Source organism: Nocardiopsis coralliicola, from assembly GCF_054779695.1.
The window spans coordinates 1-56,294 of sequence record NZ_BAAGXT010000034.1; the positions used below are offsets into that span (position 1 = coordinate 1).

Below are 56,294 nucleotides of genomic sequence, written 5' to 3' on the forward strand. Positions count from 1 at the left end.
GACGGAGCGCGCCCGCTCCTCGGCGGTGCGCACGGCCAGCCGGTCGGCGGCGGCGGGGGCCGCCGCCGGCGCGGCATCCGCCGCATCGGCCGCCGTCACGGCGGCCAGTTCGGCGGCCCAGGGCAGCAGGGCATCGAGCCCTTCAGCCGACTCGGCGGCCTCGGCGGGCACCGCGGAGCGGCCCGCCTCGGCGAGCGCCTGCGCCTGGCGCAGCACCCCTTCCTCTGCCGCGGCGGCCTCCCGCCCGAGCGCCTTGGAGTGCTCCGCCAGCCACTTCTCGACCTGCGCGAACACCTCGGCATTGAAGATCCGCTGCAGCGCCTGGGCCCGCTCCTGGGCGCCGGCCCGCAGGAACCGCGCGAATTCGCCCTGCGGCAGCAGCACCACCTGGCAGAACTGGTCGCGGGTCAGCCCGACGGTGTCGGCGGCGAACAGGCCCGCCTCATCCAGCCGGCTGGTCACCGGCTCCCAGGCAGCGTTCCGGTACTCCGAGACGGCGACCTTCGCCTTCTCCTCGGTGGTGCCGCTGCCGCGCTTCTTCGGCCGCCGCCAGGACGGCGACCGGGTGAACCGCAGCCGGCGGCCGCGCACCGTCAGCTCCAGCTCCACCTCCGTGCGCACGCCGGGCCCCGCGTGCGTGCTGCGCGGCGATTTCGCCGCCTCCCGCACGCCCGGCACCTGGCCGTACAGCGCAAAGCAGACCGCGTCCAGCACCGAGGTCTTGCCGGCGCCGGTGGGACCGTGCACCAGGAACAAGCCGGCCGCGCCGAGCTGGTCGAAGTCGACCGACTCGCGGCCGGCGAAGGGGCCGAACGCCTGGACGGTGAGGTGGTGCAGCCGCATCAGGCCGACGCCTCCCCGATCCGCAGGTCCTCGAAGGCGGCGCGCACCAGGGCGCGCTCCGCGCCGGCCGCGGGTGCGCCGCGCGCCCAGTCGACGAAGTCCAGCACCCGGTCGGTCTCGGACCGGTCTGCGGTGCGCCGGGTCCAGGACGCGTCGGCGGCCGGCGGGCCGCCCTCGGGCGCGAACTCCAGGTTGAGCGCGTGCGGGAAGCGCTCGCGCAGCCGGTCCATCGGGAACGCGGGGCGCACCGGGTCGGTCAGGGTGACCTGCAGCCAGTGGCCGGTGTAGGGCTCCCAGGCGTCCCCGGTGAGCAGCGCGTCCAGCCGGCCGGCGATGCGCGCCACCGGGCGCTCGACCGGCGCTTCGACGAACTCGGCGTGCACCGCGCCGGACCCGTCCAGGTCGACCAGCCAGGAGCCCTTGACGTGGTGCTCCTCGGAGAAGGAGTAGGCGATCGGCGAGCCCGAGTACCGCACCCGGCCGCTCATCCGCTGCCGGCCGTGCAGGTGCCCGAGTGCCGCGTAGTCGACACCCTCGAAGAGGGCGGCGGGCACGTGCGCCGCGCCGCCGACGGAGATGTCGCGCTCGCTGTCGGACGGGGCGCCGCCGGTGACGAAGGCGTGCGCGAGCACCACCGAGCGGGTGCCCGCCGGGCGCGCGGCGAGGTCGGCGCGGACGAGGTCCATCGCGTGGCCGAGGACCGCGGGGTGGCCGCGGCCGTCCAGCCCCCAGTAGGGGCGGGCGAGATCGGGCTCCAGGTAGGGGATGCCGTAGAAGGCGACCGGGCCGTGCGCGTCCTCGGCGATGACGGGCGTGCCGACCCCGGCCAGCGCACTGCGCAGGTGGATGCCTGCCGCATCGATCAGGCCGGAGCCGTAGTCGAGCCGGGCCATCGAGTCGTGGTTGCCGCTGATCAGCACGGCGCGCGCACCGGTGGCGGCGATGCGGCGCAGCGCCTCGTCGAGCAGTCGGACGGCGTCCACCGGGGGCAGGGCGCGGTCGTAGAGGTCGCCGGCGACGGCGACCACGTCGACGCGCTCGGTGGCCACCGTCGCCACGAGGTGGTCGACGAACGCCGCCTGCGCACCGAGCAGGCCCTCCCGGTGGAACGACCGGCCCAGGTGCCAGTCAGAGGTGTGCAGGATCCGCATGGTCCGGGAGGTTACTCCAGTGCGGGCCGGTGCGGAGCACGTCCGAAGCGGTTGTGGACGGCTGCCGAAGCGGGGCGGCGCCTGCCGGGTTCAGAGCCCGGCGTGCCCGACCACCCGCGCCATGGTGAGGCCGTCGCCGACGGGCAGCAGTACGACCTCGGTGCGCGGGTCGGCCAGCGCGTGGTCGTTGAAGTCGCGGATGGCCTGGACCCGGCCGGACGTCTCGGCGGGGTCCACGACGCGGCCGTGCGAGAGCGTGTTGTCGACCAGCAGCACGCCGCCGGTGCGCATCCGCGGCACCACCTCGTCCCAGTAGCCGATGTAGCCCTCCTTGTCGGCGTCGATGAACGCCAGGTCGAACACCCGGTCCGCGGGCAGCGCGCGGAGGGTCTCCAGAGCCGGACCGATGCGCAGGTCGATGCGGTCCGCCACGCCGGCCCGCGCCCAGTAGCGCTGCGCGATGCCGGTCCACTCGGTGCTCACATCGCAGGCCAGCAGGGCGCCCGGCGCGTCCGGCAGCGCCCGGGCGGTGCACAGCGCCGAGTACCCGGTGAACGTGCCGACCTCCACGGCCCGCTGCGCGCCCAGCGCCGCCGCCAGCAGGTGCATGAACCGGCCCTGCTCGGGGCCGATCTGCATGCCCGCGCTCTCCGGGTAGGCGTGCGCCGTCTCCTCGGCCAGGTCGGTGAGGATCTGGTCGGCTGGCGTGCTGTGGGCGGTGAGGTAGTCCTGGATCTGCGGCGGGACGTTCTCTGAGGTACGCGTCATACCGGCAGCGTAGCCACGGGCGGACCGCAGGTCGGGGAGGCTACGCCTCGGGCAGCAGCGCGGGCCAGTCGAACAGGTAGAAGCTGTAGATGACGATCGCGATGGTCAGCGCTGGCGTGACGATGTTGCGCTCGACCTTGCCGTCGGCCTTGAACCCGTAGCCGCCGCCGATCCGGTACGACCAGAACGGCCAGAACAGCGGCACCCCCATGTGGGTGATCATGTCGCCGACGAAGTGCAGCAGGCAGCCGAACATCACCGCCGCGCCCATCCACGTGTAGTCGGTGCCCGCGCTGAACAGCGCCAGCGTGACGCCGGCCGTGGCGAGCGCGTTGATGATCTCCGCGGCGGTGCGGTTCTTGTCCAGCCCGAGGCCGAGCCCGTTGAACGCGATGCCGATCAGCAGGAACACGAAGATCTGCACGGCAAGTTCGGACCAGAGCGCGAGCCCCTGCGTGATGGCGCCCATGATCAGCATGAACAGCAGCGAGTGCGTACCGTTGCGGTGGCCGCCGAAGACCCAGTTCATGAATGAGCCGAGCACCTTGGTGACCGGCCCGTAGGTCTGGGTGATGGTGGCGCTCTTGTGGTCCAGGTCGGGGATGAGCGCGGCGCCGGCGCACACCAGCGCGCCCGCGATGATCTCGCCCGGGCCCATGTCGAAGGTGATGCCGAGCACCTCCGCCCCGTCCAGGAACGGAGTGATTGCCATCCATCCGACCACGCCGCTGAGAGCGTGAGAGTGCCCCATCATGAGCGGCACCGTAGCGGGTGCTGCGCTTTCCGGCGAATCGTGGCCGATTATGGCGTTTATGTTTCGCGGAATTCGCGTTCCGCAATGGGGCGGGTCCAGGCGGGGCCGCCCTGCCTGTCCACCCCGTGATCGTGAACATCCTGTGACGACGCGGGTGTAGGTCGTTGACGCTTTTCTGTGCACGCTGGTAGACAACTGACCGACCTGTGCGCCCGGCGTCGTCAATTCCGCGCTCAACCGGCGTCCCACGTGCGCACACTTCGATTCCGTGCCGCCTTTCCGGCGCTGTGAGGGGCCGCTGATGTCCACTCTGATCCCCCCGACCTCCCCGGCCAGACGGGGCCCGGCGGTGCGCACCGCAGCGTCCGCCGCCGCCCTCGCCCTGGCCGGTGCGCTGCTGCCCGCCGGCGCCGCTGCCGCCGACGAGGCGCGCGACTCCATGACGGTCGCCATCTCCCAGCCGGTCGACTCGCTCAGCCCGTTCCTCGCGCAGAACCTCATCTCCACGTCGATTTTCAAGATGACGTATGAGGGCCTGATCGGCTACGACGCCGAGACCAACGAGCCCCACCCGATGCTCGCGGAGTCCTGGGAGCCCTCCGACGACGGCCTCACCTGGACCTACACGCTCCGCGACGGGATGAAGTGGAGCGACGGCGAGGACATCACCGCCGAGGACGCCGCCTGGACCTTCACCACCATGATGGAGGACGAGGGCGCCGCCACCGCCAACGGCAACTACGTCGAGAACTTCGAGAAGGCCGAGGCGGTCGACGACCGCACCCTGGAGATCACGCTCGACGAGCCGCAGGCCACCATGCTCTCCATGGACGTGCCGATCCTCCCCGAGCACGTCTGGTCCGAGGTGGACGACTACGGGTCCTTCAACAACGACGAGGACTTCCCGCTGGTCTCCAGCGGGCCGTTCACCATCAGCGGCCACGAGGCCAACCAGTCGATCACCATCGAGGCCAACCCCGAGTACTACGGCGGCGCCCCGGAGTTCGACGAGGTCGTCTTCCGCTACTTCGCCGACCAGGACGCCCAGGTCGAGGCGCTGCGCAAGGGCGAGGTGGCACTGGTCTCCAACCTCACCCCCGCCCAGGCGGACTCGCTCAAGGGCACCGACGACATCGAGGTCAACCAGGCCACCGGCAAGCGGTTCCAGGCCTTCACCGTCAATCCGGGCGCCACGACCCAGGACGGCGAGGACTTCGGCGACGGCCACCCGGCGCTGGAGGACAAGACGCTGCGCCAGGCCATCATGAGGGCCATCGACAAGGACGAGCTGGTCGAGAAGGCCTACGGCGGCTACGCCGAGGCGGCCGAGGGCTACATCCCCGCCCGCTACACCGACTACTACTGGGAGCCGGAAGGCGGCGAGCGGCTCGACTTCGACCCCGAGGCCGCCAACGCGATGCTCGACGAGGCCGGGTACGAGCGCAACGGCGACGGCGTCCGGGAGTCCCCCGACGGCGACCCGCTCGAACTGCGCATGCACACCCACAACGACCGGCCGGACTACGTCGCCATGGCGCCGATCATCGCCGAGCGCCTCGGCGACATCGGCATCGAGGTGGAGAACGAGGAGGTCGACCCGGGAGTGCTCAGCGATGCGCTGGCCTCCGGCGAGTACGACCTCATCTGGACCGGCTGGTCGGTCAACCCCGACCCCGACTACGTGCTGGGCATCCACACCTGCGACGCCCTGCCGGAGGAGCCGGGGACGATGCGCGGCGACGCCTACTTCTGCAACGAGGAGTACGACAAGCTCTACGCCGAGCAGCTCGCCGCCTACGACGACCACGGCAAGCGCGCCGAGATCGTCAAGGAGATGCAGGCGATCCTCTACGACGAGGCTGTCGTCGACGTCCTCACCTACGCCGACGTGCTGGAAGGGCTGCGCACCGACCAGGTCGCGTCGATGCAGGCCCAGCCGGTGGAGGGCGGCAACTACTGGGGCCAGGACGGCCACTGGAGCTTCTCCTCGGCCGTGCCGGCCGAGGGCGGCGGCGGAGGCGGCCCCTCCGCCGGGCTCATCGCCGGCATCGCGGCGGCCGTGCTGGTCGTCGCCGGCGGCGCCGGCTACCTGGTGTTCCGCCGCCGCTCCTCGACGGCCGACGACCGCGAGTAGCCCGCAGGGCACTCCGGCAGCACACTGCGGCCGCCGCGGCGCACCCGCGCCGCGGCGGCCGCGCTCCCGCAGACCCGAGGCACCCCGGAGAGAGGGCCGCAGGTGACCGACGCCTCCGCAACCGAAGCCGACCCGCGCGGCGCGCCGCCCGATCCCGGGCCCGGCGCGGCGCCGGCCGCCGGCCCCGAGCAGCCCGTGCCGCCCGAGCAGGGGCGGACCGGTCGCGTGCTCCGCTACATCGGCGGCCGCGTGCTGACCGCACTGGTGTCGCTGTTCGCCGTCATGGTCACCTCGTTCTTCCTGTTCCGCATCCTGCCCGGCGATCCGGTCGCCGCGATGACCGAGGGCCGCGAGGTCAGCGTCGAGCAGATGGAGGCGCTGCGCCGCGAGTTCGGCCTCGACCAGCCGCTGTGGCAGCAGTTCCTCGACTACTGCGCCGGCATGCTCCGGTTCGACCTGGGCGTGTCCTACCAGTACCGGGAACCGGTGGCCGAGCTCGTCCTGGAGCGGATCGGCCCCACGGCGCTGCTCGCCGGCACCGGGACGCTGCTCGCCGCCCTGCTCGGCCTGGTACTGGGCACGCTGGCGGCCTGGCGCCGCGGCTCGCTCGCCGACCGTGTGAACTCCGGCCTGGCGCTGCTGCTCTGGTCGGTGCCCTCGTTCTGGCTCGGCCTGCTGCTCATCGTGCTGCTCGCCTCGGGCACCGGCTGGATCCCCGGCATCTTCCCGACCTCGGGCATGAGCACCGCCAACGGCCCCGGCGGGTTCGCCGGGGTCCTCGACGTCGCCCACCACATGGTGCTGCCGCTCGTCACCATGGTCGCCGTGGTCTACGCCCAGTACCTGATGATCATGCGCTCCTCGGTGCTGGACGAGATGGGCGAGGACTACCTGACCACGGCGCGCGCCAAGGGGCTGCGCGAATCCCTGGTGCTGCGCCGGCACGCCGTCCCCAACGCGCTGCTGCCCACCGTCACCCTGATCTTCCTCAACCTGGGGCGGGTGTTCGGCGGCGTCATCCTCATCGAGACCGTCTTCGCCTGGCCGGGGCTGGGATCGCTGTTCTACTCCGGCCTCACGGTGCCCGACCTCCCGCTGGTCCAGGCCCTGTTCGTCATCTTCGCGGGCGCGGTGATCATCATGAACCTGCTGGCCGACCTCGTCTACCCGCTGCTCGACCCGCGGGTGCGCACGTGAGCGCCGGGCAGGCGCCGTCCCGCCGCGCCGTCGTCCGGGCCCGGCGCGCCACCGCGCTGACCTCCTTCGCGCGCGCCTACGCCGCCAACAAGGCCGGCCTGATCGGACTGGGCGCACTCCTCCTGGCGGCGGCCATCGCGCTCTCCGCGCCGCTGTTCATCCCGCCCGAGGCGCTCAGCGTCACCGACGCCGCGGGCAGCCGGTTCGAGCCGCCCAGCGCCGAGTTCTGGCTGGGCACCGACACCTACGGCCGCTCGGTACTGGACCTGGTGCTGTGGGGTGCGCGGATCTCGCTCACCGTCGGCTTCCTCGCCGCGTTCACCTCGGTCGCGCTGGGCACCCTGATCGGCATCACCGCCGGCCACTTCGGCGGATTCGGCGCCAACGTGCTGATGCGCGTCACCGACTGGTTCATCGTGCTGCCGACGCTGGTCATGGCGATCGCGCTGGCCGCCGTGATGGAGCGCTCCACGCTCACCATCATCATCGCCATCGGCGTGACCGCGTGGCCCTCCACCGCCCGGATCGTGCGCGCCCAGACCCTGTCCGTGGAGGCGCGGCCCTACATCGAGCGGGCGCGTGCGCTCGGCGGCGGGCACGCGCACGTGATGCTCCGCCACGTCCTGCCCAACGTCATGCCGGTCGTCATCGCCCAGACCACGCTGCTGGTGGCCGAGGCGATCGTGATGGAGGCCACGCTGTCCTTCCTCGGTCTGGGCGCGCCCTCCTCGATCTCGTGGGGCGGCATCCTGCAGGAGGCGCGCGGCGCCGGCGCGATCAGCTCCGGCATGTGGTGGTACATGATCCCGCCGGGCATCGCCATCGCGCTGGTCGCCCTCTCCTTCACGCTGTGCGGCCGCGCACTCGAAGGCGTCTTCAACCCGCGGCTCCGGGAGCGCTCATGACCCTGCTCGAAGTCGAGGACCTCACCGTCGACTACCGGACGGCCGGCGGCACCGTGCCCGCGGTGCGCGGCGTGTCCTTCGCCCTGGACGCCGGCAGCAAGCTCGGTATGGCGGGCGAGTCCGGCTGCGGCAAGTCGACCGTCGCACTCGCGCTGCTGCGGCTGCTGCCCAAGACCGCCCGTATCGGCGGGCGCGTCCTGCTCGACGGCGAGGACGTGGCCGCCATGCGCTGGGGCCGCCTGCGGGCGGTGCGCTGGGCGGGGGCGTCCATCGTCTTCCAGGGCGCCATGCACTCGCTCAACGCGGTGCGCCGGGTCGGCGACCAGATCGCCGAGCCCATGCTGCTGCACGGCACCGCGCCGGCATCCGCCGTGCCCGGCAGAGTGGACGCACTGCTGGAGCAGGTCGGGCTGCCGGCGTGGCGGGCCCGGTCCTATCCGCACGAGCTGTCCGGCGGGCAGCGCCAGCGGGTGATGATTGCGATGGCGCTCGCCTGCGAACCGCAGCTCATCATCGCCGACGAACCGACAACCGCGCTGGACGTGATGATCCAGGCGCAGATCCTGCGGCTCATCGACGCGCTCGTCGCCGACCGCGGCATCGGGCTGCTGATGATCAGCCATGACCTGTCGGTGCTCGCCGACACCTGCGACCGGCTCGCCGTCATGTACGCGGGGCGGATCGTGGAGGAGGGGCCGGCCGCCGCGGTCGTCTCCGGTGCGCTGCACCCCTACACCGCCGCGCTCAGCGCGGCCTTCCCCACGATCGGCGACCCGGCGTCGCGGCGCGCGCCGCGCGGCCTGCCGGGCGACCCGCCCGACCCGGCGGAACTGCCGTCCGGCTGCTCGTTCCGCCCGCGCTGCCCGCTCGCCGAAGAGCGGTGCGCCCGGATCGACCCGGCGCTCCGCCCCGCCGGGCCGGTGTCCGGCGACGCGGCCGCCGACACGGCGGCCGCCGTGTCCGGGAGCGGCGACGGAGACCGCACGGCGGCCTGCGTCCTGGTCGGCCCGGATCCGGGAGACGCCGCGGGCGGGGACGGCGCCGGCGCAGACGCCGGTGCCGGGAGCGGCGCCGCAGCAGCGGGCTCCGCCCCGGGCGCCACCGACGCCGAGGAGGCACAGTGAGCACCGCAACCGGAACCGACAGCGCGGAGGCCGCAGTGGGAGGGGCCGCACCGGCGGTCGCCGCGCACGGCCTGGAGGTGGCCTTCACCGGGCGCGGCCGCGGCACGGCGCGCGCCGTCGACGGCGTCGACCTGGCCGTCGCGCCCGGAGAGATCGTCGCACTGGTCGGCGAATCGGGCTGCGGCAAGTCGACGCTGGCCCGCGCGCTGCTGGGCCTGGTGCGGCCGAGCGGGGGCGAAGTGCGCGTCGAGGGCGCCCCGCTGGCCTACAGCACCCGCGCGCTCAAGCGCCTGCGCCACCGGGTACAGCTGATCCAGCAGGACCCCAGCGGGTCGCTCAACCCACGGCACACCGTCTACGACGCCGTCGCCGAAGGGCTGCGCATCCACGAGGGCACGACCGCCGACGAGGAGCAGCGCGTCGCCGATGCGCTGGCCCGCGCGGGGCTGCGCCCGCCGGAGCGGTTCTTCCTGCGCTATCCGCACGAGCTCTCCGGCGGCCAGCGGCAGCGCGTCGTCATCGCCGGTGCGCTGGTGCTCGACCCGGACGTGCTGGTGGCCGACGAGCCGGTCGCCTCGCTGGACGCGTCGGTGCGCGGCGAGATCCTGGCGCTGCTGCTGCAGCTCCGCGACGACCTCGGGCTGTCCGCCCTGGTGGTGACGCACGACCTGGGCCTGGCCTGGAACATCGCCGACCGCGTCGCGGTCATGTACCTCGGTCGGATCGTGGAGTCGGGCACCGTCGAAGAGGTGCTGTCGGCTCCGCGCCACCCCTATACGCGCGCGCTCCTGTCGGTGCTGCCCGAGTCCGCCGCGGGCGGTCCGCCGCAGATCCTCACCGGCGAACCGCCGGACCCGACCCGTATCCCGTCCGGCTGCCGCTTCCACGCCCGCTGCCCGGTCCTCGCCTCCGGCGAAGCCGCCCGCGCCGGCGTCGACGACGCCTGCCGCAGCACCGACCTCCCCCTGCTGCCGGGAGCGGGCCCGCATGCCGCGGCCTGCCACTACGCCAACGCCGCCCAGGACTGACGGGAGCGGCCCGGCGGCGTGCCGCCGGGCCGGGGGCTGGCCGCGGCGGCGTGCCGTCGGGCCGAGGGCTGGCCGGCGGCTCAGCCTGCCGGCGGGGCGAGGACGCTCCAGGCGCCGGGGAGGACCCGCCAGGTGCGGTGCCGGACGCCCCGGTCTACTTCGCCGTCGGCGCTGACGTTGGCCGGCTCGGTGCGGATGGTGATGACGCGGGCGCTGATGTGCCGGACGTCGGGATGGGCGATGTGGCGGCCGACCGCCAGGGACAGCGCGTAGCGGGCGCGCCTGCGGAAGCTCAGCGCGCGGGACACGACGAGGTCGATGCGCCCGTCGTCGAGCCGGCTGCGCGGCGACACTTCGGCACCGCCGCCGATGAACCGGCCGTTGGCGACCGCCGCCATCAGCACCCGCCGGTCCTTGAGCACCGTCTGCCCGTCAGCGGCGACGCGCATCCGGTGGCCGCGGGACCGCAGCCCGGCCAGCAGGCTTCCGGCCGGGTACCCCGCCGCTCCGATGGCGGCCTTGAGGTTCTCCGCCGCCAGCGTGGAGTCGGCGCCCGCACCGAGGTGCACGGCGTTGACGACGATCGCGCCGGTGTCGTCCTCGATCAGGTCCAGCGGCCGGGGAGCATACCCGGACAGCGCCTCGGCGGCCGCAACCGGATCGGCCGGCAGCCCCAGACTGCGGGCGAAGTCGTTGCCGGTGCCCATCGGCACCAGGCCGACGGTCCGCCCCGCCAGCTCGCCCCGGCGGTGCAGCGCGCCGACAACCGCGTGCAGCGACCCGTCGCCGCCGGCCACCACCACGGTCCCGTCGTCCGCAACCTCGTCCAAGGCGGCTTCGAGGGCGCCGGCATCGCCGCACGGCCGCACCCGCGCCGCGGGCCCCAGCGCCCGCGCGACCGCGTCGACCCGGTCGCCGCCGGTCCCGCCGGCGCCCTCGCCGGTAATAACGAGCATGTCCCCCTGCTTCCCGCCTGACCTGCCCTCAGCGGACCGAGCCTATGCCCGCAGCGGACAAAAGGTACCGCCAGCGGTCGTGCTGCGCTGTTCCGCTGCTGCAGGGGCCCGTGCGCGATCAGAGTTCCTGCCGGTCGCGGGTCGGGCTCCAGGGGTCACAGCAGGGGCGGTCTCGCCGGCCGCCGTTTCTGCTCTGTCCGCCCGCTGCAGAGCGGGTGTGCGGTCAGAGTTGGCACTGGCCGCGGGGCAAGCGTGGATCGGGGCCGCAGTCTCTCGCGCCTCTGGAGCCGGCTGTCCGGTCCTTCACTGCGTCGGATAGGCGGAAAGCGGCGGCGACGGCGCAACTGGGCGGGCCTCGGATTGGCGGCGGGGCGGCAGGTTTGCTGCGGGGCCGGGCTCCAGGCATCACAGCATGGGCGGCTTCGCCGGCAGTCTTCCTGCTCTGTCTCGCCCTCGCCACTGCGGAGCCGTGTGCGGCCAGGGGCGGTGGTGATCGCTGGGCGGGGGCGGTTGAGACCGCAGGCTCCCGCGCCTCGGCGGCCGTCGGACGGATGTCCAGTGCGTCGGAAAAGCCAAAAGCGGCGGCGACGGCGAGGGTGGGCTGGCCCTCGGGTCGGCGGCCGGGCGCGGGCCCGTCGCGGGGCGGGTGTGGCTGCAGGGGCGGGAGAGGTTGCGGGCTCCGCGCGGGGGCAGCCGAGTGGCGGTCTGGTCAGCGCGTCGGACAAACCAAGGACGGCAGCGACGGCGAGGGTGGCCGGGGCCGCGGGTCGGCGGCAGAGCGCGGGCTGGCCACAGGGCGGGGCCGCGGGGCGCGAGGGGCGGGTGTGACTGGTGTGAATAGTGGGGTTGCGGGGTCGACGACTGGCGGGCCGGGCAAGCGCGGGTGGTTCGCGAACCCTTGGTAACACCCCATGGGCGCCACGACTCGCGCCTTTTCAGCGGCAAATCCGCGCAGAATCGAGAGGTGCGGTTCTTCCGGGGCCCGTTTCCGGGGCTACTTTCACTCTGCGTGGCGACATAGGGGGCGAAACCGGGCGTCAGTCGCCGTCAGGGAGCGGGTGTCCGGTTTGGGGGCCCATGCGTGGGAGCACGCCGTGTTCCTTTTCGGGGGGCGGCGAGATCACTCCTGCATCAAATCACCCAAAGTGGGGCATCTTTCCGCCGCGGTTGCCGCCTTTTCGCCGATCGGGCCGCGGAAAAGGCGGATGTGCGGGAATCGGACACCGCAACGCTGCGTGACCTCGTGTTTGTGCAGGTCGGTGGGGCGTGGAATCGGGCTCTGCGTGCAGGGACCGTAGGGGGAGGGCCCCTTCTGATTGGGCGGAGTTGCAGGGGGTCCGCTGCAGTGTCCGTTCTCCTGCCATTTGTCCCCAGTCCTCGCCCCGCGACCGGCCCGCCACCCGGCCGGTAACTCGGCGCCCCTCGCGGCCTCGCCGCCGCTGCCGCACTGCGCTTGTCCGACGCACTGAACACCGGAAAGCCGGCCGCAGGGAAGCGGGAGCCTAGGGTCTCCCCGCCCCCGCCCCCGCCCGCGAAGAGCAGAAACTCTGGTCGCACACGAGTCTCGAAGCTGCGGGACAGGGCGGGAGGGCTGTCAGCGAAGCCGTCCTTGTCTTGAAGCACTGCGCCTTGTTATGTGATCAGCCCGCCACCTGGCCACCCGCCGGCGCCCCTCGCGGCCTCGCCGCCGCTGCCGCATTGCGCTTGTCCGACGCACTGAACACCAGTGAGTCGGCTGAAGGGATGCGGGAGCCTTCGGTCTCGTCCGCGCCCGCGCCGCGAACAGCAGTAACTCTGGCCGCACACCGGCTCCGAAGCGGTGTGCGGCCAGAGCGGAAAAGGCTGTCGGCGAAGCCCTCCTTGACTGCGTTGCCGTGAGCCCCGCCTGCGGCCATCCGACTCCCGGCCGACCAACCCGAGGCTCCCTCCCGGCCTCGCCGCCGCTGCCCCTTGCGCTCGCCCGGCGCACTGAACACCGGTCGGTCGGCCGCAGCGGGGCGGGAGCCTGAGGTCGTACCCGCCTCCCGCCCCCGCCCCGCCGCCGGCGGAAACTCCGGCCGCGCAGCAGCCCCGGGCGGTGGGGCAGGGGGAGAACCCGTCGGCGAAGCCGTCCTTTCCGGCGGGGAGGACGGCCCCCCCGGGGTGCGGGGCCGGCGCCGGGTCAGGAGCCGGTGGGGAAGCGGAAGACCTGGGGGTCGTGGTCGCTGACCTGGTCGTGGAATTCGGCGTTGATGCGCACGACCTCGTAGCTGGAGCCGGCGGTCAGCGACGAGGAGGCCAGGATGGCGTCGAGGGACTGGGAGTTGCCGTCGAAGACGTAGTTGTACCGCTCTTCGGCGGGGAGGTCCTCCATCGGGTTGTGCAGGGCGCCGTCGGCGGTCAGCGTGTCGAGGGTGGGGGAGAACCAGAAGTCGTTCAGGTCGCCCAGCACGAGGAGGCGCGCTTCGGGGTCGGCGGAGAGCAGGTCGTCGGCGAAGGTGCGCACCGCAGCGGCCTGCTCGAGGCGCTGCGGCTCGGTGGTGCGCTCCGGCGGCTGCCGCACGCCGTGCAGCGGCTCGTCGCCGCCCTTGGAACTGAAGTGGTTGGTCACCGCGAAGACCGTCTCGCCACCCACCCGGAACTCGGCGGCGAGCGGCTTGCGGGTCTCCTCCCACGCGGGGTCGCCCGGAGCGATCCGGGCCGGCGAGGCGCTCAGCTGCGGGCCGTCCGCGCCGTCCACGACCTCCACCGGCGTCGTGGCGTCGCCGCCGGCCCGGTCGACGAACTCCGCGCGCTCCGGGTCGAACAGGAAGGCGTTGCGGATGTTGCCGCCGGGCTGCCCGCCGTCGGCGCCGTCCTCGGGGTCGATCTGGCGCCACTCGTAGCGGGGGCCGCCCGCCGCCTCGATCGCCGCCGTCAGCCGCTCCAGCGTGCGCTCCGGCGAGACCGTCCCGTCGTCGGCCGGGCCGCTGTCGTCCTGCACCTCCTCCAGTCCGACGATCGCCGGTGCGCCGAGGGCGTCGGCGATGCCCGCGCCGAGCCGGTCGAAGTCCTCCTGCGGCGTCTCGGCGTCGGACAGATTCTCCACGTTGTAGCTGGCCACCGCCGTTTCGCCCGCCCCCGCGGGTTCGGCGCGGCCCGGCTCCAGCCCGCCCCCGGTGTGTGCGCCCAGCTCGGTGGCCTGCACCGTGTAGCCGCCGAAGCCGCTGTAGGAGAGCGGCCCCCGGGTGGTGCCCGCGAGGGTGTCGCCGACATCGGCCTCCGGGAACGGCTGCTCCTCGTACGGGATCAGCGACTCCACCTTCACCCGGCCCTGGTTGGGCTCGTCGTAGGAGTTGTAGGCCGTGCCGCCGCTGGGTGTGCGGTTCTGCTCCGGCTCGGTGGTCACCCACAGCGCGCCGTAGGCGTCAGTCGGGCCGACGACGGGAGCGTCGTCGATCCGGACGTCCATGTGCTCGTGCGCCGCGTAGAAGTCAAGCGCATAGCGGTCCGGCTCCAGTTCCCGGCCGCTGATGTCGTCCCCCTGCGGCGCGTACTCCTCCGGGACCGTGCCCTGCTCCAGCAGCACCGGGTCGGGGAGCTCCGCGCCCGAGCCGGTCGCCTCCCAGGTCGCCGACGACAGCTGGGTCACTGTCTGCGCGCCCTCGGCCGGCCGGTACTCCTCGACGGTGCCCGACACATCCACGGTGTCGCCGGGCGCGACGTCCGGCGTCTCCCCGCCGGTGAAGACGAAGAGCGCCTCGCTGGTGCGCGGATCGCCGTCGCCCTCGGTGTCGGCGAACCAGAACCCGCGGGCCGAACCGAACGCCTGGACCGCCGTCACCACTCCGGGCAGCGCCTCGACCTCGTGCCCCGCATACGGCGAGACCCGGGTCGTGCCCTGCACGTCGTGGATGCGCAGGCCGTCCGCGGCGGCCGGGACCGCCGCGCCGGCGGCAGCCGCGGCCAGTGCCGCGGCAACGGCGCCGGCCCGCAGCACGGGCCGCCCGGCGCAGCGGCGGACCAGGCCCGCGGTGGCCGGCGGCGGCAGCCGGCGGTGCAGGCCCTGCAGGCTGTGCGGGAGAAGGGGATTGAGCGGGCGGAGGGGGAGTAGCGCCCGCAAGGGGCGGAGGGGGCGGTGCGAGCGGGACACGCGGCGGCCTTTCTCCAGGGGGTCGGCTCCGTCCGGAACGCCCCGCGCGAAAGGCCCGCGCGGACCGGACCCGGACCGTGCCGCCCGATCATGCCCCAGCCGCGTTACCGCGCGGTAGACCCGGATCGAACGCGCCGCTGCGCCGCGCCGGCCGCGGCCCGCGAGCCACCGGACGACCGCGCTGCCGGTCCGACGGAGACGCCGGCCGGGCTCCCCGGCTGCCGCCGGCTCCGCCGGAGCTGTCCCGCCGACCGGAGGGTGCGGCTCGCACCCCGGCCGTGCACCGGGCCGGCCGCACGGGCAGCGCCGCTACGGGGAGCTCAGCCGGCAGCGGACCGGGTCTGCGCAGAGTCGCCTCGGCCCGGACACCCGCACCGGACAGCCGCCTGCGCTTCGGCCGTACCACCGGGCCGCGCACGGACCGGCCCCGCGGCAGCTCCCGCCGCACCCCTCCGCTGCGCAGCCGGGCGGTGCGGTACCGGGGCAGCCCCAGGCAGCCGGGAGCGGGCAGCAGCGGCGGGATCTGCGGAGGGGCTGCGCAGCACCGCCGCGGTAGGGCACCATGTCCGTGTGGAAGCCCGCGACGTCGAACTCCTGCGCGACGTGCTCGCCACGACACCGTGGCTTGAGCGCGCCGACGACCTCGCCCGCGCGCTGCGCACGACCCGCAGCGGGGGCCTGATGCTGCTCGGCACCCCGTCCGAGGAGCCGTGGCACCTCGCCGCGCACCTCGACGACGAGGCGCGCTACGCCAACCTGCCGCAGCTCGCGCCGAGCCTGGTGCGCTGGTCGCCGCCGCCCGGCGCGCCGCCGCACCTGTCCATCGGACTCGACCGGATCACCGAGGCGTCCCGCGGCCACACGCTCTTCGTCGTCAACGACGCGCCGGCGGCGCCCGTCCCGCTGCTGGAGCGGGTCGACGACGCGCGCCGCTCCGGCGCCACCGTCCTCTCCCTCGACCAGGGCGACGACGAGCTCACCGCGCTCGCACACGAGGCCGTCGAGCTGGACCCGGACCGGGCCCCGGTCGGATTCGACGGGTTCCAGCACCTGGTCAGCACCGCCGCCGGCCGCGCCGAGGAACGCGGCCGGGCCGGCCTGAAGTACCGCCTCTCCCGCTTCCTCGACCTGGTCAGCGGGCCCCGCATCGCCGAGTAGCGGCGGCTGCGGGCCGGGGCGGTCCACCCCGTTTCAGCGTTCGGCGCTGTCGTCCCCGCCGTCGTCCCAGGCCTCGTTCCGCTCGGCCACCGTCTGCAGCGCCTGGGCGGCCGACTGCTCGTCGGCATAGGGGCCCAGCCGGTACTTGTTCGGGCACCCCGCGCCGCGCTCGACCGCGTCGTGCTTGAGGCAGTACCACCAGCGCTGGTCGTCGGGGAGGTCCATGGGGTTCACCGTCATCGCTGCTCTCCCAAAGGTGCTCGGACACGTGGTCGGACGGCATTCTCGCCCGGCTCCTACCCTCTTGGCGAGGCCATAGACTCAGGCCATGACCACTCCGCTCGCCCCGGGGCGCATCTCGCCCCAGCGCTCCGTCCCCGCCCACATCGAACGGCCGGAGTACGTCGGCCGCAAGCGGGCCGCCGAAGGACTCCTCGGCGATGTGCAGACGCCGGAGACGATCGCCGCGATGCGCGAGGCGGGCCGGATCGCCGCGCAGGCGCTGGAAGAGGTCGGCCGCAACATCCGGCCCGGCGTCACCACCGACGAGCTCGACCGGATCGGCCACGAGTTCCTCCTCGACCACGGCGCCTACCCGAGCACGCTCGGCTACAAGGGCTACCCGAAGTCGCTCTGCTCGTCGCTGAACGAGGTCATCTGCCACGGAATCCCGGACGACACGGCGGTCTCCGACGGCGACATCGTCAACATCGACATCACCGCCTACTACAAGGGCGTACACGGCGACACCAACGCCACCTTCCTGGCCGGCGACGTCTCCCAGGAGGCGCGGCTGCTCGTCGAGCGGACCCGCGAGGCCACCATGCGCGCCATCAAGGCGTGCCGCCCCGGCCGTGAGATCAACGTGGTCGGCCGGGTCATCGAGTCCTACGCCAAGCGCTTCGGCTACGGCGTGGTCCGCGACTTCACCGGCCACGGTGTCGGCCCGGAGTTCCACTCCGGACTGGTCGTGCCGCACTACGACGACCCGCGCGCCGACACCGTGATGGTGCCCGGCATGACGTTCACGATCGAGCCGATGATCACCCTCGGCGGCATCGGGTACGACGTGTGGGACGACGGGTGGACCGCGGTCACCTCCGACCGCTCCTGGACGGCGCAGTTCGAGCACACCCTCGTCATCACCGACGACGGCCACGAGATCCTCACCCTGCCCTGAGGCGGCCGGGAACGGCGTCCGAAGCGCCCCGGGGAGCCTCCGCGCCACCGCGGTCCGCCGCTCGCGGCGCCCGCCCACCGGCCGCCGCCAAGCCCTGGCGGCGCCCGGTGCGGGCGGGATATGGTCGCCCCCGTGAAGGTGCTGATCTCCGCAGACATGGAAGGCGCCACCGGCGTCACCTGGCCCGCCGACGTCGAACCCGGTACCGAGCAGTGGCAGCGCTGCCGGTCGATGTTCACCTCCGACGTGAACGCCGCCATCGCCGGCTTCCACGCGGGCGGTGCTGACCGGGTCGTGGTCAACGAAGCGCACGCGACGATGCGCAACCTGCTGCTGGAGCAGCTCGACGAGCGCGCCGAGATGATCACCGGCCGGCACAAGGACCTCTCGATGATCGAGGGCATCCAGTACGGCGGTGTCGACGCGGTCGCCTTCGTCGGCTACCACGCCGGCGCCGGCACCGAGGGCGTGCTCGCCCACACCTACCTGCCCAACTCCATCACCGGGGTATGGCTGGACGGCGAGCCCGCCAGCGAAGGCCGGCTCAACGCCTGCGTCGCCGCCGAGTACGGCGTCCCCGTCGTGCTGGTCACCGGCGACGACCGCGCCTGCGCCGACGCCGCCGGCTACGCGCCGCACGCGCAGACCGTGGCGGTCAAGGAGTACGTCTCCCGCTACGCCGCGCAGTGCCGCCCGCCCGGCCGCACCCACGCCGCGATCGCCGAGGCCGCCGAAGCCGCGGCTGCGCTGGCCGGCGCCGCCGATCCGGTCCCTGCCCGCGCGCACACCGTCGAGGTCGAGGTCGACGCCGCGCACCTGGCCGGCGCGGCCGCCATCGTGCCCGGTGTCGAGCAGGTCGCGCCGTGCCGGGTCCGGTTCAGCGGCGCATCCGGCTACGCGATGATCCGAGGCTTCAAGGCGGTCGTCACGCTGGTCTCCAACGCGGTGGAGAAGAACTACGGCTGAGCGGGAGCCGCTGCGGCGCCAGTGCGGACCGTTCGGCGCCCGCGGCCGCATCGACAGCACACCGACAGGGGGGAGCCGCGCATGCGCGCAGCAGAACCGGAGGCGGATGGCGGCTGGGCGGCCGCTGAGGAGGAAGCGGTCCGCTTCACCTCCGACCTGATCCGCATCGACACCACCAACCGCGGCGGGGGCGACGGCGACGAGCGCGCCGCCGCCGAGTACACCGCGGCGCTGCTGGAGGAGATCGGCGCCGCGCCGAAGATCCTGGAGCGGTCGCCGCGCCGCTCCAACGTCGTCGCCCGCATCCCCGGCACCGACCCGGCGGCGCCCGGCCTGCTCGTCCACGGCCACCTCGACGTGGTCCCCGCCGAGCCCGGCGAGTGGACCGTGCACCCCTTCTCCGGCGAGGTGCGCGACGGCGCAGTCTGGGGGCGCGGCGCCATCGACATGAAGAACGCCGACGCCATGGTGCTCGCCGCCGTGCGCCGATGGGCCCGGGCCGGCGTCCGCCCGCGCCGCGACATCGTGCTGGCGTTCACCGCAGACGAGGAGGCCAGCGCCGCCGACGGCGCGGCCTGGCTCGCCGCCGAGCACGCCGAGCTGTTCGCGGACTGCACCGAAGGGGTCAGCGAGTCCGGGGGGCGCACGGTGCACGTCCCGGCCGCCGACGGCACGCCGCTGCGGCTGTACCCGGTGGCCGCCGCCGAGCGCGGGACCGCGTGGCTGCGCCTCACCGCGCACGGCCGCGCCGGACACGGGTCCCGGGTCAACGACGACAACGCCGTCGGCGCCATCGCCGCCGCCGTCGCCCGCATCGACGGACACGCGTGGCCGTACCGCCTCACCCCGGTCACCCGCGCTGCGCTCGCCGCCGTCGCCGACGCGGTCGGGGTGCCGCACGGACTGGACGAGCCCGGCTTCGACGCGCAGCGCGACGTGCCGGCGCTTCTGGACCGGCTCGGGCCCGCCGCCGACCTGGTCCGCGCCACGCTGCGGGAGAGCGCCAACCCGACGGTGCTCCGGGCCGGCGGCAAGGTCAACGTCATCCCCGGCACCGCTACCGCCGGCGTGGACGGCCGCGTGCTGCCCGGCGGGCGGGAGCTGTTCGAGGCGGAGCTCGACCGGCTCACCGGGCAGCGCGTCACCTGGGAGTACGAGCACTCCTCCATCCCGGTGGAGGCGCCGCTCGACTCCGGACTGTTCACCGCGATGGCGGACGCACTGCTCGCCGAGGACCCCGCCTGGGCGGCCGAGCGCGGCCTGCCGCCGGCACAGGTGGTGCCGGTCTGCATGGCCGGCGGTACCGACGCCAAGCACTTCGCCCCGCTCGGCATCGCCGGATACGGCTTCACTCCGCTGCTGTGGCCGGCCGGCCTCGACTACGACGCGCTCTTCCACGGCACCGACGAGCGGGTCCCCGTCGAAGCACTCCGCTTCGGCGTCCATGTGCTGGACCGCTTCCTCCGGGCGGCCTGAGCCTCCGCCCGGCCCGCGCGTGCGCACGGTCCGGGCCATCCGCCGCCCCGCCACTGCGCCACCAGCACCGGACCCGCAACAGAAGGGACTCCAGGCACGATGCAGACCCTCCCGTACGGGGCGTGGCCCTCGCCGCTGGACGCGGCGGAGGTCGCCCGCAACGACGGCGCACCCAACTGGCCCCGGGCACGGGGCGAGGAGGTGTGGTGGACCGAGCCGCGCCCCGCCGAGGGCGGCCGGGTCACGCTCTGCCGCGCCCGCCTCGACACCCCTGACGCGGCCCCGGAGGCGGTCCTCCCCGCTCCCTGGAACATCCGCTCCCGCGTGCACGAGTACGGCGGCGCGCCCTACCTGCCGGTACCCGACCCCGGCGGCGGCAGCGGTACCGCGATCGTCTTTGCCGAGTTCAGCGACCAGCGGCTCTACCTGTACCGGCCGGACACCGGTGCCCAGCCGCAGCCGCTCACCCCGGCGCCGGACCGCCCGTCCGGGCTGCGCTACGCCGAGCCCGTCGCCGGCCCGGCCGGGGAGATCTGGTGCATCCGCGAGCGGCTCACCGGTCCGGCCCCGACCGACCTGGAGCGCGCTATCGTGGCGGTCCCGCTGGACGGTTCGGCCGCCGGCGACCCGGGCGCCGTCCGCACGGTGGCCGCAGGGCGCCGCTTCCTCACCTGCCCGCGCCGCTCGCCCGACGGCCGGATGCTGTCCTGGATCGGCTGGGACCACCCGGACATGCCGTGGGACTCGACCTACCTCTCGGTCGCCGCGATCGGCCCGGACGGCACCGCGGCCGAGGCCCACGACGTGGCCGGCGGGCCGGGCGAGTCGGTGGTGCAGGCGGAGTGGGGCGCCGAGTCGGTGCTGTTCGCGGTCTCCGACGCGTCCGGCTGGTGGAACCCCTACCAGATCGTGCTCGACGGAGTCCCGCACCAGGATTCCGCTCCGCGCCCCCCGGTGGCGCTCGCCCCGCTGCCCCAGGAGTTCGGCGGCCCGCTCTGGCAGCTCGGCGCCACCTGGATCCTGCCGCTCCAGTGCGGCCTGATCGCCGCCGTGCACGGCACCGGCGACACACGCCTGTCGCTGCTGTGCCCGGACTCCGGAAGCTTCACCGCCGTCGACACCCCGCACACCGAGTTCTCGCCCAGACTCACCGCGGCGGGTGCGGCCGGCGACACCCTGGTCACCGTCGCCGCCTCGCCCGACCTGCCCTCCGAGGTGGTGGCGGTGTCGGTGGCCGACGGCTCCTGGCGGTCGCTCAGCCGGTCCGGCGGCGGGCCCGAGGTTCCGCCCGACCTGGTGCCGCGGCCCGAGCCGCGGGTCTTCACCGGCCCTGGCGGGCGCGAGGTGCACGCCACCGTGTACCCGCCGCGCAACCCCGCCGCCCAGGCGCCCGAAGGCGAGCTGCCGCCGTACGCGGTGTGGGTGCACGGCGGCCCCACCGGCCGCGCCGCAACGGTGCTCGACCCCGAGGTCGCCTACTTCACCAGCCGGGGGATCGGCGTCGCCGAGGTGAACTACGGCGGCTCGACCGGCTACGGCCGCGCCTACCGGGAGCGGCTTCGGGAGAACTGGGGCGTCGTCGACGTCGAGGACTGCGCCGCCGTCGCCGACGCGCTGGCCGCCGAAGGACTGGCCGACCCGGCGCGGATCGCGGTGCGCGGCGGCAGCGCCGGCGGCTGGACATCGGCGGCCGCGATCACCGAGAAGGACACGCCGTTCGCCTGCGCCGCGATCTCCTACCCCATCGTCGACCTGGTCGGCTGGCGGACCGGCGAGACGCACGACTTCGAATCGCAGTACCTGGAGAGCCTCGTCGGTCCCTGGCCGCAGACCCGCGCCCGCTACGAGCTGCGGTCGCCGGTGAACCGCGCCGACCGGGTGTCCGCGCCGTTCGTTCTGCTGCAGGGCGACGAGGACGCGATCTGCCCGCCGGTACAGGCGGAGCGGTTCGTCGAGCGGGTGCGCGGCCGCGGCGTGCCGCACGCCTACCTGCTCTTCCAGGGCGAGCAGCACGGCTTCCGCAAGGCGGAGACGATCACCGCCGCGCTCCGGGCCGAGCTGTCCCTGTACGCCCAGGTGTTCGGGTTCGACGGCGGCGCCGAGGCGTCCGGGCCGGAGCTGTCCCGGTGACCGGCGCGGCCGGGCAGGCGGCGCCGGCCGGCAGCGAGCGGCCGCGCATCGGCGCGGTCCCGCCGCGGCTCGTGCCGGGCGACACCGTGGAGGTCTGCTCACCGTGCAGCCCGCCCGAAGCCGAGCTGCTCGACGCGGCCCTGGACGCGGTGCGCAGCTGGGGCCTGCGGGTCCGGGAGCGGCCGCACACCCGCAGCCGGCACCCCCGGTTCGGCTACCTCGCCGGCGAGGACGCCGACCGCGCCCGCGACCTGGCCGACGCGATCACCGCGCCGGACAGCGCGGCGGTGCTGTGCGCCCGCGGCGGCGACGGCGCCCACCGCACCTTGGACCGGCTCGACCCCGGGCTGCTCCGCGATGCGCCCGCCAAGGCCTTCGTCGGCTTCAGCGACATCACCGCGCTGCACGAGGCGCTCGCCGTGGACCTGGGCGCGCCCACCCTGCACGGCCCGGTGATCGGATCGCACTACTTCGCCCACGACACTGCCGCCCAGGAGGACCTGAAGGCGGTGCTGTTCGCACCGGAGACGCGGACCGAGCTGGCCCCGCCGGGCGCGGTCACCCTGATCGGCGGGCGCGCCCGCGGAGTACTGGCCGGCGGCAACCTGAGCCTGCTGGCCGGCGGGGTCGGCACGCCGCACTCCCGGCCGAGCGCGGCGGGGACGCTGCTACTGCTGGAGGACATCAACGAGGACGTGTCGACGCTCGACCGCTACGTCACCCAGCTGCTGCGCAGCGGCTGGCTGGAGGGGGCGCGGGGGGTGATCGGCGGCTCGTGGGGCGGCTGCACGCCCGACGACGCCACCATCCGCGCCATGCTCGCCGAACGCCTCGCGCCACTCGGCGTCCCCGTGGTCGACGGCTTCGGCTTCGGCCACATCCCCGCCCAGATCACCGTCCCCCTCGGTGCGGAAGCCGAGCTCGACACCGCGGGCACCCCCACCCTCCGGCTGGACGCCCCGGCGCTGGCCTGACCGGCCGGCCCGCGCCCCTCGCGGCCGCAGAACGGGATCAGATCCCCGGCGGGGCCGCGGGGGTTTGCGATGATCGACTCCATGAGCGATCAGCAGACCCCGCAGCCCCGCCCCGCTTCCGCCGCGCACGACGTCCCCGACGTCTCCGGGCTCACCGTCGCCGTGCTCGGCGGCACCGGAGACCAGGGCCGCGGCCTCGCCCGCAGGTTCGCCCTGGCCGGCTTGGGCGTCGTCATCGGCTCGCGCAGCGCCGATCGCGCCCAGTCCGCCGCCGACGGCCTCGGCGCCGGCCTGGGCGTGCGCGGCGCCGACAACTCCGCCGCCGCCCGTGCCGCCGACATCGTCATCGTCGCCGTGCCCTGGGACGGCCACCGCGAACTGCTCGCCGCGCTCGCCGACGACCTGGCCGGAAAGATCGTCGTGGACTGCGTCAACCCGCTCGGGTTCGACGCCAAGGGCCCCTACGCGCTGCCGGTCGAGGAGGGCAGCGCTGCCCAGCAGGCCGAGGCCGTGCTGCCGCGCAGCCGGGTGACAGCGGCCTTCCACCACGTCTCCGCCGCCGTGCTTCTCGACCCCGAAGTGGACGAGGTCGACCTCGACGTGCTCGTGCTCGGCGACGACCGGGAGGCCACCGACACCGTGCGGGCCCTGGCGGGGAGCATCTCCGGGGTGCGCGGCATCTACGGCGGCCGCCTGCGCAACGCCCACCAGGTCGAAGCGCTGACCGCCAACATCATCGCGGTGAACCGCCGCTACAAGGCCCACGCCGGGCTCCGGATCACCGACGTCTGACCCGCAGCTGCGGAGGCGGCCCGGTGCCGGTGCCGGCCGGCACCGGCGGCGCTTGCTGCTCCCTCTCGGGGTCCGCCAGCCCGGCGGCCTGCCGGGCCCCGGGGGCCCGTGCCCGAACCGGCGGGGCCGGGTAGCCTGCCCGCCGCTGCCCGACGGTCCGGGGCAGGGCCGCGGGCGAGAGGAGCGGGCGGTGCGCGTGATGACCTGGAACGTCTGGTGGAGGTTCGGCGACTGGGAGCGGCGCGCCGATGCCGTCCTCACCGAGCTGCGCGCCCGGGAACCCGACATCGTCGGGCTCCAGGAGGTGTGGGGCGCCGGCGGGACGAGCCTCGCCGACCGCCTCGCCGACGGCCTCGGCATGCACCGCGTGTTCGCGCCCTGGTCCCGAACGGACTCCTGGCGTGCGCGGATCGGGAGCGCGCCGGTCGACGTCGGCACCGCCGTGCTGAGCCGGTGGCCGATCTCCGCGACCGCCACCGCCGTGCTGCCCGCAGACCCCGACCGCGACGACGGCCGCACCGCGCTGCTCGCCAGCATCGACGCGCCGGGTGCCCGGATCCCGTTCTGCACCGTGCACCTGTCGTCCGACCCGGGCGGCTCGGCCCTGCGCTGCCGCCAGGTCGCCGCGGTGGCCGGCCTCCTCGCGGAGGAGGTGCCCGGAGGCGGAGCGGACGGCGGGTTCCCGCCGGTGGTCGTCGGCGACCTGAACGCGCCCGCCGACTCCGACGAGGTCCGGCTGCTGGGCGGCTACCGTACCGCGCCGCCGCGCCCGGGCCACCTGCTGATCGACGCCTGGGAGTTCGCCGAGCCCGGCGCTCCGGCGGTCACCTGGGACCGGTCCAACCCGAACGTGCCGTTCGGCCCGGACTTCCGGATCGACTATATCCACGTCGGGCCGCCCGGACGGTCCGGCGCGGGCGACGTCATCCGCGTCCGCCGCGCCGGCGACACCCCGCACGGCGGCATCTGGCCGTCCGACCACTTCGCGGTGGTGGCAGACCTCGCTCCGCCCGGGTGAGGCACGCCGGCAGGGGCATCCTGCGCGGGAGAGGCGCTGCCGCGCAGCGCGCAGCTGACCCCCCCCAGGACTGGAGCGCGGAGCCGGCGGGGTGCGGGGGCTGCCGGCCCTCCCGGTCCCGCTCCGCCGAGAGCGGCGGCCGGGCGCCGCGGCAGCCGGTCCGGGCAGAGCCGGCGGGAGTCCTCCTCAGAGCCGGTCGAGGGCCGCGAGGAGGTGGCGCTCCTCCCGGGCGAAGTGCTGCTCGAGTTCTGCGACGAGGCGCTCCAGGTCGGCGCGGACCGCGTCGGCCCCGCGGCGCGCGTCCGGGCCGCGGGCGGTGAGCCGTTCCGCGTGCGCCAGTACCTCGCGCTTGAGTGCGGTGACGCGGACGTGCTCGCGGCGCAGGGTGTCCACCACCGGCGCCAGCCGGGGGTCCGCCTGCTCCAGTGCGGGAAAGCCCCGCTGCTCCTCCGCGTCGTGGTGCCCTTCCAGGAACCCGCAGAACTCGGCGCAGGCTGCGCGCAGCTGCTCCGCTGTGCTGCGGGCTCCGACACCGGGCGCGGCTCCGCCGGCGGCGTAGTCGCGGACCCCGTCCAGCAGGTCCGCGAGGCCGCGGCGGAGCTGCGTGTGGACCGCGAGGAGGTTGTCGCCCAGAGCGCTGGCCCGGCTGGGGGTGCGCAGGGTCAGGTCGACGACCGGGATCGTCCGCGGCGCGGCCTGCTCCGCGTACCCGGCGAAGGCGGGGACGTGCGCGGTCTGCGCCTCCCAGGCGCGGTCCCGCTCGGCTCCGGCGAGGAACCGCGCTTCGGCGGGCGCGGAGAACACGCCGCCGGTGTAGCCGATCTCGACGCCCGCCTGGGGCGCGGCGCGCAGGTTGCGGTACCACTGCGGGTCCCGGGGCGCCCCGGCGGCGGTGCCGAAGACCCGCACCAGAGCCGGCGGCTCGGCGGCGCCTGCCGGATCCTCGCCGGGCCGGTCGGGGGAGGCGTAGGCGAGCGGGGTGGTGCGGGCCGCGCCGGACCGCGCTCCGGTGGTGGTCAGCAGCAGGAGGGGCGCGCCGGTGAAGGGACCGCCGACCTTTCCGCCGGAGGTGCGGAACTCGGTGATCACGTCGTCATTGGTGAGCGGCATACGATGATGGCTCCTCGCTGAGGGGCGGGGCTGCAGACGCGCGGCCCGCGTGGTTCGCTGGATGCGGCGGCTAAGGGACAGCACCGCGCAAAGAACTTTTGTTTTCAAAACAAAAGTAGAAAGAGGGGTGGGGCGTGTCAAGCGCAGCCGGGCCGGCCGGTGGCGGCCTCGGAGTCGACGACGGGGTGCGCGCGCTCCTGCTGCTGATGCCGCGGCTGGTCGGGCGGGCGAAGCGGCTTGCGCCGCCCGCCGCGCTGCAGGCGCTCGACCTGACGCCGCGCCATCTTTCGCTGCTCGCCCTGCTGCTCTCCGACGGGCCCGACACCGTCACCTCGCTGGCTGAGCGCCTGGAGGTCGCCACCACCACGGTCAGCCTCGTGGTGGGCGACCTCGCCAGGAAGGGCGTCCTCCAGCGGCACCGCGACGAGCAGGACCGCCGCCGCACCATCGTGGACATCGCCGACGGGCATCGCCCCGCGGTGCAGGAGTGGCTGGCCCCCGCAGCGGACGCGTGGCGGACGGTCATCGAGCCGCTCACCCCCGAGCAGCGCAGCCTCCTAGTGGAGGCGCTCGACGCCTATGACCGCGAAGTCGCCGCGGCGCAGGGCGGCGGGCCGGAGGACGGTCCGCCGCACCGGCGCGGCGGAGGGCGCGGGGCGGGAGGCGGTGCCGGCGGTGGCGGCGGGCGCGGCCGCGGCGGTGGAGGCGGGCGCCGGGGCGGGGCGTAGAGTCGACACTGACCTAGTCAATTCCATGACTAGGTAGCTCGTGCGGCGCTCCGTGCTCGGGGCGCCCCGCGGTGCGGGCCCGCTGTGACCCGCGCGCGCCAGGGCACCGGATCCGGCGGGCGGATCCGTCCCCCGGCCGCCGCGCTGCCTGCGGCAGGGCACGGGCTGACGGCAGCCGGTGCGAGGAGGCGCGATGGGCGGCGGAGCGGAAGACCTGCCGGCGCAGGCGGGAGCGGAGCGGGACGCGGCGGAGCTGGCCCCGTATCCGCAGCGCTATGAGCGGTACGTGGCCCTCGGCGACAGCCAGACCGAAGGGCTGAACGACGGGGACGAGGCGGCCGGCTACCGGGGCTGGGCCGACCGGCTCGCCGAGCACCTCGCCGTACACGAGCCCGCACTGGGCTACGCCAACCTTGCGGTCCGCGGGCGCCTGGCCCGCCGCATCCGGGAGGAGCAGCTCGAACCCGCTCTCGCCCTGAGACCCGGGCTGGCCACCGTCATGGCCGGGATGAACGACCTGGTCCGGCCCTCGTGCGACGTAGCCGAGGTGGCCGCCGACGTCGACGCGATGATCGGCGCACTCGCCGGCTCCGGTGCCCGGGTCCTCACCTTCGCCTTTCCCGACATCGGCCGGATCGCGCCGGCGGCGCGGGCGCTCCGCGGCCGGGTCGCCGAGCTGAACGGCCGCATCCGGGAGTCCGCAGAACGGCACGGCGCCGTCGTCGTGGCGTCGGACGAGCACCCGGTCACCACCGACCCGCGGATCTGGAGCCCGGACCGGCTGCATGCCTCGCCGCTCGGCCACGCCCGGATCGCCGCGGCCGCCGCGCACGCCCTCGGCGTGCCGGGCGACCACGCCCGCTGGGCCGATCCGCTGCCCCCGCTCGCCCCGCCCGGCCCGCTCCGCCGCGCCGCCGCCGAGACCCGCTGGGTGGCCTCCTTCCTCGGCCCGTGGCTTCTCCGCCGCGTCCGCGGAACCTCCAGCGGCGACGGACGCACCGCCAAGCGCCCCGACCTCGCGCCGGTGGCGCCCGCTCCGTGAGGGGGAGTCCCGGGCCGGCGCCTCCGCTGCGCCGCCGGCTCCGCTCCCGGTCTGGACCGGGTGACCGATCCGGACGTGCCAGATCAGGGAATCCGGTTGCCGAAACCGCGGCCGGTTGGCACAGTGCTGGGATGATCGACACGGGCCTGGACGGGCGAGCGGTTCTGGTGACCGGCGCGGGAGCGGGGATCGGCGAGGCGATCGCGCGGGCGTTCGCCGCGCAGGGGGCCCGGGTGGCGGTGCACTACCTGGAGAGTCCGGCCGAGCCGCCGAAGGGCGCCGAATGGGACCACGCGGATCCCGGCGCGTCCGCCGCAGCGGCCCTCGCCGCGGAGATCGGCGGTGCGGCGGTCCCCGGCGACCTGTCCCGGCCGGACGGCGCGCCCGAGCTGTTCGACCGGGTGGAGGCGGCGCTCGGTCCGGTCGCCGTGCTGGTGAACAACGCCGCGCACTGCGAGTCGCCGGACACCGTGGACTCGGCCGACTTCTTCGCGCTGCAGCGCCACTACCGCGTCAATGCGATCGCCCCCGTGCTGCTGACCTCCGAGCTCGCCCGGCGCACCGACGGCGGCGCCTGCGTCGTCAACATCAGCACCGACGCCGCCCGCGCCTTTCCCGGCCAGGTCGGCTACGGCACGTCCAAAGCCGCCCTGGAGTCCTTCACCCGCGGCGCCGCCCTCGACCTCGGCCCCTCGGGGATCCGGGTCAACGCCGTCGCCCCCGGGCCCACGCAGACCGGCTGGATGGAAGGCGACCTCCTCCGCGAGGTCGAGGCCGCGATCCCGCTGCAGAGCGTCGGCGCTCCGGCCGATGTCGCCGACGCCGTCGTCTTTCTGGCCTCCGCCCAGTCCCGCTGGATCACCGGCCAGGTCCTCCAGGTCGCCGGCGGCCACGCGCTCTAGGGCGTGTGTGGCGGGTGGCGTCCGTCGCGAGGGCAGGTGTCCGCCGAACTCGCCCCAGCGCTGCCGGAGGGCCGCGCGGGCGGCCGCGGCAGGGCAGGCTCCGGCGGACGGCCCGCGGGATCCGTGCCGCGCCGCAGGTGCTGGCCGCGAGGCGGCCCGGCCCTGTGGACCAGGGGAGCGGTGCCCCGGCCGCGCGGCTGCGCGCCGGGGCGGCCACCGCACCCGAAGCGGCGGTCAGAGCCAGCTGCGGACCTTCTCGATCAGGCGCGCCGGGTCGCCGCCGACCGGAGTGACGTTGAGGTCGGTGACGCCGGCCGCGCGGAAGGCCTCGACGCGCTCGCGCACGTAGGACTCCGGGCCGACCAGGTTGGTCAGCTCCAGCATCTCCTCGGGCACGGCCGCGGCCGCTTCCTCCTTGCGCCCCTCCAGGTAGAGGTCCTGGATGCGCTCGGCCTCCTGCTCGTACCCGTACTTGCGGGCGAGCGTGTTGTAGAAGTTCTTGCCGCGCGCGCCCATGCCGCCCACGTACAGCGCGATCATCGGGCGCATGAAATCGAGGAGCTTCTTCGTCTCCGGGCCCTCGCCGATGGCGAGCATGCCGCCGGCGGCGATCTCCAGCGGAGCCAGCGCGGAGCTGCGCTTCGCGGCGCCGGCCCGCAGTGAACCGCCCCAGACCGCGTCGGCCTTCTCCGGGATGAAGAAGATCGGCAGCCAGCCGTCCGCGATCTCGGCCGTCATGGCCACGTTCTTGTCGCCCAGCGAGGCGACGTAGATCGGGATGGCGCTGCGCACCGGGTGGTTGATGATCTTGAGCGGCTTGCCGAGCCCGGTGCCCTGGTCGGCCGGCAGCGGCAGCGGATAGAGCGGGCCGTCGTGGGTGAGCTTCTCCTCGCGCGCCCACACCTTGCGGCAGATCTCCACGATCTCGCGGGTGCGCGCGAGCGGTTTCGTGTACGGGACGCCGTGCCAGCCCTCGATCACCTGGGGGCCGCTCGCCCCCAGCCCGAGCACGGCGCGGCCGTCGGACAGGTAGTCCAGCCCCGCCGCGGTCTGGGCGATCAGCGTGGGGGTGCGGGTGTAGAGGGGCAGGATGGCGGCGCCGATCCGCACCCGCTCGGTACGTGCGGCGAGGTAGCCCATCAGCGTGGGGCCGTCGTAGCCGTAGGCCTCGGCCACCCAGACCGTGTCGAGTCCGGCCTTCTCCAGTTCGGCGACCTGGTCGACCGTCTCCTTGGGGTCACCGGCGTACTGCAGCTGCATGGCGATGCGCATCGTGCCTCCTGGTCGTGCGGGCCCGTGGGCACTGCACCCTACAACCGAATGGAATTCTGATCGGGGACCGGGGCCGTGGAGCAGCATCGACGAAACGGTTGGGGAGAAGCGTAAGAAGAGGCGGGCGGACGGCAGCGGCGGGCGAGTTGTCCGCCCGGAGGCGGCCGGCCGGGGAAAGGCGGACCCCCGGGCGCCTCAGCGGCAGCGCCCGGGGGCGAATGGGGGGAGCGGGGCTCAAGAGTAGGAGTGTGCCGCATCGGGGAACGCCCCGGCGACCACCTCTCCGGCGAACTCCTTGGCCGCCGCGGACAGCGACGCGTTGAGGTCGGCGTAGGTCTTCACGAACTTCGCGGTGCTCGGGCTCAGCCCGGCCATGTCCTGCCAGACCAGCACCTGGGCGTCGGTCTCCGGGCCGGCGCCGATGCCGATCGTCGGGATGGACAGTTCGGCGGTGGTGCGCGCCGCGACGTCGGTCGGCACGCACTCCAGCACCACGGCGAAGGCGCCGGCCCGCTGCAGCTCCCGGGCATCGGACAGCAGCGCTTCGGCGGCCGCCTCGCCCCGGCCCTGGACGCGGTATCCGCCGAAACTGTGCACCGACTGCGGGGTCAGCCCGATGTGCGCCATCACCGGCACGCCCGCGCCGGCCAGCGCCTCGACCTGCGGCACGGTGCGCCGCCCGCCTTCGAGCTTGACCGCGTGCGCCCGCCCCTCCTTCAGGAACCGGGCGGCCGAGGCGAGCGCCTGGTCGGGCCCTGCCTGATAGGAGCCGAACGGCAGGTCGGCGACGACGAGTGCGCGCGACGTGGACCGCTCCACGGCGGCGGTGAGCGGCAGCAGTTCGTCGACGGTGACCGGCACAGTCGACTCGTACCCGTAGACGACCATGGCGGCCGAGTCGCCGACGAGCAGCACCGGGATCCCGGCGTCGTCGAAGACGCGCGCCGTCAGCGCGTCGTAGGCGGTGAGCATCGGCCAGCGCTCGCCGCGCTCCTTGGCGCGGGCGATGTCGCGGACGGTGACGCGGCGTCCGGAAACGCCGCCGTACAGTGCGGTGCCGCCGGCTGCGGCGGCGCCCTGTGCAGTATCCATGATGTGTTCCTCCGCGGTCTCGAGGCGCCGTGCGGGCGTCCCCGGACGTCAGTCGGCAACAGTGCCGCGGCCTCCCGCCGCGGCGTCGGCCATCCTTGCACGCGCGGTGCGGCCGACTCCCGACCGGGGCAACGCCGCGGGCTCCGCGGCTGTTCCCCCTGTTCAGGGCGGACCGTTTGCGAATTCGCCGGGCGGACGGCGGTGCGGGACCGCACCGCGGCTGCGGCGCAGCGGGTGCGCGGCACACCCGCGCGGAGATCGGGGGAACGCGCCGTCCCGGTGAAAACGGCGGGCCTGCACGCTTCCCGCGTTCCGGAGAAGCCCGGAGTGGACAATCGGAATGCCGCTTCGCGGAATGCGTGCGATTCCGGAATGGATTAACCGGAGGAAACGGACAGGTCAGGTGTCCCGGGTTGTCGTGTATGCCGGGTCTGACCGGGGGAGAACGGGAATTCGCTCTTCCGATTCCGGTAGCATGACCCCTACCATCGAATGGTTCCGGTAATCGGCGGATTCACCGCATCGGCGGTGCCCGGCGGCGGGGGCAGGACATGGACCGCGGTGATACGCAGGTGCCGCCACCGGCACTGCTCCGCCCGCTTCTGCCCGCCGAACCCGATCCGGCCTCACCGGGCGGGCCCCGCTCCGCAGCTGCGGATTCCGCCGCTCCCGCCGAAGCACGCCGCACCCCGCGGGTCTGCACGCAGCCCCCTGCCGCCGCGCACCCGCACACCGCGCACGAGCACCGATCCGCGTGCACCAGGAAGGACTTGCAGTGAGCGTGCACCCCCCCGCCGTGGCCGACCGGTCGGCCGCTGCCGCTCCCGGCGGCCGCACGGCCCCCATCCGCATCATGCTCGTCGACGACCACGCGTTCTTCCGGCGCGGCCTCGCCTCGGTCCTCGAGGAGGAGCCCGACATCGACGTCGTCGGCGAATGCGGCGGGGGAGAGGAGGCCGTCGACCGCGCCGAGCAGCTCAAGCCCGACGTCGTGCTGATGGACGTGTGGATGCCCCGCGGAAACGGCATCGAGGCGTGCGCCGGCATCCGCACCCGCGCTCCCAGCGCCAAGATCACCATGCTCACCATGAGCGATGAGCAGGAGGACCTGTTCGCCGCGCTGCGCGCCGGCGCCGACGGCTACCTCCTCAAGGAGATCTCTGTCGACGAGCTGCCGGATGCGGTGCGCGCCATCGCCGACGGCCGCTCCTTCGTCAACGCCGGGATGGCCGCCAAGCTCATCGGCGAGTTCACCGTCCTCGCCAAGCGCGACGCCGGGCCGCGGCCCTCGGCCGCGGCCCAGCTCACCGGGCGCGAGACCGAGGTACTGCGGCTCGTGGCGCGCTGCCTCAACAACCGCGAGATCGCCGACGAGCTCTACATCTCCGAGAACACCGTGAAGAACCACATCCGCAGCATCCTGGACAAGCTCCAGCTGCATTCCCGGACCGAGGCGGCCGTCTACGCCGTCCGGGAGCGCGTGCCCGGCACCGAATAGCGCGGCACGGTCACCGGCGGGCGCCCGGGCCCCGGACGCCCGCCTGCGGCGCGCGGCGTACCGCGCGGCGGCGATGCTAGAGCGTGGGCAGGTACCGCTGCAGCTCGTAGGGGGTGACCTGGCGGCGGTACGACTCCCACTCGGCCTTCTTGTTGCGCAGGAAGAAGTCGAAGACGTGCTCGCCGAGCGTCTCGGCGACCAGCTCGCTGCTCTCCATCACCCGGATGGCCTCGTCCAGGCTCTGCGGCAGCGGCGCGATGCCCATCGCTCGCCGCTCGGCGTCGGTCAGCGCCCACACGTCGTCCTCGGCACCGGGCGGCAGCGCATAGCCCTCCTCGATGCCCTTCAGGCCCGCCGCCAGGATCACGGCGTAGGCCAGGTAGGGGTTGCAGGCGGTGTCCAGTGACCGGAACTCGATCCGGCTGGAGTTGGACTTGGTGGGCTTGTACATCGGCACCCGCACCAGCGCGGACCGGTTGTTGTGCCCCCAGCAGATGTAGGCGGGCGCCTCGCCGCCCATGCCGGCCGAGGCGGCCGCGTTGTCCCACAGCCGCTTGTAGGAGTTCACATACTGGTTGCACACCGCGGTGATCTCCGCGGCGTGCGTGAGCAGCCCGGCGATGAAGCTGCGCCCCACCTTGGACAGCTGGTAGTCGGCCCCGGGCTCGTGGAAGGCGTTCCGCTCGCCCTCGAACAGCGACATGTGGGTGTGCATGCCGGAGCCGGGGTACTCGGTGAACGGCTTCGGCATGAAGGTGGCGTAGACGTCCTGCTCCATCGCCACCTCCTTCATCACCAGGCGGAACGTCATGATGTTGTCCGCGGTGGTGAGCGCGTCGGCGTAGCGCAGGTCGATCTCCTGCTGGCCGGGGCCGCCCTCGTGGTGGCTGAACTCCACCGAGATGCCCATGGCCTCCAGCATGTTGATGGCGTTGCGCCGGAAGTCGTGCGCGCTGTTGTGCGGCGTGTGGTCGAAGTAGCCGCCGGAGTCGTTGGGCTCCGGCAGCTCGCCCACACCCGGCATCTTCTTCAGCAGGTAGAACTCGATCTCGGGGTGGGTGTAGAAGCTGAACCCGAGGTCGGAGGCCTTGCTGAGCTGCCGCTTGAGCACGTGGCGCGGATCGGCGTAGCTGGGCGAGCCGTCCGGCATGAGGATGTCGCAGTACATCCGGGCGGTGCCATGCGGCTCGTTCCGCCAGGGCAGCACCTGGAACGTGGTCGGGTCGGGCTGGGCGAGCATGTCGGCCTCGTGGACGCGCGCGAAGCCCTCGATCGCCGATCCGTCGAAGCCGATGCCTTCGGTGAAGGCCGCCTCCAGCTCCGCGGGAGCGACGGCGACGGACTTCAGATACCCGAGCACATCGGTGAACCACAGCCGGACGAATCGGATATCGCGCTCCTCCAGCGTACGGAGCACGAACTCCTGCTGTCGATTCACGGTCACCCTTCCCTTGCTCCTTCGGCCGCCTCGGCGGATGCGCGCCGTGCACACCGGCGCAGCGCACCCGCTTCCCCCGCGGGAGCGGTGCGCCGGGCGCCGGAGCCACGGCGGTCCCCTCCAGTCTGCCTGCTGCAGGTTTCCGTCGCATTAACGCAGGTCGGGTCTTACGGCACGGTGGCCCGGGGGTGGCGGGAAACACCCTCCGGCCCGGTCGGCCCGCCACCCTCTCCCGGTGCTTCCGGACCGGTGCCGCCGGCAAGCAGCGCAGGTTACGCGCTGGCGGGTCCGGAGGGGGCGGCGAGCCCGAGCTCGCGGGCCCGCGCCGCAGCGGCGCCGCGGTTGGCGGCCCCCAGCTTGGCGAGGATGTTGGACACATGGACGCTGGCGGTCTTGGCGCTGATGAACAGGGCCGCGCCGATCTCCGCGTTGGTCGCGCCGCGGCCGAGCAGCCGCAGCACGTCGGCCTCGCGCGGCGTCAGCCCGGCCGGCAGGGCCGGCGCGGCTGCGGCGCCGTCCAGCGCGACCCCGGCCCGGCGGGCGAGGTCCTCGGCGCGGTTGCGCAGGACCGCCGCACCGCACTCCTTGGCCAGGCCTGCCGCGTCCCGGATGAGGCAGGCGGCCCGGTCGGTGCGGCCGACTGCGGCGAGCGCCTCCGCGCCGCGCAGCAGGGCGTCGGTGAGGCACAGCCGCAGCGGCAGCTCCCGCCACTGCTCGATGGCGGTGTCCCACAGCGCGGCGAGCTCGCCGGCGGGGCGCCCGTCGGCCTCGGCGATCCGCGCCAGCGCGCTGGCCCGCCGCGCCTCGGTGACCGGCCCGCGCATCGGCAGCGATTCCAGCTCGGTGGTGACGCATTCGCGCAGGTCGGCCGCCTCATCGTGCAGCTCCGGGACGCCGCTGGCGATCCGCAGCGTCTCCGCGGCGCTGTCCAGCAGGTCCCACCCGTAGCCGGGCGAGGGCGTGGAGTCGATGCTGCGCAGGGCGTCCACGGCGATCGCGACGGTGTCGCGGGGGGTGCCGGAGTGCAGCCGCAGCAGCATCGAGGTCTGCAGGGTGAGCTGCACCGCCTGCAGGTGCGGCTGCTGCCGGCGGGGGCCCATGTGCTCCACGCCGCCGAGGAGGCGCTGCGCGCGCTCGTTCTCGCCGCGCTCGACCAGCGTCCGCGCCATGGAGGTGGCCAGGTAGATCCGGATCTTGGGCGAGGGGAAGAGCGCCTCGCCGCGGCGCCCCCACTCCTCGCAGGCGTCGAGGTCCCCGGTCTCCCAGTAGGTCTCGGCGAGGTTGGACATCGCGAACGCCAATGCGCCGTTGACCAGGCCGGAGCGCTCCAGGAGGTCCAGCGGGGCCCGGAGCAGCTCCACGGCCTCGCCGTGCCGGCCGAACTCGCGCAGGTAGTGCGCGAGGCTCCCGCGGATGCTGGTGGCCAGCATCGAGTCGCCGGCCTCGGCGGCGAGTTCGGCGCCGCGCTCCATGGTGGCGCGGCCCTCAGCGAAGCGGTTCTCGTTGAACAGCGCCGACGCCAGCGAGTTGAGCGCGTCGGCCTCGGCCGGGCGGTCGCCGCTGCGGCGGGCCGCCTCCACCGCGATGTGCGCGAGCTCGTGCTGGGCGGTGCGCACCGGGTCCAGCCCCGGCGGCGGCCCGTCCGCGGACTCCTCGTGCCGGTGCTCGGCGAGGAGCTGCTGGACGGCGGGGTGCTCCATCGGGTCGGTGTTGGGCGCCCGCATACAGCCGCGTGCCAGCAGGGAGAGCATCAGCGCGTAGCCGGGCGCGTCCTTCGGATACAGCTCCAGGGCCGCGAAGAGGTCGTCGAGCCCGGCGGAGGCCGCGTCGTAGCGTGCCTGGGAGCGCAGCCGGAGCAGTTGGGCGCGGCGGGTGCGCTCATCCGTGCCGGACGCCGCGGGGTCTGCGCCGTCCACCGCGCCGGCACCGCCCTCCAGTACCTCCAGTGCCTCGTTGCACAGCTCGATGGAGCGCCGCGGCGCCCCCTGCTCGAAGGCGGCGGTGGCGGCCAGCCCGAGCAGGGCGACGCGGTCGTTGCCCTCGGTCAGTTCCGCGGCGCCGGGCACCTGGTCCCACAGCTCCAGGGCGCGCTCGAGCATGCGGAGCTGCTCGGTGGAGGCGAGCTTGCGGCCGGCGTAGACGGCAGCCCACCAGGAGGCGCTCAGCGCGCGCGGCAGATCGTGTGCGGCGTGGAAGTGGTGCGCCTGCTCCGCCGCGAGCTGGTGTGCGGGGACGGCGTCGGGAAGGGCGTCGAGCGCCTCGGCGAACGCCTTGTGCAGCCGGGTGTGCCGGCCGGGGAGGAGGTCGTGGTGGACGGCTTCGCGGAGCAGCGCGTGCCGGAAGCGGAAGCCGGTCTCGGTGGGGTGCATCAGGTTGGCGTCGACGGCTTCGCGGAGTGCGGCGTCCAGCGCGCCGTCGGACAGGCCGCACACGTGGGCGAGGAGCTCGTAGGAGACGTGGTCGGCGCTGACGGCGCCGACACTGGCGGTGCGCACCACGTCGGCGGCGGTGTCGCTGACGCGCTGGAGCCCGGACAGCAGCATCTCGCGCGGCCGGTCGGGCACCGGGGCGTCGAACAGGTGCGGCTGCTCGGCGAGGGATTCGACGAACAGCGGGTTGCCCTGGGAGCGCTCGAACAGCAGGGCGCGCTCGCGCGGCTCCAGCGCTCGGCCGCGGACGTCGCCGGCGAGGTCGGCGGCGTCCTGCTCGGGGAGCGGCGCCAGGTCGAGCCGGTCGACGTGCGGGAGGCGCTCCAGCTCGGGCAGGAGGGGGCGGAGCGGATGGTCGCGGTGCAGCGCGTCCGAGCGGTAGGTGGCGATGATCTGGACCGCGGCGCCGTCCAGGCTGCGCACGAGGAAGACCAGGAGCTCGCGGGTCGCCGAGTCCGCCCAGTGCAGGTCCTCGACGACGACGGTGAGGCCGCCGTCCTCTGCGGCCGCGGTGAGCAGCAGGAGGACTTGTTGGAAGAGGAGGCCGCGGGCGTCGCGGCGGTCGTCCGGGACCGGTCCCAGCTCGGGCAGGAGCCGGGGAAGCTCGCCGGGCCCGCCGGCGGCGTCGACCAGCTCCGGGCCGCTGGTGCGCAGCAGCTGGCGCAGTACCGCGACGAAGGGGGCGTAGGGCAGGCCCTCGACACCGAGCTCCAGGCAGCCGCCGACGGCGTAGCGCCGGGTCGGCAGGCGGTGCAGGAACTCGGCGAGCAGGCGCGACTTGCCCATCCCGGCCTCGCCGCCGACGAGCAGCGCGGCCGAAGGGCCGGAGCGGGTGCGGCGGGCGTGGTCGAGCAGGGCGGCGAGCTCTTCGGCGCGGCCGATGAACCCGGTCGGCGTCACAGGGGGGCGCATGGCGTCCATTATGGCCGCCGCGCCTGCCCCGGCGCTGCCCGTGTCCGCCCCCGGGAACGGCGGCGCCGGCCGCGGCGCCGCGCCGCGGCCGGCGCCGCCGTGCGCGCTCGCCGCCCGATCCTCCGGGCTCCTCACCGGGACGTGCGCTCCCGCCTGCCCTCTGCCGTGCCGGAGAGGAAGGAGCGGAGCCCGTCGAGGCCGGTGCGGGGCCGGCCGCCGCCGGGGCCGTCGCCGTCGGGGGCGTCGACTTCGGCGCGCCGGTGCCGCGCTGCGCGGTCCATGTCGGCAATGCGCTCTGCGGCGAGTCGGGCGCTCAGGTCCGGATGCATCTCTCTGCCCTCCCGGCGGACCGGTCCGTCCGTGCCGCCTGAGCACAGATTCGTTCTAAGACGGGGGCGGTGGCATTGGGCAGGTGCCGTATTTGCCGGGCGGGTCTATGGGCAGCGCGGCTGAGACGCCGGGCCGCGCGCCTGAGCCGGGCCGGGGGGCTAGGGCGTGTGCGGTGAATGGCGTTGGTCGCGAGCGGTGTCGGCGGTGCACCCGCCGCAGGGCCGGCGAGGGAGTCGGGGCGGGTTGTCCCTGTCGAGGAGGGGGGAGCGCCGCGAGGGGCGTGCCAGGGAGCCGCGCAGCAGGGCAGCTGCCCACCGAACACGCCCTGAGGCGGCCGGCGGGCCGGGCACCCGGCCCGCCGGCCGCCTCAGGCGGACAGGTCGGGGCGCATCCTCCGGGCGTAGGCGCGCAGCGGATTGCCCAGGCCGTCCGGCCCGGCGGCGGCGAAGGGCAGGCCGAGGAGCTGCAGCCCGGTGCGGGGGTCGCGGGGCTGCTGGGCCAGGTGGTTGCGCTGCCAGGCCGGCGCGCCGGGGCCGGCCGTCCGCTCGCCGTAGCCGATCAGACCCAGCTGCCGGACCTGCTTGGCGGCGACCCGCCGCGTCCCCGCCCCGGCGCGGACTCCGCGGGGGTCGGCGACCGCCGTGTCCACCGGCCCGACCTCGGTGGTGTCCACCCAGCGCAGGCGCACGTGGAAGCCCATCGGGTCGGTCAGTTCCACGCCGACCGGCGAGGCGAGCACCACCGTGCCGCGGAGGTTGCCGGCGAAGCGCCGCCAGAGCAGGACCGCCGACCCGAGCGCCCCGACCGCGCCCACCGCGGTGCCGCCGGCCATGCCGGTCCCCGGTGCGAGGCTCTCGAACAGGATCGAGCCGAGCAGCAGCAGGACGACGAAGAACATCCCCAGCACCGGCAGCATCGCGAGCAGCGGCCGCACGGCTGCCCCCGCGCCGGGCCGCATCTCGGTCACCGACGGGTCGCCGCGCGGCGGGAACGGAGGCGGCGGTCCGTGCGCGGCAGCGGGGTCCTGGGGGTGGTGGTCCATGGTCAGGGAGCGTATCGGGTGCTACGGGGAGCGTCTGGGGCGAACGCGGCAGCCGGCCGGGGCGGATCTGGCGCGGCCGGGCGTGTCCCGCCCCGTCCGGACATGGCCGGGGGTACTCATCGAACCACGCGGAGCGACCATGCGGGGGTAACCGATGATGAACGACCCGAATCGGCAGGATCGGCAGGACCCGGCCAACCGGGACCGGCCGGACGCGGCAGCCGGTGCCGCCCGCGCGCCCCGGCCGGCCGGCCGGAAAAGCCGCTGGCGCCGCCGCTCCGGCGCGGTGCTGCCGCTGGCCGCGGCCGTGCTGGCGGCCGGGGCGGCGGGAGCTGCGGGCGCGGCCGCCGACCCGGTCCAGGCGCCCGATGCGGAGTCGGCTGCGCTGTCCATCAACATCGGCGACGGTGTCGACGGCATTGCGCCGGGCGATGAGACCACCTACACGGTGACACTGCGCAACGACGGGGCGGAGTCGCTCTCCGACGTGCTGCTCACCCAGGGCCTGCCGCCGGAGATGGAGCTCGTCGACGCCTCCGGCGACACGGCCGCCGGTGCCGCCCGCACCGAGGGCGGCCTGGTCGCCTGGCGGGTCAGCCTGGAGCCGGGCCAGACGGCCACCGGCACCGTCACCGCCCGCTTGGCCGACGCCGGCGAACGCACCTGGCGCGTCGCCAGCACCGCCTGCGCCCAGACCGACGCGGGCGCCCCGCCGGTCGTCTGCGCCACAGACGCCGACCTGCTGCCCGAGGCCCCGAAGGCCGACGCGTCACCCGACGCAGCCCCGAAGGCCGAGGCCGCGCTGCCGAGCCCGTCGGCGGGCGAGGCCGCGATCGGCGCCGCCTCGCTCGGCCTCATCGGCGGAGCAGCCGTCTTCTACACCCTCGGCCGCCGCCGCGCCGTCAAGGAGTGGGAGCGCGAACTCGACGAGAGCACCTGAGCCCCCGCACACCGCGAGCCCGGTCCCTCGGGGGCGGCTTCGCCAGCGCTCCGCCGCAGCGCCCGGCACCGGGCCCTCCCCGAGTGGGCGGGAGCGGCTCGGTCCCGGTGCGACGCGCCATCGTGCCCTCGGTCCGTCCCGCGCAGGCCGGAGCGGCAAGGCGCGGTCCGGACGCCATGGGGCCGGAGGCGCGGCCTCTCCTGCTGACGAGGCGGAGCCTCCGGCGGGTGGGCGGCGTGCCGCCCGGCTCCGGTGCGGGCAGGTTCCGAGGAGGTCGGTTCCGGGCGGGCCGGGTCCGGCGCTCAGGGGGTGCGGCCGGACGCCGGCGCACCCTCCGGTGCGGGGCTCGGCTTCGCTGGGGTGGGCCGGCGCGGACGGAACGGCGGGTGCGCGCGGGCCGGGTGGCGAGGGCCGGACCGGGCGGGGGACGGGGCCCTCTACCGTGAAGGCGTTGGCGGGCCGGGCAGCGCACTGCCGCCTCGCGCGGCGGGATGCGGAAAGACACGACATTTAGCCACTACGACGTGTAGTAACTTCGGGGTATGGCTTTCGTTCACTCTCTTCTCCTCTTCCTCCACCTGCTCGGCATGGCCGGCATCATCGCCGGATTCCTGATGCAGATCGCCTCCGACAGCGCCAAGGCGCCCAAGGCGATCCTGCACAGCTCGCTCCTGCAGCTCGTCACCGGCCTGCTCCTGGTCGGCGCGCTGGAGATGGGCGACGGCGACGTCAACCACTTCAAGATCGGCGTCAAGCTGCTGGTGGCCGTCGCGATCACGGTCGTGGCGATCATCAACGTCCGCAAGCCCGCCACCAAGCTCGGCCTCACCGCCGGGCTGCTCGCAGTCCTCAACGTCGCGGTCGCCGTCTTCTGGTAGACCGCAGCCCCGGCACGGGCGTTCTCCGCGCTCGCCCGCGCTGCCGCACCGCGGACCCCTGCGGGCCCGGCCGCCGGCCGGGCCCGCTTCTCTGCCGGGGGTGCACCGCGCCCGAGCCGGCTCAGTCGTCGTAGAAGGTCCGCTCCATCACGCTGCGCGCGCGGCGGGTGGCCTGGCGGTAGTCCTGGAGGAGCTGGGCCGAGGGGCCCTCGGCGGCGTCGTCTTCGTCGTCGCCGGTGCGGTAGCCCAGGGCTCCGGCGAGGGCGGCCAGTTCGCGCACGTCGGAGGGGATGGAGTCGCCGCCGCGGCCGCGCACCAGCATGATCGTTCCGCGGACGTGCGCCGCCATCCGCCACGCCACCTCCAGCGTGCCCGCGTCGTCGGCGTCGAGCAGGCCGGCGCCGACCGCGGCCTCCATCGCCGGCAGCGTCTCCGTGGTGCGCAGTTCCGGCACCGCGTGTGCGTGCCGCAGCTGGATCAGCTGCACCACCCATTCGACGTCGGACAGCCCGCCGCGGCCCAGCTTGGTGTGCAGGGCGGGGTCAGCGCCGCGCGGCAGCCGCTCGGCCTCCATCCGCGCCTTCAGCCGGCGGATCTCCATGACGGCGGCGTCGCCGACGCCGTCCGCCGGGTAGCGGATCGGGTCGACCAGCGCGGTGAACCGGGCTCCCAGCCCGGCGTCGCCGGCCACCGGCGCGGCGCGCAGCAGCGCCTGGGCCTCCCAGGCCGAGGCCCAACGGCGGTAGTAGGCGGCGTAGGAGTCGAAGGTGCGCACCAGCGGCCCGCTCCGGCCCTCCGGGCGCAGGTCGGTGTCGACGGCCAGCGGCGGGTCGGCGGCCGGCATCTCCAGCAGCCGCTGCAGCTCGGCGACGATCCTGCGGGCGTGCTCGGCGGCCGTGTCGGCGTCGGCGCCGGGCAGCGGGTCGTGCACGAACAGCACGTCGGCGTCGCTGGCATAGGTGAGCTCGCAGCCGCCGAACCGGCCCATCCCGATGACCGCCACCCGGGTCTGCGGCGCTTCGCCGAGCTGCGCCGCGACCACCCGCAGCGCCGCCTGCAGCGCCGCCTCCACCGTCACCCGCGAGATAGCGGTCAGAGCGCGGCCGACCGTGTCGACGCCGGCCACGCCGAGCAGGTCGGCGGCGCCGGTCCGCAGCAGTTCCCGGCGGCGCAGCGCGCGCACCGCCGCCACCGCGGTCTCCATGTTGTCGTGCCGGCGCAGTGCGGCCGCAGCCTCCGCCGCCAGCGCCTCCTCGGGGCGGCTCTGCAGGTCGGCGTCGTCGTCCAGGATGGCCACCGACTCCGGCGCGCGCAGCAGCAGCTCGGTGGCGTAGCGGCTGGTGCCGAGCAGGCGCGCCATCCGCTCGGCCACCCGCACGTCGTCCCGGAGCAGCCGCAGGTACCAGGGCGTCGACCCGAGCGCCTCGCTGACCTGGCGGAAACCGAGCAGTCCCTGGTCGGGCCGCGGCGCGTCGGAGAACCACCCGAGCATCACCGGGAGCAGCGTGCGCTGGATCGCCGCCCGGCGCGAGACGCCCGAGGTGAGCGCCTCCAGGTGGCGCAGTGCGCCCGCCGGGTCGGCGAAGCCCAGCGCCTCCAGGCGCTCCTCGGCCTGCTCGGCGCTGAGCCGCACACCGTCCTCGGGCAGCCGGGCGACGGCGTTGAGCAGCGGCCGGTAGAACAGCTTCTCGTGCAGCCGCCGCACCTCGCCGGCGACCCGGCGCCACGCCGCCATCACCTCGGTCACCGGGTTGGCCGTGTAGCCGAGCGCGCGGCCGAGTCGGCGCAGCCCGTCCTCGCCCTGCTCGGTGCGCCCGTCGGGCAGCGTGTGCGTGCGGCGCAGCCGGTGCAGCTGGAGCAGGTGCTCGACCCGGCGCAGAAACCGGTAGGAGTCGGCGAGGCCGGCCGCGTCGGCGCGGCCCACGTACCCGCCGGCCGACAGGTCGTCGAGCGCGGCGAGGGTGGTGGGGGAGCGCAGGCCCGGGTCGGCGCGGCCGTGCACCAGCTGCAGCAGCTGCACGCTGAACTCGATGTCGCGCAGCCCGCCCGGGCCGAGCTTCATCTCGCGGCCCGCCTCGGCCACCGGGATGTGCGCGACCACGCGGCGGCGCATCGCCTGCACGTCGTCCACGAAGTTCGGCCGCCCCGCGGCGCTCCACACCATCGGCGCGATGGCGTCGGCGTAGGCGGCTCCCAGCTCGGCGTCGCCGGCGACCGGCCGGGCCTTGAGCAGGGCCTGGAACTCCCAGGTGGAGGCCCACCGCTCGTAGTAGGCGGTGTGGCCCGCCAGCGGGCGCACCAGCGGGCCGTTCCTGCCCTCGGGGCGCAGTGCGGCGTCGACCTGCCAGAGCGACCCCTCCCCGTCGGTCTCCGCGGGGATCGCCATCATCCGGGACGCGATCTGAGTCGCCGCGAGCATCGGGTCGGCGCCGGGGTCCTCCGCGGCCGCGGCCGACGGCTCGGCGACGAAGACGACGTCGACGTCGCTGACGTAGTTGAGCTCCCGGCCGCCGCACTTGCCCATCGCGATGACCGCGATCCGGCAGGCGGCCGCTGCCTCGGGCGCCTCGGCGCGCGCGATCGCCAGCGAGCCCTCCAGTACGGCGGCCGCCAGATCGGCGAGTTCGGCCCCGACCTCGCCGACCCCGGCGCTGCCGGTCAGGTCGCGTCCCGCCAGCCGCAGCACGCGCCGGTGGTAGGCGGCGCGCAGCGCCGGCGCCGGCCCGTCTGCGTGCAGGTCCGGGTCGGCTGCCGGTGCGGCGGAGTTGGGATCGGCACCCACGGTGTGCAGCAGGCCGGCGCGCAGCTCGGCGGCTGACGGCGTCCGCGCGGCGTCGGGTCCGCGCAGTTCGCGCCAGTCCTCGGGGTGGCGGACGAGGTGGTCGGTGAGCGCGATGCTCGCGCCGAGCACCGCGGTGAGCCGGGCACGCAGGTCGGCGTCGGTATCGAGGGCGGTGAGCAGCTCCTCCGGAGCGGCGCTCTGCTCGGTGACCCGGGCCAGGCCGGTGAGCGCCTGGTCGGGGTCTGCCGAACCGCCGAGGGCGCGCACCAGTTCCCCGTGTCCGGCCGGGTCGATCCCCGCGTCGCCGAAGAGGCGCAGCGCGCGTGCCCCGTCGCTGAACCCCTGGCGGGCCAGCCCGCCCGCCGTCACCGTCCGCGAGAGTCCCTCATGCGTCGCCACGCCCCAACGGTAGCCCGTGGGCCCCCGGGGGGCGGTCCGCCGACACCGCCCGCGCCCGGTGCACCGGCGCAGTCGAGGGAAGCCCGTGCGGGTGCGGGAGTGGGGTGGATCACCCCGCCCCGGAGGGACGCGGGGCCGGTGCGCTGAACTATCTTGAACAGGAGTTCAACTTGTACATCTGTTCAACTAGTGTGGCCGCCGCTCGGCCGCGCTGTCCGGAAGGAGGGGGCATGCCCCCGCTGCTCCTCATCGCCGTCGCGGTCCTCGCCGAGGTCGCCGGCACGATCTCGCTCCGCTTCTCCGAGGGCTTCACCCGGTTGGTGCCCTCGCTCATCACCATCGCCGGCTACGTCACCGCCTTCTGGATGCTCGGCCAGGCGCTCAAGGCGGGCATGCCCGTCGGCGTGGCCTACGGCATCTGGGCCGCGGCCGGGGTCTCCCTGGTCGCGATCATCGGCGCGGCGTTCCTCGGCGAGAGCCTCTCCTGGGTCCAGATCGGCGGGATCGTGCTCGTGGTCGGCGGCGTTGTGGCCCTGGAGATGGGGGGGAAGCACGCGTGAGCGCGGACGAGACCGGGGCCGGAGCTGCCGGGTCCGGCGAGCAGGACGGGCGCCGGGCCCGCGGAGCGCGCCGCCGCGCCGAACTCATCGACGCGACCCTGCGCGTCATCGCCCGCGACGGCGTGCACAAGGTGACCCACCGCGCCGTCGCCCGCGAGGCCGGAGTTCCGGCCAGCTCGGCGGTCTACTACTTCGCCACCCTCGACGACCTCCTCGTCGCCGCGCTCACCGAAGCCTCCGACGCCTACGTGCGCCGCCTGCGGGAGGGCGCCGAAGGGGGCGCTGAACCCGTGGAGGCGCTCGCCGGCCTGCTCGCCGAGGCCGACGACGACGGTGCCGCGGCGGGCGCCGGCGGCCGCGAGCGCGTGCTCGCCGAGTACGAGCTCGCCCTCCTCGCGGTCCGGCGCCCGCAGCTCCGCCCGACCGCGCGCCGCTGGAACGACCTCGTCGCCGAAGTCGCCCGCCGCTACACCGCCGACCCGGTCGCCGTCCGCGCCGCCGTCGCCGCCGCCAACGGGCTCTGCCTCGACGCCCTCATCGCCGACACGCCCGTCACGGCAGCCCACATGTCCCGGGTCCTCCGCTACGTGCTGCGGTTGGACGGGCCGGACGGCTGACCCCCGCGGCGGCGGGCGCGGCTCTGCCGCCGTCCTCCGCTCCGGCGGCCGGCCTGCTGGGGGGCGTGCCCGAGCAGGGGCATTGCGGAAGAGGGGAGGGAGGCCTACCTTAGAAATCAGGAACCTGATTCTTGGAGGCGGCATGAGGGTGCTCATCATCGGAGCGGGGCTGGGCGGACTGGCCCTCGCCCACGGGCTCCAGGCGCGGGGGATCGGCGCCGCCGTGCACGACCGCGACCCGGAAGCCGCCGCCACCGGCGGGTACCGGGTCCACCTCGACGAGCACGCCTGCGCGGTGCTCCGCGGCGCACTGGCCCCCGAGCACTACCAGGCGCTGCTCGCCAGCTCGGCCCCACCGCAGTCGGCCCGCCGCTTCTCGGTGGCCGACCACCGCCTGCGGCTGCTCTTCGCCGACGACGAAGACCCCCTGGCGGAGCGGCTCATGATCGGCCGCATCCCGCTGCGCCGCCTGCTCGCCCGCGGGCTCGGCGGCGCCGTGCGCTGGGGGTCCCGCTACACCGAACACGCAGTCGCGGCCGACGGCACCGTCACCGCGCACTTCGCCGACGGGAGCAGCGACCACGGCGACCTCCTCGTCGGAGCGGACGGCGCGCGCTCGCGGGTGGCCGAGCAGCTCGCCGGACGCCGCCTCGCCGCGCGGCTCGGGGTCCAGGCGGTCACCGGCAGGACACCGCTGGACGCGCGCACCCGCCCGCTGGTCCCCGGCCTCCTGAGCGGGGGGCCCGCGCTCGCCTTCGGCCCCGGCGGCATCGGCCTCTTCCTCACCGTCCACGACCCCGCGGCGGGTGCGCCGATCGATCCGTCGGCCTGCACGGCCTTTCCTGCGGAGAGCGAGCCGCCCGCGCTCATCTGGGGGACCATGGCTCCGGACCGGGCGATGCCGGACAGAGACCAGGGCGCCGCGCCCGAGGACCTGATCGGCACCGCCGCCGCACTCCTCGGCGGCTGGCATCCCGACCTGCTTCAGCTGGTCGCGGCCGCTGATCCCGTTACGACCGCGCACTTCGCCTTCCACGCCGCCGATCCTGCCGCCGACCTCACCCCCTGGGCGGCCGGGCCGGCCACCGCGCTCGGCGACGCCGTCCACGCGATGCCGCCGACCGGGGGGCAGGGCGCAGCCACGGCCATCCGGGACGCCGGAGCCCTCGCCGGCGAGCTCGCGGCGGCCGCCGGCGGTTCCGCCACGATCCCGCTGGCCGTGCACCGCTACCAGCGGACCATGGCCGCCTACGCCGCTCCGGCAGTCCGCATGTCCCTCGGCCCGCTGGGCTGGCTCAACCGGCTGGCCACTCCGATCGGTGCGCGGGCCTCCCGGATCGGGCTCCCGGCCGCTGCCACCGCCGCGCGCCTGCACCGGAGGCTGGCGGGGGTGCGCGGTGGCTGAGACCGAACCCCGGGAACCGGCCGATGGAGGCGGCCCCGACCTGCCCCTGTGGGAGCTGATCCAGACGTCGTTCGTCGTCTCCCGCGGCTTCCAGGCCGTGTTCGGCGAGGCCGGTCTCAGCCCGATCCAGTTCGGTGTGCTGGCCACCCTGGAGTCGGGGGAGGACCTCAGCCAGGCCGAGCTGGCGCGCGTCCTCATGGTCCGCCCGCAGAGCCTGGCCGACGTCGCCGGCGGCCTGGTCGAGCGGGGCCTGGTGGCGCGGGACGGCCCCGGCGGCCGCGGCCGCCGGACCGCGCTGCAGCTCACGGGGGAGGGGCGGCGGATCCTCGCCGACGTCTGGCCGGCGGTGGCGGCGTTCAACGCGCCGGCGGCGAGCGGGCTGACCGCAGCGGAAGCCGCCGAGCTGGTCCGGCTGCTCCGGGCGGTCCGCGCGGCGCTGCGGGAGAGCGGCTGAGGCCGACCCGGAGGGCGGGGGAGCGCGGGGGCTGAGAAGATGGGGCCGTCATGGCCCGCTCCCGGTACCGGTTTGCGTTCGTGCTGGTCAGGGCGGCAATGTTCGCCGCGCTGGCGAGCGCCGTCGCGCTGCTCGGGCACGTCTCGGCCGGAGCGCCCGCGCCGGGTGCCCGCGCCCTGCTGCTGACCTGGGCCGGAATGGCGCTGCTCGCCGTGCCGCTGGCCCTCCGGCCGCGCTCGGCGGGAACCCTGACCGGCGCCGTCTTCGGCGCCCAGCTGCTGCTGCACACGGCCTACACCGCCACCGGGGCGGGGCCGCCGCCCGACGGGTCCGCCGTGCACGCGATCGCCCACGCCTGCACCGGCGGTGCAGCGGTAGGCGACGGCGGCACCGGGATGCTCACCGCCCACCTGTGGGCGGCACTCGTCACCGGCTGGTGGCTCGCCGGCGGCGAAGAGGCGCTGTGGACCCTGGTGCACCGCCTCCGCGCCGTGCTCGCCGGGCGCGCACCACGAGCCCGGGCACGCGCCGCTCAGCCTCGCGGCCGTCCGGCAGCGCCGCCGCTCGCGGTCCTGCGCAGCCGCCTGCTGCGGCACGCGCGGGCCGGCCGCGCGCCGCCGCGCATTCCCGCCTTCGCCTGACATCCGACGCCGCCCGAGGCGGCTGCCGGGCTGCGCTGCCGCGCGCCCGAAACGACGCGAAAGACCGAGAATGCGCACAATCCACTGGGGTGCGGCGGCCGCCGCCGCAGCCCTCCTCACCGGCTGCGCCGGCCCGCAGGCCGCCACCGGCGACGATTCCCCCTACCACGGCAGCCCGATCGACTCCTTCACGCTGCCCGACGCCGAGTTCACCGACCAGCACGGCGACCCATACCACCTGCGCGACGACTCCGCGGGGCGGTACACCGCCCTCTTCTTCGGGTTCACCAACTGCCCCGACATCTGCCCGACCACCATGGCCGACCTCTCCCAGGCGGTCGACCGGCTGGGAGAGCCCGAGCGCGCGGACTTCGGCGTCGTCTTCGTCACCGCCGACCCCGACCGGGACGACCCCGAGCTGCTCGACATGTGGCTGTCCAGCTTCAACCCGTCCTTCTCCGGGCTGTCCGGCGACATCGCCACCACCGACGCGGCGGCCGAGGAGCTCGGGATCATGGTCGACCGCCCGGCCGAGGACGAGCGGGACGGCGACTACCAGGTGGGCCACGGCAGCCAGGTGCTGCTGTTCGGTCCCGACGGCGAATCGCGCCTGATGTGGAGCTACGGCACCGGCGCCGAAGAGATCGCCGAGGACCTCACCGCGGTCATGGAGGAGGAGCGATGAGCAGAATCGGCACCGCGGCCCGGGCGCCGCGCTGGGCGGCGGCCGCTTCTGCCGCCGCTGCACTGGCACTCGCAGCCGGCTGCGGCGGCGGGGGATCCGGCAGCGACGCAGCGGGCGCTGCCCCCGAGGGGCCCGACATCAGCGCCGCCGACGCGGTCGTCCGCGCTCCGGCCAACCCCGGGGTCGCGGCCGGCTACCTCACCCTCACCAACGGGGGCGGCACCGGCGCCGAGCTCACCGGGGCCGCCACCGACGCGGCGGACTCGGTGGAGATCCACGACACCGTCGAGTCCGGCGGCACCACCACCATGGAGGAGCAGGACTCGGTGCCGGTCCCCGCCGGGGAGCGCGTCGACTTCGAACCCGGCGGCCTCCACCTGATGCTCATGGAGCCCGACTCCCTGGAAGCCGGCGACCAGCTCGACCTCACCCTGGAGTTCTCCGGCGCCGACCCGCTCACGGTGACCGCACAGGTCGTCGAGCCCGGCGGCGGCCCGGAGAGCCACGGCGAGCACGGCGGCCACGGCTAGGGCGTTTTTGGTGGGTGGCGTTCGTCGCGAGCGGTGTCCTGGTGCTCCGATCGCAAGGCCGACGAATGAGTCAGGGCGGGTTTTCCTCCTCGATTGAGGAGAACGCAGCGAGGGGCGTGCCAGGGCGCCGCGCAGCAGGACAGGTGTCCACCAAATACGCCCAAGGCGCTCCCGGAAGCGGCCGCCGTCCGACCCCCAGTCGGCCGGCGGCCGCACACAGCGGAAAACCGATCGACGCGGCGGCGCCGCCGGCACACAATGGCCGCCATGGTGAGCAGTGAGCTGTGGACCCGGGAGGCCGCCGAGCGCTACGACGGCGAGGCCGGCGGGTCCGGCGCGTCCGCCGTCGGCCCCGCCGTGGACTTCCTCGCCGGACTGGCCTCAGGCGGGCGGGCGCTGGAGTTCGCGATCGGCACCGGCCGGATCGGCCTGCCGCTGAGCCGGCGCGGCGTACCGGTGGCCGGCATCGAGCTGTCCCCGCACATGGTGGACGTCCTCCGGCGCAAGCCGGGCGGCGGTGCCGACGCGATCCCCGTCGTCATCGGCGACATGGCCACCGCATCGGTGCCGGGCCGGTTCCGGCTCGTCTACCTCGTCTACAACACGATCGGGAACCTGCTCACCCAGGACGAGCAGGTCGCGTGCTTCAGCAACGCGGCGCGCCACCTGGAACCCGGCGGCCGCTTCGTGATCGAGGTGGGGGTGCCGCCGCTGCGCCGGCTCGTCCCCGGCGCCGAGGCGGTTCCCTTCGACATCTCGCCCGGCCACGTCGGCTTCGACACCTTCGAGCCCGCCGCGCAACTGCTCACCTCGCACCACTTCACCGCCGGCGCCGGCGGCCGCTTCCGCCGCTCCGAGTCGCGCCACCGCTTCGTCTGGCCCGCCGAACTCGACCTCATGGCCCGCATCGCCGGGCTCACCCCGGAGAGCCGCACCGCCGACTGGAGCGGCGGACCCTTCACGTCGGAGTCGGAGCAGCACATCTCGGTCTGGCGCAAGCCGCTCTGACCGCACTGCCTCCGGGACCCGCATGATGCCGGCGCCGTCCCGGAGAACGCGGGAGGCCACCGACGGCGTGCGGCACGCCGTCGATGGCCTCTGAAGCCGTTGATGTGCGCCGGATGTGCGCCTGATGGAGGGCTTTCCCCCATCAGCGCACGTCAGGGCGCCACAGGCCTAGATGTCGTAGTAGAGCTCGAACTCGCGCGGGTGCGGGCGCAGGCGCAGGGAGTCGATCTCCTCGGTGCGCTTGAAGTCGATGTAGGTCTCGATCAGGTCCGGCGTGAAGACGCCGCCTTCGAGCAGGAACTCGTGGTCGGCCTCGAGGGCGTCCAGGGCGGCGTCGAGCGTCGCGGGCACGGTCTTGACCTCGGCGGCCTCGGCCGGGGGCAGCTCGTAGAGGTCCTTGTCCAGCGGCTCAGGTGGCTCGATCTTGTTCTTGATGCCGTCCAGGCCCGCCATCAGCATCGCCGAGAAGGCGAGGTAGGGGTTGGCGGACGGGTCCGGGACGCGGAACTCCAGGCGCTTGGCCTTCGGGCTCGGGCCGGTCAGCGGGATGCGGATGCAGGCCGAGCGGTTGCGCTGCGAGTAGACCAGGTTGATCGGGGCCTCGTAGCCCGGCACCAGGCGGTGGTAGGAGTTCACCGTCGGGTTGGTGAAGGCCAGCAGCGCGTCGGCGTGCTTGAGCAGACCGCCGATGTAGTGGCGGGCGGTGTCGGACAGCTGCGCATAGCCCGACTCGTCGAAGAACAGCGGCTCGCCGTCCTTCCACAGGCTCTGGTGGCAGTGCATGCCGGAGCCGTTGTCGCCGAACAGCGGCTTGGGCATGAAGGTCACCGTCTTGCCGGCGGCGTTGGCGGTGTTCTTCACGATGTACTTGTACAGCTGCACCCGGTCGGCTTCCTGCAGCAGCGTGCCGAACTTGATGCCGATCTCGGCCTGGCCGGCGGTGCCGACCTCGTGGTGCTGGAGCTCGACCTCCAGGCCCGCGTCGATCAGGTTGCGGACCATCCGGGAGCGCAGGTCGCTGTAGTGGTCGACCGGCTCGACCGGGAAGTAGCCGCCCTTGTAGCGCGGCCGGTAGCCGAGGTTGCCGCCGTTCTGCGAGGCGCCGGTGTTCCAGGCGCCCTCGACGGAGTCGATCTGGTAGAAGCCCGTGTTCGCCTTCGTCTCGAACCGGACGTCGTCGAAGATGTAGAACTCGGCCTCGGGGCCGAAGAAGGCGGTGTCGGCGACGCCGGTGCTCTTCAGGAACGCCTCGGCCTTGCGCGCGATGTTGCGCGGGTCGCGGCTGTAGGACTCCAGCGTCAGCGGGTCGTGCACGAAGAACGTCATGTTCAGTGTCTTGAACTCGCGGAACGGGTCCAGGACCGCCGTGCTCAGGTCGGGCAGCAGCAGCATGTCCGACTCGTGGATGGCCTGGAAGCCGCGGATCGACGAGCCGTCGAACATCTGGCCCTTGGTGAACGTGTCCTCGTCGACGTTCTCCACCGGAAGCGTCACGTGGTTCACGCCGCCGAAGAGATCGGTAAACCGGATGTCGAGGAACTGGACGCCCTCGTTGCGGATGAAGGCGAGGGCCTCATCGGCGCTGCTGAACAAGACATACCTCCGAGCAGATTCTTGAGGCGGCACGCGGGTGGGCTCCCTGTGTGGACACCGCTGTCCGCGCCACCTCCTCGGCCACGTTCCTGAAGCTAGGACCAGGCCGTTTCTCAGCAATGTCTCCAATGTTTCCCCGCGGTTACGGGATCACGCGCCCCGACACGGTCGGGTGCGTCACCTCCCTCGGCCGCGCTCCGCACGCGGCGTGCCGGCCCGGGGCCTGGTGGGAGCCGTTCCGGCCGCCCAGCCCCGGGGCCGGGCGGCCGGCGGGCGCCGATACCGTGGAGGCATGGACACACAGGGCACCGACCAGGAGTTCGCCTATCCCGGCAACCGGCTGGGCATGCCCGAGGAAGGCCCGGGCTCGGTGCCCGGCGTCGGGCGGCGCCTCGGCGCGCTGCTCCTGGACTGGCTGCTCGCCAGTGCGATCGCCTACGGCCTGCTCGGCCAGAGCACGCAGGAGGGCTCCTCGACCGCGCTGCTCGTCTTCGCGGCCATGGCCGTCGTACTGCTCAGCCTGTTCGGTACGACGCTGGGCAAGCGCGTCGCCGGCGTGGGTATCGCCGCCACCGGCGAGCGGTCCTTCCCCTGGCCGGTGTCGATGCTGATCCGCACCGCGCTGCTGTGCCTGGTCATCCCCGCCGTCGTCTACGACCGCGACCAGCGCGGCCTGCACGACCGCGCAGCGGGGACCGTCAGCAAGCGCCTCTGAGCAGGGAGGCGCCCCGCACATGCCAGCGGCGCCCGGTTCCTCCGCGGAGGAACCGGGCGCCGCTGGCGTTCACAGGAATCCGAGGCGAGAAGCCGGCGCGGAAGCCCGGAGCGGCCGGGCCGGGAAGCGCTACTGCGGCTTGGGGCCCTTGGGCATCTTCACGCCCTTGGGCAGCGGGCCCTTCGGCATCTGCATCGCGGCCGGCAGTGCGCGCAGCCGGTAGCGCAGCTCGGCGACCTGCGGCTTGTCCAGGTTGCGCGGGAGCTTCATCAGGCGCTTCTGCAGATCGGCGATGGCCACCTGGTTGTCGCCGTTGCCCACCATCACGTCGTAGATGGGGGTGTTGTAGGCGATGCGGGCGACGCGCTTCTTCTCGGCGCCGATGATCCGGCCGAGGCGCTGCGGATCGCCCTCGCCCACCAGGACTACGCCGGGGCGGCCGACGACCCGGTGCACGACGTCCATCTGCTTGGTGGCAGCGACGCCCGGGTCGAGCGACCAGTCGCCGCGCATGTTCTCCAGCACCGCCATGCCGGCGCCGAGCTGGCCGTCCAGCATCTTGTACTGGATGCGCTGCGCCGAGCGGGTGAAGAAGATGAAGCCGGCGAGGAAGGCGATCGGGATGCCCAGGGACATCCAGTACAGCCAACCGCCGAACAGCAGCGCACCCACCACTGAGAGCGCGACGAGCCCCAGGAAGATCGCGACGGCGATCGGGATGCTCTTCGGGCTCTGCTTGTGGACGAGCTTGGCCACCATGCCGATCTGCTTGAACCGGCCCGGCTTCTTCTGGGCCGCATCGCCGGCGGCCGCTGATGTCGTGGGTTCCTTGGGCTTCTTCGCCATGGCTCCAGGATATGGGGAAGGTCGGAGCGGTTCGGAAACGGCGGTCCCCGGCCGCCGTTGCCGTTTGGTCACGTCCGCAGTGGTGTTCCGGTCACAACGCCGTCGGACGCCGGCGCTGCGGTCCGGGGCGGTGCGGCCCCGGCGGAGCGCCGGCGTCCGATGCGGTTCCAGCGGCGGGCGGACGGGCCGCCCGCCGCCCGGTCAGATATTCACCGATGTGGCGATGCCGCGCTTCTCGGCGGCCTGCTTGTACAGGCGGCCGGCCCGGTACGACGAGCGGACCAGCGGACCGGACATGACACCGGCGAAGCCGATCTCCTCCGCCTCGGCCGCGAGCTCGGCGAACTCCTCGGGCTTGGCCCACCGGTCGATCGGGTGGTGCAGCTTGGAGGGCCGCAGGTACTGGGTGATGGTCAGCAGGTCGCAGCCGGCCTCGTGCAGGTCGCGCATTGCCTCGCTGATCTCGGCCCGCTCCTCGCCCATGCCCAGGATCAGGTTGGACTTGGTGACCAGGCCGTCCGCGCGCGCCTGGGTGATGACGTCGAGCGAGCGCTCGTAGCGGAAGCCGGGGCGGATCCGCTTGAAGATCCGCGGCACCGTCTCGACGTTGTGCGCGAGCACCTCCGGCCGCGACCCGAACACCTCGGCCAGCTGGCCGGGGTCGGCGTTGAAGTCGGGGATGAGCAGCTCGACGCCGGTGCCCGGATTGAGCTCGTGGATCTTGCGGACCGTCTCCGCGTACAGCCAGGCGCCGCCGTCGTCCAGGTCGTCGCGGGCCACGCCGGTCACGGTGGCGTAGCGCAGCCCCATCTTCTGCACCGACTTGGCGACCTTGGTCGGCTCCATCCGGTCCAGCGCCGACGGCTTCCCGGTGGCGATCTGGCAGAAGTCGCAGCGCCGGGTGCACTGGTCGCCGCCGATGAGGAACGTCGCCTCCCGGTCCTCCCAGCACTCGTAGATGTTGGGGCAGCCGGCCTCCTGGCAGACGGTGTGCAGGCCCTCGCTCTTCACCAGCGAGTGGAGCTCGCTGTACTCCGGGCCCATCTTCGCCTTGATCTTGATCCAGGGCGGCTTCTTCTCGATGGGGGTCTCGCTGTTGCGGGCCTCGACGCGCAGCAGCTTGCGCCCCTCGGGAGCGATGGTCACGCGGACCCTTCCTTTCCTCGTCCCCTGCGGGGAGTCAGTCCCTCGTGCGGAGGGGTCGTGTCGGTGGCGGGTCGCCCGGGCTCAGGCGGGCGCCGGCGCGGCGCCGTCCGGCAGCGCACCGGGAAAGTGGTCGGGAACACCGTCGGCCACGCGGTAGTCCTCGGCGCCGAGCACCCCGGCGAGGTGGTGCTCCACGCGCGGGAGTGCGTCGGCGACGGAGACAGCGCGCCCCAGCTCGCGGCTGATGCTGGTGACGCCGCCCTCCTCGGCCGGAATCCCGCAGGGCACGATCGCGGAGAACCAGTCGAGGTCGTTGGCGCAGTTGAGTGCGGCTCCGTGCATGCCGACGCCGCGTGCGATGCGGCAGCCGATCGCGCCGATCTTGCGGTCGATGAGCCCGCGTACGGGATCGGCGCGCACCCACACGCCGGTCTTGCCCTCGATGCGCTCGGCCGTGATGCCGTACTCGGCGACAGTGCGGATCATGGCCTCCTCCAGCATGCGCACGTAGGCGACGACGTCGATGGGGTCGGCCAGTTTCACCATCGGGTAGACCGTGAGCTGCCCCGGCCCGTGCCAGGTGATCTTCCCGCCGCGGTCGATGTCGAATACGGGCGTGCCGGGACGCGTCTGCCGCCGGTCCCATTCACCGGTGCGCTTGCCGGCGGTGTACACCGGCTCGTGCTGGAGCAGCAGTACCGTATCGGGGATCAGGTCCGCGACGCGGCTGGCGTGCAGCCGCTTCTGGAGGTCCCATCCCTGCTGGTAGGGGACGGGGTCGTCGCCGAGGCGGGCGAAGACGAGCTCACTCATACATCCCACCTTAAGGGCTAGCGTGCCGGCCCCGGTCAGCCGGGACCCGCACCGTCCGCGCCCGCTCGTGGCCGGGCAAGGCCGAACCCGTTTCCACGCAGCCCCCCGGGGCAGAGCGTGCGTCAGGAGGTACCCCCCGTGCACAGCTCGGACAGCGCCACCGCAGCCGCCAGCGCGGCTGCCGCCGATTCGGGCGGCGGCCCAGCCGCCATCGCCATCGCCGTCACCGTCGCCGCCATCGCGGTCGTCGTCCTAGCCATCGCCGCCCTCGTCGCCGTGCTGCGCGCCCGCGGGCTGCTGGGCGGGCGCAGTGCGCGGCTGCGCAAGCGCTTCGGCCCGGAATACGAGCGCGCCGTCGAGGCGCACGACGGCGACGCAGCGGCTGCCGAGGAGGACCTGGCCGAGCGGCTGAGCCGGCGGGCCGGCCGCGAACTGCGCGAGCCGGGCGCGCGGGAGCGCTCCGGCTACGCCCGCGACTGGGCGCAGGTCCAGTGGGAGTTCGTGGACGACCCGGTCGGCGCGGTGCGCAGCGCCCAGGCGCTCGTCGGGCGGGTACTGGACGACCTGGGCTACCCGCCGGCCGGGCGCGGCGCCGGCTTCGACCGCCGGGTGGACGACCTCTCCGTCGACCACCCCGCCGCCGCGGCCGCGTTCCGCCGCTCCGCGCCGGCGGGCGGTCCGTCCGCCGGTACCGAGGACCTGCGGGCGAGCCTGGTCGCCCACCGGACCCTCGTCGAAGCCCTGATCGGCCCCGTGCCGCGCGGCAGGGCCGCGGCAGCCGGGCCGGGGCCGCAGGAGGCAGGGCCGGCTGCGGACGCCGCGCCGGGGCAGTCCTCCGCCGGCGGCGGAAGCGGGAACACCGGGGCGGCGCGGTGAGGCGCGGCAGTGGAGCCCCGCCGCCGGCGGGCAGGCAGACGCGGCCGGGCGCTTCGGTGCCCCCGAGTAAGGAGGATGCAATGGCGGAGCGCAAGGAAGCCGACGTGCCCGGCGGGACCGCCCCGGGCGGGGCCGAGCGGTCCAGTGTGCGGTCCCGGCCGGTGCGGCGGACCGCCGAGCAGCGGGCGGCGATGCCGCCGTCGGACACCGCCCCCTTCGACCGTGCCGCCCTGAACGCGCAGGTCGCCGCTTCGGAGGGGCAGGAGGCTGCCGGGCAGCGCGCCGTCGACGCCGAGGACGTCCGGGGCCGCTGGCGGGACGTCCAGAGCAGCTTCGTGGACGGGCCCCGCGAGGCGGTCGAGGAGGCCGACCGGCTGTCCGAGGAAGTCCTGGGCGAGGTCGTCGCGTCCCTGCGCTGCCGCCGCGCCGCCCTCGCCGCGGCCTGGTCCGGCGAGGCGGGCCCGGACACCGAGGTATACCGCCTCGCCCTCCGCGACTACCGCGCCTTCATCGACCACCTCATCGACTGGGAGAAGTGACGGCCGGGGCCGGGCTCGGGGCCGCTGCGCCGCGGTGGTCGGCCGGGCAGTCCGGATCGGCGGGCAGGCCGACCGGCGGGGCCTGACTCCTGCAGATCGGCGGCTCGCCCCGACCGTCCTCGCCGGGCCGGCCGCGGTCCCCGGCGGAGTGCGCCGCGCGGGCTTCAGCGCCGGACTGCCGCCGCCGGAAGCCGACGCCCCCCTCCACCCGGAGCCGGAGGAGCGCTGGGCTACTGGCGCAGTACAGCGGGCAGCGCGGCGGTGAGTTCCGGATGGGCGAAGGTGAAGCCCGCATCGTTCAGGCGGTCCGGGACGACCCGCTGGTCCACCAGTGCGGCCTCGTCGGCGAAGCCGCCGAGGGCCGCGCGGATGGCGAAGGCCGGAACCGGGGCCAGGGCGGGCCGGTG

General features: G+C 74.5%; 50 protein-coding genes (1 of these 50 running past the window's edge). 30 read left to right on the forward strand and 20 right to left on the reverse strand.

The features are described from left to right. The 4 genes from ACYVGT_RS20335 to ACYVGT_RS20350 all read right to left on the reverse strand — a co-directional run. Positions 1–843: AAA family ATPase (locus tag ACYVGT_RS20335; RefSeq protein ID WP_460860847.1), on the reverse strand; the 843-nt coding region annotated here is incomplete at its 3' end. Next, the gene (locus ACYVGT_RS20340; protein ID WP_460860848.1) at positions 843–1,994 is read right to left on the reverse strand and encodes an exonuclease SbcCD subunit D; all 1,152 of its coding nucleotides are present in this window, start codon (positions 1,992–1,994) and stop codon (positions 843–845) included. The genes ACYVGT_RS20335 and ACYVGT_RS20340, both read right to left, overlap by 1 nt. Positions 1,995–2,084: 90 nt before the next feature. Beyond that, a complete protein-coding gene (locus tag ACYVGT_RS20345) occupies positions 2,085–2,762 on the reverse strand; it encodes an O-methyltransferase (protein WP_460860851.1) in 678 nt (225 codons plus the stop codon). A 40-nt stretch (positions 2,763–2,802) separates the two neighbouring features. Beyond that, positions 2,803–3,516: a metal-dependent hydrolase gene (locus ACYVGT_RS20350; RefSeq protein ID WP_460860853.1), complete on the reverse strand. Its 714-nt coding sequence runs from the start codon at positions 3,514–3,516 to the stop codon at positions 2,803–2,805. Positions 3,517–3,817: 301 nt separating this feature from the next. Between ACYVGT_RS20350 and ACYVGT_RS20355 the strand changes: the two genes are divergently transcribed. The 5 genes from ACYVGT_RS20355 to ACYVGT_RS20375 all read left to right on the forward strand — a co-directional run bounded on the left by ACYVGT_RS20355 (position 3,818) and on the right by ACYVGT_RS20375 (position 9,904). After that, positions 3,818–5,650: an ABC transporter substrate-binding protein gene (locus tag ACYVGT_RS20355; protein WP_460860855.1), complete on the forward strand. Its 1,833-nt coding sequence runs from the start codon at positions 3,818–3,820 to the stop codon at positions 5,648–5,650. Between the two features lie 102 nt (positions 5,651–5,752). Then, positions 5,753–6,847 (forward strand): ABC transporter permease, encoded by a 1,095-nt coding sequence (locus ACYVGT_RS20360; RefSeq protein WP_460860857.1) that lies wholly within the window; start codon positions 5,753–5,755, stop codon positions 6,845–6,847. Beyond that, complete coding sequence (locus ACYVGT_RS20365; protein ID WP_460860859.1) at positions 6,844–7,752, forward strand: ABC transporter permease; 909 nt, start codon at positions 6,844–6,846, stop codon at positions 7,750–7,752. The genes ACYVGT_RS20360 and ACYVGT_RS20365 overlap by 4 nt, the downstream gene beginning before the upstream one ends. Then, positions 7,749–8,876, forward strand: a complete 1,128-nt coding sequence (locus ACYVGT_RS20370) for an ABC transporter ATP-binding protein (protein WP_460860861.1) — start codon at positions 7,749–7,751, stop codon at positions 8,874–8,876. Before ACYVGT_RS20365 ends, ACYVGT_RS20370 begins: the two co-directional genes overlap by 4 nt. A 35-nt stretch (positions 8,877–8,911) precedes the next feature. Continuing rightward, positions 8,912–9,904, forward strand: coding sequence for an ABC transporter ATP-binding protein (locus ACYVGT_RS20375; RefSeq protein WP_460860947.1), 993 nt, complete (start codon positions 8,912–8,914; stop codon positions 9,902–9,904). A gap of 80 nt (positions 9,905–9,984) precedes the next feature. Here the strand turns inward: ACYVGT_RS20375 and ACYVGT_RS20380 are convergent, their stop codons facing one another. Both ACYVGT_RS20380 and ACYVGT_RS20385 read right to left on the reverse strand, forming a co-directional pair. Next, positions 9,985–10,860, reverse strand: coding sequence for a diacylglycerol/lipid kinase family protein (locus tag ACYVGT_RS20380; protein WP_460860863.1), 876 nt, complete (start codon positions 10,858–10,860; stop codon positions 9,985–9,987). 2,161 nt (positions 10,861–13,021) lie between these two features. Next, a complete protein-coding gene (locus ACYVGT_RS20385; protein WP_460860866.1) occupies positions 13,022–14,941 on the reverse strand; it encodes an endonuclease/exonuclease/phosphatase family protein in 1,920 nt (639 codons plus the stop codon). Positions 14,942–15,541: 600 nt separating this feature from the next. On the opposite strand from ACYVGT_RS20385, the gene ACYVGT_RS20390 reads away from it, so the two are divergent. Continuing rightward, on the forward strand, positions 15,542–16,129 hold the full coding sequence (locus ACYVGT_RS20390; RefSeq protein WP_460860868.1) for a hypothetical protein: 588 nt from the start codon (positions 15,542–15,544) through the stop codon (positions 16,127–16,129). 33 nt (positions 16,130–16,162) lie between these two features. On the opposite strand, the gene ACYVGT_RS20395 is transcribed toward ACYVGT_RS20390, so the two are convergent. Continuing rightward, positions 16,163–16,369 (reverse strand): hypothetical protein, encoded by a 207-nt coding sequence (locus tag ACYVGT_RS20395; protein ID WP_460860871.1) that lies wholly within the window; start codon positions 16,367–16,369, stop codon positions 16,163–16,165. 88 nt (positions 16,370–16,457) lie between these two features. Here ACYVGT_RS20395 and map point away from each other — a divergent pair, with 88 nt between their 5' ends. The 7 genes from map to ACYVGT_RS20430 all read left to right on the forward strand — a co-directional run bounded on the left by map (position 16,458) and on the right by ACYVGT_RS20430 (position 24,665). Then, on the forward strand, positions 16,458–17,309 hold the full coding sequence (gene map, locus ACYVGT_RS20400; protein ID WP_460860873.1) for a type I methionyl aminopeptidase: 852 nt from the start codon (positions 16,458–16,460) through the stop codon (positions 17,307–17,309). Positions 17,310–17,441: 132 nt separating this feature from the next. Then, on the forward strand, positions 17,442–18,275 hold the full coding sequence (locus ACYVGT_RS20405; RefSeq protein WP_460860875.1) for a M55 family metallopeptidase: 834 nt from the start codon (positions 17,442–17,444) through the stop codon (positions 18,273–18,275). Positions 18,276–18,356: 81 nt separating this feature from the next. Next, on the forward strand, positions 18,357–19,751 hold the full coding sequence (locus ACYVGT_RS20410) for a M20/M25/M40 family metallo-hydrolase (RefSeq protein WP_460860877.1): 1,395 nt from the start codon (positions 18,357–18,359) through the stop codon (positions 19,749–19,751). A gap of 99 nt (positions 19,752–19,850) precedes the next feature. After that, positions 19,851–21,881, forward strand: a complete 2,031-nt coding sequence (locus ACYVGT_RS20415; RefSeq protein ID WP_460860879.1) for a S9 family peptidase — start codon at positions 19,851–19,853, stop codon at positions 21,879–21,881. After that, positions 21,878–22,855: a S66 peptidase family protein gene (locus ACYVGT_RS20420; protein WP_460860881.1), complete on the forward strand. Its 978-nt coding sequence runs from the start codon at positions 21,878–21,880 to the stop codon at positions 22,853–22,855. Before ACYVGT_RS20415 ends, ACYVGT_RS20420 begins: the two co-directional genes overlap by 4 nt. A gap of 81 nt (positions 22,856–22,936) precedes the next feature. After that, positions 22,937–23,647 carry an NADPH-dependent F420 reductase gene (gene npdG / locus ACYVGT_RS20425; RefSeq protein ID WP_460860884.1) on the forward strand — a complete coding sequence of 237 codons (711 nt, stop codon included), beginning with the start codon at positions 22,937–22,939 and terminating at the stop codon, positions 23,645–23,647. 199 nt (positions 23,648–23,846) lie between these two features. Next, positions 23,847–24,665: an endonuclease/exonuclease/phosphatase family protein gene (locus tag ACYVGT_RS20430; protein ID WP_460860949.1), complete on the forward strand. Its 819-nt coding sequence runs from the start codon at positions 23,847–23,849 to the stop codon at positions 24,663–24,665. Positions 24,666–24,851: 186 nt separating this feature from the next. On the opposite strand, the gene ACYVGT_RS20435 is transcribed toward ACYVGT_RS20430, so the two are convergent. After that, positions 24,852–25,775, reverse strand: a complete 924-nt coding sequence (locus tag ACYVGT_RS20435) for a nitroreductase/quinone reductase family protein (protein WP_460860886.1) — start codon at positions 25,773–25,775, stop codon at positions 24,852–24,854. A gap of 134 nt (positions 25,776–25,909) precedes the next feature. Here ACYVGT_RS20435 and ACYVGT_RS20440 point away from each other — a divergent pair, with 134 nt between their 5' ends. The 3 genes from ACYVGT_RS20440 to ACYVGT_RS20450 all read left to right on the forward strand — a co-directional run bounded on the left by ACYVGT_RS20440 (position 25,910) and on the right by ACYVGT_RS20450 (position 28,447). After that, positions 25,910–26,503 (forward strand): MarR family winged helix-turn-helix transcriptional regulator, encoded by a 594-nt coding sequence (locus tag ACYVGT_RS20440; protein WP_460860887.1) that lies wholly within the window; start codon positions 25,910–25,912, stop codon positions 26,501–26,503. A gap of 193 nt (positions 26,504–26,696) precedes the next feature. Beyond that, positions 26,697–27,545, forward strand: coding sequence for an SGNH/GDSL hydrolase family protein (locus tag ACYVGT_RS20445; RefSeq protein WP_460860889.1), 849 nt, complete (start codon positions 26,697–26,699; stop codon positions 27,543–27,545). A gap of 131 nt (positions 27,546–27,676) precedes the next feature. Beyond that, positions 27,677–28,447 carry an SDR family NAD(P)-dependent oxidoreductase gene (locus ACYVGT_RS20450; protein ID WP_460860891.1) on the forward strand — a complete coding sequence of 257 codons (771 nt, stop codon included), beginning with the start codon at positions 27,677–27,679 and terminating at the stop codon, positions 28,445–28,447. 234 nt (positions 28,448–28,681) lie between these two features. Here ACYVGT_RS20450 and ACYVGT_RS20455 read toward each other — a convergent pair whose 3' ends face one another. Then, on the reverse strand, positions 28,682–29,719 hold the full coding sequence (locus ACYVGT_RS20455; RefSeq protein WP_460860893.1) for an LLM class F420-dependent oxidoreductase: 1,038 nt from the start codon (positions 29,717–29,719) through the stop codon (positions 28,682–28,684). A gap of 234 nt (positions 29,720–29,953) precedes the next feature. Further along, the gene (gene panB, locus ACYVGT_RS20460) at positions 29,954–30,811 is read right to left on the reverse strand and encodes a 3-methyl-2-oxobutanoate hydroxymethyltransferase (RefSeq protein WP_460860895.1); all 858 of its coding nucleotides are present in this window, start codon (positions 30,809–30,811) and stop codon (positions 29,954–29,956) included. A gap of 775 nt (positions 30,812–31,586) precedes the next feature. Between panB and ACYVGT_RS20465 the strand changes: the two genes are divergently transcribed. Next, positions 31,587–32,309, forward strand: coding sequence for a response regulator (locus ACYVGT_RS20465; protein ID WP_460860897.1), 723 nt, complete (start codon positions 31,587–31,589; stop codon positions 32,307–32,309). Between the two features lie 76 nt (positions 32,310–32,385). On the opposite strand, the gene ACYVGT_RS20470 is transcribed toward ACYVGT_RS20465, so the two are convergent. From ACYVGT_RS20470 to ACYVGT_RS20485, 4 genes are all read right to left on the reverse strand, one after another. Then, positions 32,386–33,747 (reverse strand): glutamine synthetase family protein, encoded by a 1,362-nt coding sequence (locus ACYVGT_RS20470; protein ID WP_460860952.1) that lies wholly within the window; start codon positions 33,745–33,747, stop codon positions 32,386–32,388. A gap of 272 nt (positions 33,748–34,019) precedes the next feature. Continuing rightward, a complete protein-coding gene (locus ACYVGT_RS20475; RefSeq protein WP_460860898.1) occupies positions 34,020–37,088 on the reverse strand; it encodes a helix-turn-helix transcriptional regulator in 3,069 nt (1,022 codons plus the stop codon). A gap of 131 nt (positions 37,089–37,219) precedes the next feature. After that, positions 37,220–37,417: a hypothetical protein gene (locus tag ACYVGT_RS20480; RefSeq protein ID WP_460860900.1), complete on the reverse strand. Its 198-nt coding sequence runs from the start codon at positions 37,415–37,417 to the stop codon at positions 37,220–37,222. A 368-nt stretch (positions 37,418–37,785) separates the two neighbouring features. After that, complete coding sequence (locus ACYVGT_RS20485) at positions 37,786–38,460, reverse strand: hypothetical protein (protein WP_460860902.1); 675 nt, start codon at positions 38,458–38,460, stop codon at positions 37,786–37,788. 157 nt (positions 38,461–38,617) lie between these two features. On the opposite strand from ACYVGT_RS20485, the gene ACYVGT_RS20490 reads away from it, so the two are divergent. Next, positions 38,618–39,400, forward strand: a complete 783-nt coding sequence (locus ACYVGT_RS20490; protein ID WP_460860904.1) for a hypothetical protein — start codon at positions 38,618–38,620, stop codon at positions 39,398–39,400. 542 nt (positions 39,401–39,942) lie between these two features. Further along, entirely contained in the window at positions 39,943–40,278 is a 336-nt protein-coding gene (locus ACYVGT_RS20495; protein ID WP_460860906.1) for a hypothetical protein, read from the forward strand. A gap of 121 nt (positions 40,279–40,399) precedes the next feature. Here the strand turns inward: ACYVGT_RS20495 and ACYVGT_RS20500 are convergent, their stop codons facing one another. Then, positions 40,400–43,429: a bifunctional [glutamine synthetase] adenylyltransferase/[glutamine synthetase]-adenylyl-L-tyrosine phosphorylase gene (locus ACYVGT_RS20500; RefSeq protein WP_460860954.1), complete on the reverse strand. Its 3,030-nt coding sequence runs from the start codon at positions 43,427–43,429 to the stop codon at positions 40,400–40,402. 260 nt (positions 43,430–43,689) lie between these two features. Here ACYVGT_RS20500 and ACYVGT_RS20505 point away from each other — a divergent pair, with 260 nt between their 5' ends. The 8 genes from ACYVGT_RS20505 (at position 43,690) to ACYVGT_RS20540 (ending at position 49,359) form a co-directional block, all read left to right on the forward strand. Continuing rightward, positions 43,690–44,019, forward strand: a complete 330-nt coding sequence (locus ACYVGT_RS20505) for a DMT family transporter (protein WP_460860908.1) — start codon at positions 43,690–43,692, stop codon at positions 44,017–44,019. Next, positions 44,016–44,636: a TetR/AcrR family transcriptional regulator gene (locus ACYVGT_RS20510; RefSeq protein ID WP_460860910.1), complete on the forward strand. Its 621-nt coding sequence runs from the start codon at positions 44,016–44,018 to the stop codon at positions 44,634–44,636. The genes ACYVGT_RS20505 and ACYVGT_RS20510 overlap by 4 nt, the downstream gene beginning before the upstream one ends. A 142-nt stretch (positions 44,637–44,778) precedes the next feature. After that, positions 44,779–46,041, forward strand: a complete 1,263-nt coding sequence (locus ACYVGT_RS20515; protein ID WP_460860913.1) for an FAD-dependent oxidoreductase — start codon at positions 44,779–44,781, stop codon at positions 46,039–46,041. Then, positions 46,034–46,495 carry a MarR family winged helix-turn-helix transcriptional regulator gene (locus ACYVGT_RS20520; RefSeq protein ID WP_460860916.1) on the forward strand — a complete coding sequence of 154 codons (462 nt, stop codon included), beginning with the start codon at positions 46,034–46,036 and terminating at the stop codon, positions 46,493–46,495. Before ACYVGT_RS20515 ends, ACYVGT_RS20520 begins: the two co-directional genes overlap by 8 nt. 50 nt (positions 46,496–46,545) lie before the next feature. After that, positions 46,546–47,136 carry a hypothetical protein gene (locus tag ACYVGT_RS20525; RefSeq protein WP_460860918.1) on the forward strand — a complete coding sequence of 197 codons (591 nt, stop codon included), beginning with the start codon at positions 46,546–46,548 and terminating at the stop codon, positions 47,134–47,136. A 70-nt stretch (positions 47,137–47,206) separates the two neighbouring features. Further along, positions 47,207–47,821, forward strand: a complete 615-nt coding sequence (locus ACYVGT_RS20530; protein ID WP_460860920.1) for an SCO family protein — start codon at positions 47,207–47,209, stop codon at positions 47,819–47,821. Then, entirely contained in the window at positions 47,818–48,351 is a 534-nt protein-coding gene (locus ACYVGT_RS20535; protein ID WP_460860922.1) for a copper chaperone PCu(A)C, read from the forward strand. The genes ACYVGT_RS20530 and ACYVGT_RS20535 overlap by 4 nt, the downstream gene beginning before the upstream one ends. A gap of 267 nt (positions 48,352–48,618) precedes the next feature. Then, positions 48,619–49,359, forward strand: coding sequence for a class I SAM-dependent DNA methyltransferase (locus tag ACYVGT_RS20540; RefSeq protein ID WP_460860924.1), 741 nt, complete (start codon positions 48,619–48,621; stop codon positions 49,357–49,359). A gap of 168 nt (positions 49,360–49,527) precedes the next feature. Here the strand turns inward: ACYVGT_RS20540 and glnA are convergent, their stop codons facing one another. Continuing rightward, the gene (gene glnA, locus ACYVGT_RS20545; RefSeq protein WP_460860926.1) at positions 49,528–50,952 is read right to left on the reverse strand and encodes a type I glutamate--ammonia ligase; all 1,425 of its coding nucleotides are present in this window, start codon (positions 50,950–50,952) and stop codon (positions 49,528–49,530) included. A gap of 292 nt (positions 50,953–51,244) precedes the next feature. Between glnA and ACYVGT_RS20550 the strand changes: the two genes are divergently transcribed. After that, positions 51,245–51,667 carry an RDD family protein gene (locus ACYVGT_RS20550; RefSeq protein WP_460860928.1) on the forward strand — a complete coding sequence of 141 codons (423 nt, stop codon included), beginning with the start codon at positions 51,245–51,247 and terminating at the stop codon, positions 51,665–51,667. A gap of 129 nt (positions 51,668–51,796) precedes the next feature. On the opposite strand, the gene ACYVGT_RS20555 is transcribed toward ACYVGT_RS20550, so the two are convergent. From ACYVGT_RS20555 to lipB, 3 genes are all read right to left on the reverse strand, one after another. Beyond that, entirely contained in the window at positions 51,797–52,513 is a 717-nt protein-coding gene (locus ACYVGT_RS20555) for a DUF4191 domain-containing protein (RefSeq protein ID WP_460860929.1), read from the reverse strand. A gap of 201 nt (positions 52,514–52,714) precedes the next feature. Further along, on the reverse strand, positions 52,715–53,659 hold the full coding sequence (lipA, locus tag ACYVGT_RS20560) for a lipoyl synthase (RefSeq protein WP_460860930.1): 945 nt from the start codon (positions 53,657–53,659) through the stop codon (positions 52,715–52,717). Between the two features lie 81 nt (positions 53,660–53,740). Further along, positions 53,741–54,472, reverse strand: a complete 732-nt coding sequence (gene lipB, locus ACYVGT_RS20565) for a lipoyl(octanoyl) transferase LipB (protein WP_460860932.1) — start codon at positions 54,470–54,472, stop codon at positions 53,741–53,743. A gap of 138 nt (positions 54,473–54,610) precedes the next feature. Between lipB and ACYVGT_RS20570 the strand changes: the two genes are divergently transcribed. Continuing rightward, a complete protein-coding gene (locus ACYVGT_RS20570; protein ID WP_460860934.1) occupies positions 54,611–55,348 on the forward strand; it encodes a hypothetical protein in 738 nt (245 codons plus the stop codon). A gap of 80 nt (positions 55,349–55,428) precedes the next feature. Next, positions 55,429–55,887: a hypothetical protein gene (locus ACYVGT_RS20575; protein WP_460860936.1), complete on the forward strand. Its 459-nt coding sequence runs from the start codon at positions 55,429–55,431 to the stop codon at positions 55,885–55,887. 230 nt (positions 55,888–56,117) lie between these two features. Here ACYVGT_RS20575 and ACYVGT_RS20580 read toward each other — a convergent pair whose 3' ends face one another. Continuing rightward, positions 56,118–56,294 carry the end of a TIGR01777 family oxidoreductase gene (locus tag ACYVGT_RS20580; RefSeq protein ID WP_460860937.1) on the reverse strand. It continues 720 nt past the right edge of the window, so the window shows 177 of its 897 coding nt (coding positions 721–897); its start codon lies beyond the right edge, outside the window; the stop codon is at positions 56,118–56,120.

Bases quoted from the DNA above. Each gene is read 5' to 3' on its own strand.
- ACYVGT_RS20340 (WP_460860848.1), bottom strand. From the start codon at position 1,994: ATGCGGATCCTGCACACCTCTGACTGGCACCTGGGCCGGTCGTTCCAC.
- ACYVGT_RS20345 (WP_460860851.1), bottom strand. From the start codon at position 2,762: ATGACGCGTACCTCAGAGAACGTCCCGCCGCAGATCCAGGACTACCTC.
- ACYVGT_RS20350 (WP_460860853.1), bottom strand. From the start codon at position 3,516: ATGATGGGGCACTCTCACGCTCTCAGCGGCGTGGTCGGATGGATGGCA.
- ACYVGT_RS20355 (WP_460860855.1), top strand. From the start codon at position 3,818: ATGTCCACTCTGATCCCCCCGACCTCCCCGGCCAGACGGGGCCCGGCG.
- ACYVGT_RS20370 (WP_460860861.1), top strand. From the start codon at position 7,749: ATGACCCTGCTCGAAGTCGAGGACCTCACCGTCGACTACCGGACGGCC.
- ACYVGT_RS20380 (WP_460860863.1), bottom strand. From the start codon at position 10,860: ATGCTCGTTATTACCGGCGAGGGCGCCGGCGGGACCGGCGGCGACCGG.
- ACYVGT_RS20395 (WP_460860871.1), bottom strand. From the start codon at position 16,369: ATGACGGTGAACCCCATGGACCTCCCCGACGACCAGCGCTGGTGGTAC.
- map (WP_460860873.1), top strand. From the start codon at position 16,458: ATGACCACTCCGCTCGCCCCGGGGCGCATCTCGCCCCAGCGCTCCGTC.
- ACYVGT_RS20410 (WP_460860877.1), top strand. From the start codon at position 18,357: ATGCGCGCAGCAGAACCGGAGGCGGATGGCGGCTGGGCGGCCGCTGAG.
- ACYVGT_RS20415 (WP_460860879.1), top strand. From the start codon at position 19,851: ATGCAGACCCTCCCGTACGGGGCGTGGCCCTCGCCGCTGGACGCGGCG.
- npdG (WP_460860884.1), top strand. From the start codon at position 22,937: ATGAGCGATCAGCAGACCCCGCAGCCCCGCCCCGCTTCCGCCGCGCAC.
- ACYVGT_RS20430 (WP_460860949.1), top strand. From the start codon at position 23,847: ATGACCTGGAACGTCTGGTGGAGGTTCGGCGACTGGGAGCGGCGCGCC.
- ACYVGT_RS20435 (WP_460860886.1), bottom strand. From the start codon at position 25,775: ATGCCGCTCACCAATGACGACGTGATCACCGAGTTCCGCACCTCCGGC.
- ACYVGT_RS20445 (WP_460860889.1), top strand. From the start codon at position 26,697: ATGGGCGGCGGAGCGGAAGACCTGCCGGCGCAGGCGGGAGCGGAGCGG.
- ACYVGT_RS20450 (WP_460860891.1), top strand. From the start codon at position 27,677: ATGATCGACACGGGCCTGGACGGGCGAGCGGTTCTGGTGACCGGCGCG.
- ACYVGT_RS20455 (WP_460860893.1), bottom strand. From the start codon at position 29,719: ATGCGCATCGCCATGCAGCTGCAGTACGCCGGTGACCCCAAGGAGACG.
- panB (WP_460860895.1), bottom strand. From the start codon at position 30,811: ATGGATACTGCACAGGGCGCCGCCGCAGCCGGCGGCACCGCACTGTAC.
- ACYVGT_RS20475 (WP_460860898.1), bottom strand. From the start codon at position 37,088: ATGCGCCCCCCTGTGACGCCGACCGGGTTCATCGGCCGCGCCGAAGAG.
- ACYVGT_RS20480 (WP_460860900.1), bottom strand. From the start codon at position 37,417: ATGCATCCGGACCTGAGCGCCCGACTCGCCGCAGAGCGCATTGCCGAC.
- ACYVGT_RS20485 (WP_460860902.1), bottom strand. From the start codon at position 38,460: ATGGACCACCACCCCCAGGACCCCGCTGCCGCGCACGGACCGCCGCCT.
- ACYVGT_RS20490 (WP_460860904.1), top strand. From the start codon at position 38,618: ATGAACGACCCGAATCGGCAGGATCGGCAGGACCCGGCCAACCGGGAC.
- ACYVGT_RS20495 (WP_460860906.1), top strand. From the start codon at position 39,943: ATGGCTTTCGTTCACTCTCTTCTCCTCTTCCTCCACCTGCTCGGCATG.
- ACYVGT_RS20505 (WP_460860908.1), top strand. From the start codon at position 43,690: ATGCCCCCGCTGCTCCTCATCGCCGTCGCGGTCCTCGCCGAGGTCGCC.
- ACYVGT_RS20515 (WP_460860913.1), top strand. From the start codon at position 44,779: ATGAGGGTGCTCATCATCGGAGCGGGGCTGGGCGGACTGGCCCTCGCC.
- ACYVGT_RS20525 (WP_460860918.1), top strand. From the start codon at position 46,546: ATGGCCCGCTCCCGGTACCGGTTTGCGTTCGTGCTGGTCAGGGCGGCA.
- ACYVGT_RS20530 (WP_460860920.1), top strand. From the start codon at position 47,207: ATGCGCACAATCCACTGGGGTGCGGCGGCCGCCGCCGCAGCCCTCCTC.
- ACYVGT_RS20535 (WP_460860922.1), top strand. From the start codon at position 47,818: ATGAGCAGAATCGGCACCGCGGCCCGGGCGCCGCGCTGGGCGGCGGCC.
- ACYVGT_RS20540 (WP_460860924.1), top strand. From the start codon at position 48,619: ATGGTGAGCAGTGAGCTGTGGACCCGGGAGGCCGCCGAGCGCTACGAC.
- ACYVGT_RS20550 (WP_460860928.1), top strand. From the start codon at position 51,245: ATGGACACACAGGGCACCGACCAGGAGTTCGCCTATCCCGGCAACCGG.
- ACYVGT_RS20555 (WP_460860929.1), bottom strand. From the start codon at position 52,513: ATGGCGAAGAAGCCCAAGGAACCCACGACATCAGCGGCCGCCGGCGAT.
- lipB (WP_460860932.1), bottom strand. From the start codon at position 54,472: ATGAGTGAGCTCGTCTTCGCCCGCCTCGGCGACGACCCCGTCCCCTAC.
- ACYVGT_RS20575 (WP_460860936.1), top strand. From the start codon at position 55,429: ATGGCGGAGCGCAAGGAAGCCGACGTGCCCGGCGGGACCGCCCCGGGC.